Raw genomic sequence first — 54751 nt, 5'->3', positions numbered from 1 at the left:
TTTTGAAAGCCGGCGAGTATAACGGCAAACGGCTGGAAACGGCAGTCCGCCTGGCCGAAAAGGCGGAGGTTTGTACAGGAACCGCAGCAGAATACAAATCAAATGTGGGAGCTGACTTGCCTGCGATAACGGTGTATCAGTCGATACTTCTGTGACGGACACACCGCTATCGCAGCATAGGTATCTACATAACTTTGGCGTGGCCCTGAACCTGTGGCGAGGGAGCTTGCTCCCGTGACGGTTCGGCATCTGGCGACTATCTACCTGACACCCCCGCGACGTAAATGTGGGAGGGGCGGTGCGACGATTCGACTTGCTCCCGATGGCGGCCTGACAGCCAACCAGGATGTTGGATCAGACCGAGTACATATCCGTTGCTGCGGTAACGGCCACTTAGGGTTACGCCCTTACGGCGTGTCACTTTTGTAAAGGCACAAAAGTAACCAAAAGGCCTTCGCCCCAACACTCGGCACCTCGCTTAGGCTCAGTGTGCCCGAACGCAGGCTTGAATCCGTGGGCCGCCGCCACGCGCCATCCATGGCGCGGGGCGGCTAACCCGGCGTCCTGCCGGGTTACCCACGGCTTCAAGCCTGCGTTCGGCCAGCGTGTTTGGCGGGGCGCCTGAGATCAAGATCAAAAGCCAGAGCAACAGCAACAGCGCAAGAGCAAACAGTTGTGTAGATACCCATGGCTATCGCAGGCAAGCCAGCTCCCTCAGGGGGTGGGTGGCGCGTGTGGCTACTCGATGCCGACCTGATTTCGCCCATTATGCTTGGCCGTATACAACCCCTTGTCCGCCGCCATGATCAACTGCCGGCAATCCGTGCCCTGTACCGGTGTCAAGGTCGACAGGCCGATACTGATGGTCAGGCTCGAACCTTCCACCGGCGCATTGTGCGGGATTTTCAACGCGGCCACGGCCATGCGCAGTTTTTCCGCCACCAGCCGCGCACCGCCCGGCGAGGTGTTAGGCAGCACCAGGGCGAATTCTTCACCGCCGTAGCGCGCCGGCAAGTCCGAAGGGCGGCTGCTGGCATCGCGGATGGCTTCGGCGACTTTGCGCAGGGCTTCGTCGCCTTCGACGTGACCGAAGCTGTCGTTGAAGGTCTTGAAGAAGTCCACGTCAATCATCAACAGCGACAGTTGGGTCTGATCGCGCATGGCACGGCGCCATTCCAGTTCAAGGTACTCGTCAAAGTGGCGGCGGTTAGACAACCCGGTCAGGCCGTCGGAGTGCATCAGGCGTTGCAGCACCAGGTTGGTGTCCAGCAGCTGTTGCTGGCTGACCCGCAGTGCGCGGTAGGCAGCATCGCGCTGCAACAAGGTCATGTAGGAACGCGAGTGGTAGCGGATGCGGGCCACCAGTTCGATGTTGTCCGGCAGCTTGACCAGGTAATCATTGGCTCCGGCGGCAAAGGCCGCGCTCTTGATCAGCGGGTCTTCCTTGGTAGACAGCACGATGATCGGGATATTCGCGGTGGCCGGGTGGTTGCGGTATTCGCGCACCAGGGTGAGGCCGTCGAGGCCCGGCATTACCAGATCTTGCAGGATCACCGTCGGCTTGATGCGGATCGCCTGGGCAATCGCCTGGTGCGGGTCGGCGCAAAAGTGGAAGTCGATGTTTTCTTCATTGGCCAGGCCACGCCGCACGGCTTCGCCGATCATGGCCTGGTCGTCGACCAACAACACCATGGCGGCGTTTTCGTCGGTCTTGAAGTCGTCGAGCTGTAAATCATTCATGTGCAATCACCTGAATTACTACCTGCAAGCCAGCACGGCGGGAGATTTTTGTTCATTTCGCAAAGACCTCCAGCAATCGGGGCGCAATTCTATCCAGTGGGCGAATTTCAACAGCGGCGTCGATCGCCGCTGCCGCTTTGGGCATGCCATACACCGCCGAACTCTGCTGGTCCTGGGCGATGGTCAAATATCCTTGTTCCCGCATCAACTTGAGGCCCTGGGCGCCATCGCGCCCCATGCCGGTCAGCAAGACACCGACGGCATCGCCGTTCCAATGGCTGGCGACGCTTTCGAAAAATACGTCGATGGAGGGCCGGTAGATCTCGTTCACCGGCTCTGCCGTATAGGCTAGCGTGCCATTTTTCAACAAGCGAATATGGTGGTTGGTACCGGCCAGCAATACCACCCCGGTTTGCGGCGGCTCGCCTTCACAGGCCAGGCGTACCGGCAGGCCGGAGGCGCCGCTCAACCATTCGGCCATGCCCGCGGCGAACACCTGGTCCACGTGTTGCACCAGCACGATGGCGGCGGGGAAATTGCGCGGCAGGCCCTTGAGCAGGACCTCCAGCGCCGCCGGCCCACCGGCCGAAGAACCAATGGCCACCAGCCGTTGACGCTTGCCAGTGACACGCTGCGTCGGCGTTTCGGCACGCACACGACTGCCGCGCTGGCCGACCAGCCAGCCGATGTTGAGGATCTTGCGCAACAACGGCGCGGCCGCGTCCTTGGGGTTGCCCACGCCCAGCGCGGGCGTGTCCACCACGTCCAGCGCGCCATGGCCCATGGCCTCAAATACGCGACTGACGTTGGCCTGACGGTCGACCGTGACAATCACGATCGGGCAGGGCGTGTCGGCCATGATCTGGCGGGTAGCCTCTACCCCATCCATGACCGGCATGATCAGGTCCATCAGGATCAGGTCCGGAGTCAGTTCGGCGCAACGCTGCACCGCTTCCAGGCCATTGCTGGCCACCCACACCACCTCATGGGCGGGTTCGAAACTCAAGGCACGACGCAATGCCTCTACGGCCAGGGGCATGTCGTTGACGATCGCAATCCTCATGCCCGAGCGCCTCCAATCAGTTCAACCACGGCGTCGAGCAAGGCATCGTCATGGAAACTGGCTTTGGCTAGATAATAGTCGGCACCGGCGTCGAGCCCACGGCGCCGGTCTTCTTCACGATCCTTGTAGGAAACCACCATCACCGGCAACGATTGCAGGCGACTGTCACGACGCAAGAGTGTGACCAATTCAATACCGTCCATGCGAGGCATATCAATGTCAGTGATAAGCAGGTCGAAGTCCTCGGAGCGCAATGCGTTCCAGCCATCCATGCCATCGACCGCAACAGCCACTTCATAACCACGATTGAGTAATAATTTGCGCTGCAGCTCGCGTACGGTCAGCGAATCGTCTACCACCAGCACGCGCTTGCGCGGTGCTTCGCTGGCCTGCTGGCTGCGCCGGGCGATGCGTTCCAGGCGGCCGGTGTTGAGCAGCTTGTCCACCGAACGCAGCATGTCTTCGACGTCGACGATCAACACCACCGAGCCGTCATCGAGCAGGGCCCCGGCGGAGATGTCCTGAACCTTGCCCAGGCGATCATCCAGGGGCAACACCACCAGGGTACGTTCACCGATAAAGCGCTCCACGGCAATCCCGTACACGGCGTCACGCTCGCGAATCACCACCACTTTCAAGGTATCTGATGGGGTTTGCCCCGGCGGGCGCTGCAACAACTGGCTGGCGGCTACCAGGCCGACGTGCCGGCCCTCATGCCAAAAGTGCTGGCGACCCTCCAATTGCACGATGTCGTCGGGCGCCAGGTCGCACATACGTTCGATATGAGCCAGCGGAAAGGCATAGGCTTCTTCGCCCACTTCCACCACCAGGCTGCGCACCACCGACAAGGTCAACGGTACTTCCAGGTGGAAGCGGCTGCCCTGCCCCGCCGTCTGCTCCAGCACCACGGCGCCGCGCAGTTGGCGGACCATATGCTGCACCGCGTCCAGGCCGACGCCGCGCCCGGACACTTCGGTAACCTTGTCGCGCAGGCTGAAACCGGGCAGGAACAGGAACGTCAGCAGTTCCTCTTCGCTCAAGCGCAGAGCGGTTTCCACCGGCGACAAGTGTCGGTCGACGATGGCGCCGCGCAGGCGCTCAAGGTCGACACCGTTGCCGTCATCGCTCAACTCGAGCACCAGCAGCCCGGCCTGGTGAGACGCGCGCAGTCGGATCAGGCCTTCCGCGGGCTTGCCTGCCAGCATGCGCTGTTCGGGCGTTTCGATGCCGTGGTCGACGGCATTGCGTAGTAAATGAGTGAGCGGCGCTTCGAGTTTTTCCAGTACGTCGCGGTCGACCTGTGTCTTCTCGCCCTCGATCTCCAGGCGCACTTGTTTGCCCAGGCTGCGGCCCAGGTCACGCACCATGCGCACTTGCCCGGCGAGCACGTCGGCAAACGGGCGCATGCGGCAGGCCAACGCGGTGTCGTAGAGCACCTGGGCACGCTGCCCGGCCTGCCAGCCGAATTCATCCAGCTCGGCGTGTTTTTCCGCCAGCAGCGCCTGGGCTTCGCTCAACAGGCGACGGGTATCGGCCAGGGCCTCCAGGGCTTCAAGATTCAAGTCCAGGGCCTTGAGCTGGCCGTCCAACGTATCCAGGGCGCGCAAGCCGTTGCCTTGAATACGCTTGAGGCGCTGCATGCTCGCCAGGTACGGCTTGAGCCGCTGGGTTTCCACCAGGGACTTGCTGGACAGGTCCAACAAGCTGTTCAAGCGCTCGGCCGTCACCCGCAGTACGCGCTCGCCGCCTTCGGTCATACGTTTGTTCTGGCGCGGCGCTTCACTGCTGACCGGCGGTGCTGGCTCCGGCTCCTGCGGCACTTCTTCAACGAGGGGCGCAGGCTCGGGCTTTGGCGCACCCATGGCGGTGGGCTGTGTCGGATCGAGCAAACGCTCCATCAGCGCCACATACACCTCGATATCCGCCGCCCCCACATCATTGCCCGGCGTGGCGACACGCATCAGCAGGTCGGTGCCTTGCAGCAACGCGTCGATATGTTCGGGTTGCAGATACAGGCGGCCTTCCTGGGCGCTGACCAGGCAATCTTCCATGACGTGGGCCACGCTGACCCCGGCATCCACGCCGACAATCCGCGCTGCGCCCTTGAGCGAGTGCGCGGCGCGCATGCAGGCCTCGAGCTGGTCGGCCTGGGTTGGGTTGCGCTCCAGGGCCAAAAGGCCCGCGCTCAATACCTGTGTCTGCGCATCGGCCTCCAGGCTGAACAGTTCCAACAGCGAGGCATCGCGCATCTGGTCGGGGGTCATGCGAGGCTCCGAGTCACGGCGGACAACAATTGCGCTTCGTCCAGCCAGCGCAGGCTGCGGCCTTTCCACTGCAACACGCCCTGAGTGTAGCGTGCGCTGGCCTGGGTACCGGAGGCCGACGCCGCCTTCAGGGTGCGCTCATCGATGGCATGGATGCCATCCACTTCGTCCACCGGCACGACCACCGGGCCGTCCTGAGCCGCGATGATTAACATGCGCGGCATGATGCGCGCGCCGCCGGCACCAGCAATGGTGCTGTCCAGGCCCAGCAGTTCTACCAGTGACAGGCACGCCACCAACGCGCCGCGCACATTGGCCACGCCCAGCAGCGCCCGGGAACGCTGGTGCGGCAGGGAGTGGATCGGCTGCAATGGCGCCACTTCCACCAGGCAACGGGTGGCGATACCGAGCCATTCCTCGCCCAGGCGGAACATCAACAGGGAACGGGTGACTACCTCTTTATCCGCTTCGACGGCGGCCTGCGGGCGATGATCGTCCTGCTGCAGTGCATAGCGGTCCAGCAGGCGCGTGGCGGCGGCGGAATACACCGAGCAGTTGCGGCAGTGAATGTGCTCAACCAGTAATGGGCAGGACTTGTCACCATGAATGCCGATGCGGTTCCAGCAGTCGTCGATGGCTTGGGTATCGGTCAGCGTCAGGTCCAGGCCTGCGGTGTCGAGCGCGTCAGGGCTACTCATCGTTTGGACTCACTCTCGGCTCGCTCGCTACGGGCGGCGCGCGCCTGTAGACGGCGCGCCCCCGCACTGTCGCCCTGGGACTCGAGCAACGCGGCCAGATGCATCAAGGCCTGTGGATGCTGCGGTTCCAGGTACAAGGCTTTGCGGTAATACCCTTGGGCCTCCAGGGCGCTGCCGGCCACATCACTGAGCAGCCCCAGCCAGTAGAACACCTGGGCGGCCGGTGGATGGCTGCTCAAATAACGCTCGCAGGCGGCACGAGCCTCGGCACTCTTGCCTTCATTGGCCAGGGTCGCGATCTGGCTGAGCAGCTCGCCGGCATCGGCGGGTGCCACTTTGGCTGGAGGCACTGGCGGGCAGGGCTTGCTGAACGGACGCGGCTTGAGCGGTATCGGTGCCGCGCTGCGCTGCGGCGTTGGCGCGGGCATCGGTACAAAAACCGGAACCGGCGGAGCCTGTTCCACATGCCGGCTAAAGGCAAAGGATTGCGGCACGCCAATCGAACGCATGCCGTGGCGCCCCAGCAGGCTGCCCTCGGCCGGGCCGATAAACAGCACGCCGTCCACGTGGGTCAGCTCCTTGAGCACGTCAAATACCTGCTTCTGGGTCGGCTGGTCGAAATAGATCAGCAGGTTGCGGCAAAACACAAAGTCATAGGTGGGCTCGTTGGCCAGCAGTGCCGGGTCGAGCAAGTTGCCGACTTGCAGGCGCACTTGTTCGCGCACCCGGTCGGCGATGCGGTAACCGCCCGCCTCTTCGGTGAAGTGACGGTCGCGAAACTCAAGATCGGCGCCGCGAAACGAATTCTTGCCGTACACACCGCGCCGCGCACGCTCCACCGACAGGGGGCTGACATCCATTCCCTGCACCTTGAACTGATGCGGCGCCAAGCCCGCGTCGAGCAAGGCCATGGCAATCGAATAGGGCTCTTCGCCGGTAGAACACGGCAGGCTGAGAATACGCAGCGCACGCATCTGCTTGATTTCGGCCAGGCGTACCTGGGCCAGGCGAGCCAGGGTTGCAAAGGATTCGGGATAGCGAAAAAACCAGGTCTCGGGCACGATCACCGCTTCGATCAGCGCCTGCTGCTCGTCGTGGGAATTTTGCAGGTGCTGCCAGTAAGCCTCCGCCGACTGCGCCTGGGATGACTGGCAACGCTGGCGCACGGCACGCTCGATGATCGCCTCGCCCACCGAGGCAACATCCAGGCCGATGCGCTCTTTCAAGAACGCCGAAAAACGCGGGTCGCTGCTCATAAACTCAACTCGGCAGAAAACAACAAGGCACGCACTTCAGCGGTCAGCAGCTCGGCGACGCCAATCCACTGCATCAAGCCCTGGGCATCCTCGCGCACCGGCCCCAGGTACGGCGCCTGCTGGTTGTCCAAGCCATAGGGCTGGAACTCGGCGGGGTCGCAACGCAGTGTATCGGTGGCCTGTTCCAGGATCAGCCCCAACCAGCGCGCCTGGCTCCAGGACTGCGGTTGGTAATTGACCAACACCAGCCGTGTGCTGGTGCGAGCCTGGGCCGAGGTGCCGAAGGTCAGGGCGCTCAAGTCAATCACCGGCACCAGCGCCCCGCGATGGGCGAAGATACCCGCCACCCACAATGGCGCATGGGCGATGGGTTTAAGTGGCAGGCGCGGCAGCACCTCCGCCACTTCGGTAGCCTTGAGGGCAAAGCGTTCGTTGCCGATGTGGAACACCAGGAACAACGCTTTTTTCGCTGCCGGGACGGCGCCGCGCTTAGCCGCGAGATCGCTCATCAGACTTTGAAACGCGACACGCCGCTGCGCAGACCGACCGCAACCTGGCTCAGTTCATCAATGGCGAAGCTTGCCTGGCGCAGGGATTCGACGGTCTGGCTGCTGGCATCGCCCAATTGCACCAGCGCGTGGTTGATCTGTTCGGCGCCGGTGGCCTGGGCTTGCATGCCTTCGTTGACCATCAACACCCGCGGCGCCAGGGCCTGGACCTGATGGATGATCTGCGACAACTGCTCGCCGACTTGCTGCACTTCGAACATGCCCCGGCGAACTTCCTCGGAGAACTTGTCCATGCCCATCACTCCCGCCGACACCGCCGACTGGATCTCACGCACCATCTGCTCGATGTCGTAGGTGGCCACGGCGGTCTGGTCGGCCAGGCGACGCACTTCGGTAGCCACCACGGCAAAACCGCGACCGTATTCGCCGGCTTTCTCCGCCTCGATGGCGGCGTTGAGGGACAACAGGTTGGTCTGGTCAGCCACCTTGACGATGGTCACCACCACCTGGTTGATATTGCCGGCCTTCTCGTTGAGGATCGCCAGCTTGGCGTTGACCAGGTCGGCCGCGCCCATCACCGAGTGCATGGTTTCTTCCATACGCGCCAGGCCCTGCTGGCCTGAACCGGCGGCGACCGAGGCCTGGTCGGCGGCGGTGGACACTTCGGTCATGGTGCGGACCAAATCCTTGGAGGTGGCAGCGATCTCGCGGGACGTGGCGCCGATTTCGGTGGTGGTGGCCGCGGTTTCCGTGGCGGTGGCCTGTTGCTGCTTGGAGGTCGCGGCAATCTCGGTGACCGAGGTTGTGACCTGCACCGACGAACGCTGTGCCTGGGAGACCAGGGCGGTCAGTTCGGTCATCATGTCGTTGAAGCCGGTTTCGACAACGTTGAATTCGTCCTTGCGCTCCAGATTCAAACGCTTGCTCAGGTCGCCGGTGCGCATGACTTCGAGGATTTCGACGATGCGCTGCATCGGCGCCATGATCGCGCGCATCAGCAACAGGCCGCACAACGCTGCAGCGAGAACCGCCAGCAGCAGTGAAACTCCCATGCTGACCTTCGCGGCCGCGACGGCATCATCGATGGCGGCCGTGGCATTGTCGGCGACCTGTTTGTTCTCATTGATGATGTCGTTGAGTTTCAGGCGGCCTGCGATCCAGGCGGGGGTCAGCTTCTCGTTGAACAGCCTCAGTGCCTCGGCCGGGTTGTTGCTCTGATGGGCCGCCAGAACCTGGGCAAGCATTGCATTGTAGTTCTGGTGCAGTTTTTCGAAGGCATCGAATTGCGTGCGATCCTGGGTGATATTGATCGTCCCCGCGTAGCTCGCCATGTGCTGCTCGAGTCGCGCCTCGAACGACTTGTAGTCCTGCTTGTCTTCCTCGGAAATGCCCTGGTTTTCGTGGATTCCGACCAACTCCTGGGTCTGCAGGTAGCTGTCGACCCAGGCACTGCGAATCATCGAACTGAAAAACACCCCGGGCACGGCATCGTCGCGGACAGAGTTTTCGCTGGCTTCGATCTTCAGCAGACGCGAATACGAGAGCACCACCATCAGCAGCATGATCGCGATGATTACCGCAAAGCTCGCCAAAATCCTTTGGCGCAGGGTCCAGTTCTTCACAGTAATTCCTCGCAGGGCCATTCAAATGGAGGGGAGTATAGCTGAGCGGATGCCTGCGTTTATCAACGCTTTTGAGGGCGCGTACACAGAATGCGTACGTGGGATGGGTGGCACGTGTGCCGAGGACGATCCAACTGACGGGCGCGGTTCAAATGTGGGAGGGGGCTTGCTCCCGATGGCGGCCTCAGGGCCGACCAGGATGCCGGATCAGACCGAGTACATATCCATTCCTGCGGTAATGGCTTCTATTGGTTGCGCTTTAACAGCCAGCCCTTTCAAGGTCTTTGGAAAAAGCCCCAAAACATGATCGTTTTTTGACCAAAAGAGATGCTGGCTGAGCCAAATTCAACTCGTTTATTTCTTAATTTCAGCCTGGAATTGGCGTAGGACGCGATTTAGGCAAAGACCTTGAAAGGGCTGGCTTTAACAGCGGGTCACTTTTGAAGAGCCCAAAAGTAACCAAAAGGCTCTTGCCCCACCACTCGGCACCTCGCCCAGGCTCGGTGTGCCCGTAATCCGACAGGGATTTGGGGGGCCGCCTAAGATCAAAAGCAGATCAAGATCAAGAGCAGCTCGCTTCGCTTCGTGGTTAGCGGGGCAGAGCTGTGCCGGTAGCCTTACTTATGCGTTAAGCCGCACCTGCTTTTCCAACTCCAGCTTCAAACCGGGCTCAAGCTTCAGTTGGCGAGCCAATTCGTCCAGATAGGACTTCTCCATGAAGTTCTCCTCGTCCACCAGCATCACGCTGGCGATGTACATCTCGGCAGCCATCTCCGGGGTGCTGGCGGCACGGGCGACGTCGGCAGGGTCCAGGGGCTTGTTGAGCTCGGCATGCAGCCAGTGCTGCAGCTCCTGGTCGTTGTCCAGCTTGGTGAATTCCCCTTCGATCAACGCACGTTCGCGCTCATCTACATGCCCGTCAGCCTTAGCCGCCGCCACCAGGGCCTTGAGGATGCCCTGGCTGTGTTGCTCGACCTGGGCCGGTGGCAGGCGGTCGATGGTTTGTGGCTCGCCCTGGGGAGCGCTGGCCTGCTGGGCCTGCCAGTTGCCGTAGGCTTTGTAGGCAATCACACCCAATGCCGCCAAACCACCGTAGGTCAGGGCCTTGCCGCCGAATTTGCGCGCCTTCTTGTTACCCAACAGCAAGCCCATGGCCCCGGCCGCCAGGGCGCCGCCGCCAGCACCGCCGAGCAGGCTGCCGAGCCCGCCGCCGCCAAGCAAACCGCCCAAGGCGCCTCTGTCATTGGACTTACCCTGGCCACCAGCCTTGTTTTGCAACATGTCCTGGCCAGACTTGAGCAACTGATCGAGCAATCCACGGGTATTCATTTGTAGCCTCCAGACACTTGAGTTCGTAGGGACAGTAGGCCCTCAGCGTAAAACTAAGTGCCAAAGAGCCACGATCTAGAGTGCTTCCAGATGTAACGTTTGACTGCCATCCTGGAAATGTCTTGTTGCATATGCAGCGCTATCATCACGCCATCAATCAATTTTCCTTATACATCGAACCGCTTAAGCTATCCGGCGTCTGTTTAATGTCCGTTGCGTTTGGCCGAAGGCATGTCCGAACCGTTATTTCTGATCCATTACGTGCCAGGAACGGCGCGGGATTTGCTCACGACAGGTTGTCTCTATGCACCGCAGGAATTTGCTCAAAGCGTCCATGGCCATTGCGGCTTACACCGGTTTGTCGGCCAGCGGCCTGCTGGCCGCGCAGGCTTGGGCCGGGAACCGGGCCGCCGATGGCAAGGCCGTGGCGTTCGATTTCGAATCGCTCAAGGCGCAAGCCAAGCAATTGGCCACCCGTGGCTATCAGGACACTAAACAGGTACTGCCGCCGACCCTGGCCACCATGACCCCGCAGAATTTCAACGCCATCGGCTATGACGGCAACCATTCGTTATGGAAAGAATTGAATGGCCAACTCGACGTGCAGTTCTTCCACGTCGGCATGGGCTTCAAGACGCCAGTGCGCATGCACAGTGTCGATCCCAAGACCCGCGAGGCCCGCGAAGTGCATTTCCGCCCTTCGCTGTTCAACTATGAAAAAACCACGGTGGACACCCAGCAACTGACCGGCGACCTGGGTTTCTCCGGTTTCAAGCTGTTCAAGGCGCCGGAACTGGACCGCCATGACGTGCTGTCGTTTCTCGGCGCCAGCTACTTCCGCGCAGTGGACTCCACCGGCCAATACGGCCTCTCGGCCCGTGGCCTGGCAATTGATACCTACGCGAAAAAACGCGAGGAATTCCCCGATTTCACGCAGTTCTGGTTCGAAACCCCGGACAAGAACGCCACCCGTTTTGTGGTCTATGCCCTGCTCGACTCACCGAGCGCCACCGGCGCCTACCGCTTCGATATCGACTGCCAGGCCAACCAGGTGGTGATGGCGATCGATGCGCATATCAATGCGCGCACCGCCATCGAACAACTGGGCATCGCGCCAATGACCAGCATGTTCAGCTGCGGTACCCACGAGCGGCGCATGTGCGACACCATCCACCCGCAGATCCACGATTCGGACCGCTTGGCCATGTGGCGCGGCAACGGCGAGTGGATCTGCCGCCCGCTGAACAACCCGGCCAAACTGCAATTCAACGCATTTGCCGACACCAACCCCAAAGGCTTCGGCCTGGTGCAGACCGATCATGAGTTCGCCAGCTACCAGGACACCGTCGACTGGTACAGCAAGCGTCCAAGCCTGTGGGTTGAACCTACCACTGCATGGGGTGAAGGCTCGATCGATTTGCTGGAAATCCCCACCACCGGCGAAACTCTGGACAATATCGTGGCCTTCTGGACTCCGAAAAAGCCTGTGGCCGCTGGTGATTCGCTCAATTATGGCTACAAGCTGTACTGGAGCGCACTACCGCCGGTGAGCACGCCGCTGGCCCAGGTCGACGCGACTCGTTCGGGCATGGGTGGATTTACCGAGGGTTGGGCGCCCGGCGAGCATTACCCGAAGGTGTGGGCACGGCGTTTCGCCGTCGACTTCAAGGGCGGCGGCCTGGATCGCCTGCCAGCAGGCACCGGTATCGAGCCGGTAGTGACCTGCTCCCATGGTGAGGTGAAGGATTTCAGCGTGCTGGTGCTGGACAACATCAAGGGCTATCGCATCCTGTTCGACTGGTACCCCACCAGCGACAGTGTGGAGCCGGTGGAGCTGCGCCTGTTTATTCGCACCCAGGACCGAACCTTGAGCGAAACCTGGCTCTACCAGTACTTCCCACCTGCGCCGGAGCAGCGCAAGTACACCTGAGGTGAGCTTCGCGATCATTCCCACGCGAGAACGTGGGAGTGATCGTATATAGCTCAGAAGCGCGATACGCTTTTCATCGCACCAATCAAGTACCGCATCGCCACCTGATCACTTTCGGTCAGCGCCCGATACTGGGCCAGCAGCTCCATTTCATCCGAACTCAACCTTCGATCCCGCAAGGACATCCGGCGGCTGAGGAAAGACGCCACCGCACCCGCTACGCCATAGGACTTGGCCATGGACTGTTACTCCTGATATCAGTCAAATACTCCTGGTGCCCACTTCCCAACTCCCCGAAGCGCAACGCTTCCGTGGACAAGCAGCCTGCCTCCCTGGGCCAGGAACCAGACTTACCCTAATCTTAGAAACTATCTCGTCGCACGTGGGATTTTTTTAGAGTATTCACTTAAAAAAATAGGCTGGGTAATAAAACCCTACAGCCGTTACTCACACAGTGGCCGATACAGGTGAATGTCCAGAGGCTCTTGTGCATACAGCTCAGCATGGGGTTGCTGCAGCAGTCGGCAACCATGGCGCAGGTAAAAGTCCACGGTGTTACGCGACGACGTGGCCGAGATATACAACGCCTGTGCCCCCACCTGCCAGCCGTGCTCGCAGGCCAGCGCCAACAACCGGCCACCTAGGCCCGAACCACGGGCCGCATGACTGACGTGCAGGAATTTCAACTGCCGCATCAGCAGGCCCTGATGGCGCAAGGGCCGGTTGTCCACCACCGCTGCGGCGACCAGCGCGGGGCCGTCAAAAACGCCCCACAGCCACCCGCCACGCTGGAGACAGGCACGCAGGGCCACGGCATCCTGCTCGGCCTCGCCTTCGGGCCAGCCGCGCATGTCATGGTGCGCGGTATACAACACCAGTTCACCACGCTCCATGCGATAGCACGCCTGGATCAACTCCGTACGGTCGATGGTGGCCAGCAAGGGGATATCGTTTTCGGTTAACGCGCGTTCCACCAGCATAGGGGTCTCCTGCTTCACGACCACCAAGGATCAGCCTTCCTTTAAACGCCGGCAAGAAAAAACCCACCGTGTAAGAGTGGGTCTGACGGGGCCGTGTGCAAGATCAGTCGCGCAGATCCGACTCATGGATCGGCTGGTCGCGATGGGTCGCCCGCTGGTATTGGGCCGGCCAGATGGCCTTGCGCCCACCCAGGTCATCGTCGGCATGCAGCGGCCAATAAGGATCGCGCAGCAGTTCGCGGGCCAGGAAGATAATGTCAGCCTGGCAAGTGCGCAGGATGTGCTCGGCCTGGGCCGGTTCGGTGATCATGCCGACCGTGCCGGTGGCGATGCCCGACTCTTTGCGCACCCGCTCGGCGAAGCGCGTCTGGTAGCCGGGGCCGGTGGGGATCTCGGCATTGGCGGCGGTACCCCCGGAGGACACGTCGATCAGGTCGACACCCAAGTCTTTGAGGCGGCGCGCCAGCTCCACGGTTTCATCCGGGTTCCAGCCGTCTTCTACCCAATCGGTGGCCGATACCCGCACAAACAGTGGCAACTCCTGGGGCCATGCGGCGCGCACGGCCTGAGTTACCTCAAGCACCAGGCGAATGCGGTTTTCGAACGACCCACCGTAGTGGTCCTGACGCTGGTTGCTGATCGGCGACAGAAACTGGTGCAGTAGGTAGCCATGGGCAGCATGGATTTCCACGACTTCAAAGCCGGCGGTCAAGGCGCGCTTGGCGGCAGCGACAAAATCGGCAATCACCTGCTGGATCTGCCCTTCGTCCAATTGCTTGGGCTGGGTGTGATTCGGGTCGAAGGCAATCGGTGATGGACCCACTGGCACCCAGCCGCCCTCCTCCGGCTTAACACTGCCATGCTTGCCGATCCAGGGCCGATGGGTACTGGCCTTGCGTCCGGCATGGGCCAGCTGAATACCCGCCACCGCCCCCTGGGCCGCGATAAAGCGCGTGATGCGCCGCAGCGGTTCGATCTGGGCATCGTTCCACAGGCCCAGGTCCTGGGCGGTGATGCGCCCGTCGGCCGTCACGGCGGTGGCTTCGGTGAAAATCAGCCCGGCGCCCCCCACGGCGCGGCTGCCGAGATGCACCAGGTGCCAGTCGTTGGCCAGGCCATCGTCGCTTGAGTATTGGCACATCGGCGAGACCGCGATGCGGTTAAGCAGGGTCAATTGGCGCAGGGTATAGGGTTCGAGCAGCTGACTCATGGCGCACCTCTTCTGGGTTTCTAGACATTTCTGTAGGAGCGAGCTTGCTCGCGAAGGCCTCATAGGCGCTGCGTTTATCCAGGATTAACGCGTTATTGTTGACGTTTTTCGCGAGCAAGCTCGCTCCTACCAGCCTAGTCGACAACCATCGATTGCACAGGGTTCAGATAAGGAAAGCGGGAGCCGATTGCCGGCTCCCGTGGTGCAGCGCCTTACATTTCGACCTGGGTGCCCAGCTCAATCACGCGGTTTACCGGCAACTTGAAGAAGCGCAGGTTGCCATTGGCGTTCTTTAACATGAAGGCGAACAGGGTCTCGCGCCAGCGCGCCATGCCCTTGATACGCGAGGCGATCACTGTTTCGCGGCTGAGGAAATAGGTGGTGCGCATCGGGCTGAAATCCAGCTCATCCAGATGGCACAGTTTCAGTGCTTCGGGCACATCCGGCTCGTCGGTAAAACCGAAGTGCAGGATCACGCGGAAGAAGCCTTCGCCGTAGGAATCCACCTCGAAGCGCCGTGCGGCAGGTACCCTCGGAATGTCTTCGTAGACCACCGTCAGCAACACCACTTGCTCATGCAACACCTGGTTATGCAGCAGGTTGTGCAACAGTGCATGGGGCACTGCATCCGGACGCGCAGTGAGGAACACCGCAGTCCCCTGCACGCGATGGGGCGGCTGCACGCGGATGCTGTTGATAAAAATCGGCAACGGCAAACCGCCTTCGTCGAGGCGCTCGACCAGCAATTGCTTGCCGCGCTTCCAAGTAGTCATCAACACAAACAAGACGATGCCCGCCAACACCGGAAAGGCGCCGCCCTGGATCACCTTGGGCACGTTGGCCGCGAAGAACAGGCCGTCCACCAACAGGCAGCAGAGCAACACCGGCACAGCCAGAACCGGGGGCCATTTCCACAGCAGCAGCATGACCGCCGACACCAGGATAGTGGTCATCAACATGGTGCCCGTCACCGCTACGCCGTAGGCCGAAGCCAGGGCACCGGAGGACTCGAAGCCCAGCACCAGGAGGATCACACCCACCATCAGCGACCAGTTCACCGCGCCAATGTAGATCTGGCCCTGCTCGGCACTGGAGGTGTGCTGGATATGCATGCGCGGAATGTAGCCAAGTTGGATCGCCTGGCGGGTCAACGAGAACGCCCCGGAGATCACCGCCTGGGAAGCAATCACCGTCGCCAGTGTGGACAAGCCCACCAATGGAATCAGTGCCCAGCTCGGCGCCAGCAGATAGAACGGGTTGCGTGCGGCTTCCGGATCGCCCAGCAGCATGGCGCCTTGGCCAAAATAGTTGAGCACCAGCGCCGGCAGCACCAGGATGAACCAGGCACGGGCAATGGGTTTGCGGCCGAAGTGGCCCATGTCGGCGTACAGCGCTTCGGCGCCGGTCAAGGCCAGCACCACCGCGCCGAGGATCGCCACGCCGATACCGGGGTGCACCATAAAGAAGCGCACGCCCCATGCCGGGTTCAGTGCATTCAGCACTTCAGGCTGCTGCAGGATGCCGTACACACCCAGCCCTCCCAGCACCAGGAACCAGGTGACCATCACTGGACCGAACAGCTTGCCGATGCGATCGGTGCCGTGTTTCTGGATCAGGAACAGCGCCACCAGCACAATCAACGCAATCGGCACCACCCATTTTTCCAGGCCGTCGAACGCCAGCTCCAGGCCTTCGATGGCCGACAACACGGAAATGGCCGGGGTGATCATGCTGTCGCCATAGAACAGCGCCGCACCACACAGGCCGCACACCACCAGGAAACTACGCAGTTTTGCACGCTCCCCGGCGGCTCGCCGCGCTAATGCAGTGAGCGCCATGATGCCGCCCTCGCCCTGGTTGTCGGCGCGCAGCACAAACAGCATGTACTTGATCGACACCACCCAGATCAGCGACCAGAAGATCAGCGCCAGGATCCCCAAGACGCCGTCATGGTTGACCTGCACCCCATAACCACCGTTGAACACCTCTTTAAGGGTGTAGAGCGGGCTGGTCCCGATATCGCCATAAACCACCCCGACTGCCGCCACCAGCATGCCAATCGGCTTGGCGTTTGAATGCTCGGCACCTGCTGCCTGACTACTTGCCTGACCCATCAACCACTCCTGCCCTTTGACCTGAGGTCTTTTATAAACAGCACGACTAAGCTGACCCTAGCATGCGCTGTTTTACTTCTTGTAACAGACGTTTTATTGACCCAAGGGCATTACCCGTGTGCAACGGCGCGAAGCATAGCGCAGCACTCGTCGCATTTCCCTGCATAAAGCTGGTCAAGTGCGTTGCCCGTCGCTAGAATTGCGCACTTTTTGATCAGAGGCGCACCAAGCGCCCTTCCGCTGCCTTGTCGTGCACGACCGGCAGCGTCATTCAATACCGAGGTTAGACATGTCCACCACCATCGCAAAAGCCAACCCCAAGGTTGGCTTTGTTTCCCTGGGTTGCCCGAAGGCTCTGGTCGACTCCGAGCGCATCCTCACGCAATTGCGGATGGAAGGCTATGACGTCGTGTCCACGTACCAGGACGCCGACGTGGTGGTGGTCAACACCTGCGGCTTCATCGACTCGGCCAAAGCCGAGTCGTTGGAAGTGATTGGCGAAGCCATCAAGGAAAACGGCAAGGTCATCGTGACCGGCTGCATGGGTGTGGAAGAAGGCAATATCCGCAACGTGCACCCAAGCGTGCTGGCCGTGACCGGCCCGCAGCAGTACGAGCAGGTGGTCAACGCCGTGCACGACGTGGTGCCGCCACGCCAGGACCACAACCCGTTGATCGACCTGGTGCCGCCCCAAGGCATCAAGCTGACCCCTCGCCACTACGCGTACCTGAAGATTTCCGAAGGCTGCAATCACAGCTGCAGCTTCTGCATCATCCCGTCGATGCGCGGCAAACTGGTGAGCCGCCCGGTCGGTGACGTGCTCGACGAAGCCCAACGCCTGGTCAAGTCCGGCGTCAAGGAACTGCTGGTGATCTCCCAGGACACCAGCGCCTACGGCGTCGACGTGAAATACCGCACCGGCTTCTGGAACGGCGCGCCGGTGAAAACCCGCATGACCGAACTCTGCGAAGCCTTGAGCAGCCTGGGTGTGTGGGTGCGCCTGCACTACGTTTACCCGTACCCGCACGTGGACGAGCTGATCCCGCTGATGGCCGCCGGCAAGATCCTGCCGTACCTGGACATCCCGTTCCAGCACGCCAGCCCGAAAGTGCTCAAGGCCATGAAACGCCCGGCCTTCGAGGACAAGACCCTGGCGCGGATCAAGAACTGGCGCGAGATCTGCCCGGAATTGATCATCCGTTCCACCTTCATCGTCGGCTTCCCCGGCGAGACCGAAGAAGACTTCCAGTACCTGCTCGACTGGCTGACCGAAGCTCAGCTGGACCGCGTCGGCTGCTTCCAGTACTCGCCGGTGGAAGGCGCTCCGGCCAACCTGCTGGACCTGGCCGTGGTGCCGGACGACGTCAAGCAGGACCGTTGGGAGCGTTTCATGGCGCACCAGCAGGCGATCAGTTCTGCACGCCTGCAACTGCGCATCGGCAAGGAAATCGAAGTGTTGATCGATGAAGTCGACGAGCAAGGCGCGGTGGGTCGTTGCTTCTTCGACGCCCCCGAAATTGACGGTAACGTATTTATCGACGATGCCAGCGGTTTGAAACCGGGCGACAAGGTCTGGTGCACCGTGACCGACGCCGACGAGTACGACTTGTGGGCTGAAAAACGCGACTGATAGCATTTGCGTAATTGATCGTTCCCACGTTCTGCGTGGGAATGCCTCAGCGTCCCGCCAGCCGGCGTCGACAATGATGATCAAGGCGTAATATTTTTGAAAAAGCCCCGCCTCTGACAAGATGCGGGGCTTTTTTCGGGCTATCGTTTTGCCCATCAACGCCAATTACGGCAAGGGGCAGCAGGCATGCGGCAGCATTCGGTTATCCACACACCTAAAAACAGCGACTACGAACGCCTGACACAGATCTGGGAAGACTCGGTACGTGCCACCCATGACTTCCTGCCAGGCAGCTATATTGACTTGCTGAAAAATCTGGTACTGACCCGCTACCTGGACGCGGTGATGCTGGTCTGCACTAAAGACTCGCGCCAGCACATAACCGGCTTCGCCGGGATAGCGGCGGGCAAGGTAGAGATGCTGTTTATCGACCCGCAATACCGGGGACAAGGCTTGGGCACGCAATTGCTCGCGTATGCGATCAAACACCTGAATGCCGAGGAACTGGACGTCAACGAGCAGAATCCCCAGGCCCTGGGCTTTTACCTCAAGCAAGGCTTCGAGGTGATCGGACGCACGGAGCATGACGGCCTTGGCCAGCCCTACCCGTTGCTGCATATGCGTTTACGCCAGGCGCGACAACAGGCGCGCCAGGGCTAAATAAAATGGGCTCGGGATTAACCGACGCCAGGCAGGTACAATAGCCACCCCCTTTTGTTACGGCCCTTGTCATGACTGACCCCATACGCCTCTCCAAACGCCTTATCGAACTGGTCTGTTGCTCCCGTCGGGAGGCTGAGCTGTTTATCGAAGGCGGCTGGGTCTCGGTGGACGGCGAAGTGATCGATGAGCCGCAGTTCAAGGTCACGACCGAGAAAGTTGAACTGGACCCGCAGGCTAAAGCCACCGCGCCAGAGCCAGTCACCATCCTGCTGCATGCACCGGCGGGCATGGATGCTGAAACCGCCATGGCCTTGATCAGCGCCGAGACCCTGTCCGAAGAACACCGCTTCAGCAAGCGCCCGCTCAAAGGGCATTTCCTGCGCCTGACCGCCAGCGCCGACCTGCAAGCCAAGGCCAGCGGCCTGCTGGTGTTCACCCAGGACTGGAAGATTTTGCGCAAGTTGACTGCCGATGCCGCCAAGATCGAGCAAGAGTACGTGGTAGAAGTCGAAGGCGACATGGTTGCCCACGGCCTCAATCGCCTGAACCATGGCCTGACCTACAAAGGCAAGGAGTTGCCGGCCGTCAAAGCCAGTTGGCAGAACGAAAACCGCCTGCGCTTTGCGATGAAAAATCCGCAGCCCGGTGTGATTGCGTTGTTCTGCGAAGCGGTTGGCCTGAAAGTCATCGCCATCCGCCGTATCCGCATCGGCGGCGTATCCATCGGCAAGGTGCCAGTTGGCCAATGGCGCTACTTGTCCGGTAAAGAAAAGTTCTAAGTCGTTCGCCCTTTCCCGACACCGCCCGATTGGGCAGTGTCCACCGTTGAAAAACAGGATTGCCCACCATGATTCACAACGACGTACTGCGCAGCGTGCGCTACATGCTCGACATCAGCGACAACAAGATGGTCGAGATCATCAAGCTCGGCGGCATGGACGTGACCAAGGAAGACCTGCTGACCTACCTCAAGAAAGATGAAGAAGAAGGCTTCGTGTTCTGCCCGGATGAAGTCATGGCCCACTTCCTCGATGGTTTGGTGATCTTCAAGCGCGGCAAGGACGAAAGCCGTCCGCCGCAGCCAATTGAAACCCCGGTGACCAACAACATTATCCTGAAAAAGTTGCGCGTGGCCTTCGAGCTGAAAGAAGACGACATGCATGCGATCCTCAAGGCAGCCGAATTCCCGGTGTCCAAGCCTGAACTGAGCGCGTTGTTTCGCAAGTTCGGTCACACCAACTACCGCCCGTGCGGCGACCAGTTGCTGCGTAATTTCCTCAAGGGCCTGACCCTGCGGGTTCGCGCTTAAGCCATGAGTTACCAGGTCTCGCCCGTAGGCTTCGTACGCTCCTGCTTCAAGGAGAAGTTCGCCATCCCGCGCCAACCGCAACTGGCGCCGGCCGCTCGCGGCGTACTGGAGTTGGTGGCGCCGTTCGACCAGGGTGAAGCGGTGCAGGGGTTGGAGCAGGTCAGCCATGTGTGGCTGCTGTTCATGTTCCACCAAGCCCTGGAAGACAAGCCGCGCCTGAAAGTGCGCCCGCCACGTTTGGGTGGCAATACGTCCATGGGCGTGTTTGCCACCCGCGCCACTCATCGGCCTAATGGCATTGGCCAGTCGGTGGTCAAGCTGGACAAGGTGGAGCCGGGGCGGCTGTGGATCTCGGGAATAGACCTGCTCGATGGCACACCGGTACTGGATATCAAGCCGTATGTGCCGTACGCCGACATGATCGACGACGCCACAAACGGCATCGCCAGCAGTGCGCCGCAGTTGATTGCTGTGCAGTGGCTCAAGACCGCGCTGCAACAGGCGCAAGGCCACGCCCAGCGCCTCGGCGAGCCTTTGGCGGAACTGATTGAGCAGTGTCTGGCGCAGGATCCACGACCGGCGTATCAGGTCCCGACGTCAGAACGGGAATACGGCGCGCAACTCTGGGATGTGGATGTGCGCTGGCACTATCCGGAACCGGGGATGATTTGTGTGCTGGAAGTGGTGCCGGCGCAGTAAACCGCAAAAACGCAAAAGCCGGCGTTGCCTTCACAGGCAACGCGGGCTTTTCTTTGCAAACGCATTCAACTGTAGGAGCGAGCTTGCTCGCGAAAAAACTACAATCACCGCGTTAATTCAGGCTGCCAGCGTTATCGTTGACGTCCTTCGCGAGCAAGCTCGCTCCTACCAGTGACCCGAAGTCACTTCTCGACGAACGCACGCTCGATCAAGTAATCGCCCGGCTCTCGCATCCGTGGCGAAACTTTCAGGCCGAAGCTGTTCAACACTTCGCTGGTCTCGTCCAACATGCTTGGGCTGCCGCACAGCATGGCGCGGTCGTCCTCGGGGTTGATCGGCGGCAGGCCGATGTCGCTGAACAGCTTGCCGCTGCGCATCAGGTCGGTCAGGCGGCCTTCGTTTTCGAACGGCTCGCGGGTCACGGTCGGGTAGTAGATCAACTTTTCACGCAGGGCCTCGCCGAAGAATTCGTTCTGCGGCAGATGCTCGGTGATGAATTCGCGATAGGCGACTTCGTTGACGTAACGCACGCCATGGCACAGGATCACTTTTTCGAAACGCTCGTAGGTTTCCGGATCCTGGATCACGCTCATGAAGGGCGCGAGGCCAGTACCGGTGCTGAGCAGGTACAGGTGCTTGCCTGGCTTCAAATCGTCAAGCACCAGGGTGCCTGTCGGTTTTTTGCTGATGATGATCTCGTCGCCTTCCTTCAAGTGCTGCAATTGGGAAGTCAGCGGGCCATCGGGCACCTTGATGCTGAAGAACTCCAGATGCTCTTCCCAGTTAGGGCTGGCAATCGAGTAAGCACGCATGAGCGGGCGGCCGTTGGGCTGTTGCAGGCCGATCATCACGAACTGACCGTTCTCGAAGCGCAAGCCCGGATCGCGGGTGCACTTGAAGCTGAACAGAGTGTCGTTCCAGTGATGAACACTGAGGACACGCTCGTGGTTCATGTTGCTCATGTACGGGGAACTCCTGGAAATGGGTCTGCGCCAAAGATACAGATGCGCAATTGCACAGCATTCTAATGGCGGCGACAATATCTGTTAACTGGATTATTAAGATAAGGGTTATCGGTTATATCGATATGCGATTTACTCTCCGTCAACTGCAAGTTTTCGTCGCCGTCGCCCAGCAAGAAAGCGTCTCCCGCGCTGCTGGCCTTCTGGCCTTATCTCAATCCGCCGCCAGCACCTCGATTACCGAGCTGGAGCGCCAATCCAGCTGCCAATTATTCGACCGCGCCGGTAAACGCCTGAGCCTCAACGCCCTCGGCCATCAACTGTTGCCCCAGGCTGTGGCGCTGCTGGACCAGGCCAAGGAGATTGAGGACCTGCTCAATGGCAAGTCCGGCTTCGGTTCCCTGGCGGTTGGCGCCACGCTCACCATCGGCAATTACCTGGCGACGCTGCTGATTGGCAGCTTTATGCAGCAACACCCCGAGAGCCAGGTAAAGCTGCATGTGCAGAACACTGCCCATATCGTGCATCAGGTTGCCCACTACGAAATTGACCTGGGTCTAATCGAAGGCGACTGCAGCCACCCCGATATTGAGGTGCAAACCTGGGTCGAGGACGAACTGGTGGTGTTTTGTGCGCCGCAGCATCACCTGGCCAAACGTGGCGTGGCGAGCATGGACGAGTTGACCCACGAAGCCTGGATCCTGCGGGAACAAGGCTCGGGCACGCGCCTGACCTTCGACCAGGCCATGCGTCATCACCGCAGCGCGCTGAATATCCGCCTGGAGCTGGAACACACCGAGGCGATCAAGCGAGCAGTGGAGTCAGGCCTGGGGATTGGCTGCATTTCGCGGCTGGCGCTACGCGATGCGTTCCGCCGTGGCAGTCTGGTGCCGGTGGAAACCCCCGACCTGGACTTGGCCCGGCAGTTCTACTTCATCTGGCATAAGCAGAAGTACCAGACCTCAGCCATGCGCGAGTTTCTCGAACTGTGCCGCGCCTTTACCGCTGGGGTGCAGCGCAGCGACGAGATCGTGCTGCCGAGTATCGCTTGATGCTCAGATGAGGATTACGGCCCACACCAGGGTGATCATGGTCAGCGCCACGAATTGCGCGGCGCTGCCCATGTCCTTGGCGTTTTTGGACAAGGGGTGGCGGTCCAGGGAAATGCGGTCAATGGCTGCTTCTACCGCAGAGTTGAGCAACTCGACAATCAATGCCAGCAGGCACACCGCAATCAGCAGCGCCCGCTCGACCCGGCTGACCTGCAGGAAAAAGCTTACTGGGATCAGGATCACGTTCAGCAACACCAACTGACGGAAAGCCGCCTCGCCAGTGAAGGCCGCGCGCAGGCCATCCAGGGAATAGCCCCCTGCGTTGAAGATACGTTTGATACCGGTTTGACCCTTGAAAGGCGACATAGAATGTAGGCAACTGAACCAAAGAAGTGGGGAAGCTAGATCACGCAAAGTCAAAAAAGCGTGAAGTGGTTGTAACTTAATGCTGCGAAATTGACTCAAGTTGTTGCAACAGCAGTGCCGCCTGGGTTCGAGTACGCACGCCCAACTTACGAAAAATCGCCGTAACGTGGGCCTTGATGGTCGCTTCCGACACACTCAACTCGTAGGCAATCTGCTTGTTCAACAAACCTTCGCAAACCATGGTCAACACCCGGAATTGCTGGGGCGTCAAGCTGGCCAGGCCATCGCGGGCGGCCTTGGCTTCGTCGGACACATTGATTTCTTCAAACGCCTGGGGCGGCCACGACACGTCGCCGTCCAGTACAGCGCGCACGGCTTTCTGGATATCTTCCATCGCGCTGGACTTGGGAATGAAACCGCTGGCGCCAAACTCCTTGGAGCGCACCACCACGTCGGCTTCTTCCTGGGCAGAGACCATCACCACGGGGATCTGCGGGTATTGCCCGCGTAACAGCACCAGCCCCGAGAAACCGTAGGCGCCCGGCATATTCAGGTCGAGCAATACCAAGTCCCAGTCGGATTTTTCGGTGAGGCGGGCTTCCAGTTCGGCAATGCTGGCCACTTCGACCAGGCGTACATCAGGACCAAGGCCCAGGGTTACCGCCTGATGCAGTGCGCTGCGAAACAGCGGGTGGTCATCGGCTATCAGGATTTCGTATGTGGCCATTGGTTAAATGATCCTGTTTTTTATGGGAGCCCTGATGGGTTCAGGGTTCACCAATACACGAGGCGACGGCCAGGCAGCCATCGCCACAGGGCTCGCCCAACGCCAAAAGTACATGAAACGACGTCGAGCATTCACGGTTGCGCCCCAATCGGCGCCCAGCATGCCCAGCGCAGCCTGGAGGGTCAAGCACTACGCCCGTGGGCATTCTAGCGGGTGGCGGGTTCAGGGTGCCATCATGCAAACGTCGTCTGGCTAGACTGGCGGTATATAGGGTGCAAGGCGCGTATGGACAGCGTCCATCGGGTCCAAGGGCATTTGGAACTTGGCTGCCAGGTAATGGGTGCTGAATACATCAAGATAAGCATCCAATACTTCGCTGGCAGCTACATCTTCGGCCAGCTCCAGGCACAGCGCTGCCACCTCGGCAGTACAGAAATGGTCATCACGCTTGGAACGCCGCAGCTTGTAGCGCGATAACTGCTCAGGGGCCAGGCTCAGGACCGGCAAATGCTCAAGGTAAGGACTTTTGCGAAACATCTTGCGCGCTTCGCTCCAAGTGCCGTCCAGCAGGATAAACAGCGGACGCTTGCCCTCCTCCACGCGGACTTGACTGACCACCCGTTGGGGCGCCACGAACTCGCCGGGAAATACGATGTATGGCTGCCACTGCGGGTCAGCCAACAACGTCACCAAATCAGGATCCACCTCGGTACGTGACCAGGCAAATGCCGTGGTGTCGCCGATTACATCGGCAATCAGCCAGCCCGTGTTGCTCGGTTTCATCGGTTCAACGTCGTGCATCAGCAGGCACATGGCTGACTTGGCCGCGACTTTGGGTCGCCAGGCACACATGCAATACTCAGGAATCACCCGACAGCCGGGGCAGCGCTCAGCCCGCGACCCCCGATTGAGAAACGGCCTGACGGCACGCGTCAGGCGCTGGGCGCGCAAGCGGGAAACGGCGTGGCTCATCGGGCACGCGGCGAAGAAAAGGAAATCGACACGGAACAAACTCATGAAAAACAGAAGTGCCCGCAGTTTACCAGCGATACGCCTGGCTGTAGTGGCAAGGGCTCACCTATAATTGCGCGCCACTGAACGCACAGCGCAGTGGCTGGTCTATGCACCAGTAACCGAATCAGGAGAGTTTAATGCTGCGTTCCATGCTGCGCCTTGTTGCCCCATCCGTCGCCCTTGCGTTGGCCTTGCCCATGGGCGCCCATGCGGCCTCGCTGCTGGAGGCTCAGATGAACAGGAAGCTGCAAAGCGTCGCAGCCGAAAGCAACAAGGACCTGCCCCGGGAAATCGATGAAAAAACCCTGGAAGTGGCCTACACCGTCGAAGGCATGCAGCTGATTGATCACCTCAGCGTGCTACCTGATCGCGCCGAACAGATGCGCGCCAACCCCAAGGCTGTGTACTTCCAGCTGGGCCGCAGTGTGTGCACCAACCCGGGCTATCGCGAGCTGATGGCCAAGGGCGCGGTGATGCGCTACGAAATCACCGAGAACAAGACCAACCGGCCCGTGGCGTCGGTCAAGTTTGTAGAGGCCGATTGCCCGGCACCGGCAAAGAAGAAAAAGTAACCATTGCTGACTCCTCACGCGCTACTGTCCGGTAGCGCGTAAGCCCCGCTGCGTTTCCTGCCAACAACCGAACTTCGTGATGGGTGACCAATAAGCGGTTGCCAGCCAAGGGTTTTTCGGCCCATGATCATCCCATCCCATACGCCCATCCACAGCAGTTTCAATGCTGTTCTGTAGTACTTTCAGGGCAAGAAAGGCCTGCCCTCCTGCGGCATGTCGCGACACATGCAGTGTCGTGGCCCCGACGACGCTCTCGTCGACTACCCAGGCCCTGCAAAGAAGGAGAAGTTGAATGCCTTATGAATCGAATGAGCAGTTGCTTCGTCATTTTGAAGAAAACGGGACCGACCTCACGCAGCAGGTCGACGCACAAATCCAGCTGATCGCCCCTAACAGTCCGAATATTCCCCTTTATCGCGACATGATCCTCACCGTACTGCGCATGGCCCAGGACGACCGCGACCGCTGGAACGCCAAGATCACCCTGCGCGCCATCCGCGAACTGGACCACGCCTTTCGTGTACTCGAACAGTTCAAGGGTCGGCGCAAGGTGACAGTATTCGGCTCGGCACGCACACCTGTGGAAAGCCCACTGTATGCGTTAGCCCGAGAAGTGGGCGCTGCGTTGGCGCGCTCCGACCTGATGGTCATCACCGGTGGCGGCGGCGGTATCATGGCCGCAGCCCACGAGGGCGCGGGCCTGGAGCACAGCCTGGGGTTCAACATCACCCTGCCGTTTGAACAGCACGCCAATCCGACCATTGATGGCACCGAAAACCTGCTGTCCTTCCACTTCTTCTTTACCCGCAAGCTGTTCTTCGTCAAGGAAGCCGATGCGCTGGTGCTATGCCCGGGTGGTTTCGGCACCCTGGATGAGGCACTTGAAGTGTTGACGCTGATCCAGACCGGCAAAAGCCCACTGGTACCGGTGGTATTGCTGGATGCACCGGGTGGTGGGTTCTGGCAAGGCGCCCTGGATTTTATCCGCAGCCAGTTGGAAGCCAATCGCTACATCCTGCCCACCGACCTCAAGCTGATCCGCCTGGTCTACAGCGCTGAGGAAGCGGTGGACGAAATCAACCAGTTTTACGCCAACTTTCACTCCACCCGTTGGTTGAAGCGTGAGTTTGTGGTGCGCATGCACCATCCTCTCAGCGACCGTGCCTTGGCCCATCTGCAGGAAGAATTTGCCAGCCTGCGGCTCAGTGGTGAATTCCAGCAACTTGCCTATACGGGCGAAGACCACGACGAACCGCGATTCAGTCATTTGACCCGTTTGGTGTTTAACTTCAATGGCCGCGATCAGGGGCGGTTGCGAGAGTTGGTGGATTACATCAACCTCCCGGAGAACTGGGCGCAGGCTCAGGGCAAGACGCAGCAACGGGTAACGCCAGAACCCGCGTGACTTTTTCGCAGGCGAAAAAAAAGGCCCACTATTTTCATAGTGGGCCTTTTTTGTAGCGTTCAATCGTCCATATCCCGACCGCTTAACAAACGACTGATCATGTCCATGGAAAACCCGCGATAACTCAGGAAGCGACCTTGCTTCGCACGTTCCCTGGCATCAATCGGAAGATGACCGGCAAACTTGCGTCGCCAAGTGTCTTCCAACTGCGCCTGCCAACTGATACCGCATTCACGTAGCGCGAGGTCGATATCGGCACGTTGCAGGCCACGCTGGCTCAGTTCTTCGCGAATTCGTGCTGGGCCATAGCCAGAGCGCGCGCGGTAAGACACAAAGCTTTCAAGGTAACGGGCTTCCGACAACAGCCCCTCTTCCGTCAACCGGTCAAGAGCTGTTTCGATCATCTCAGGTTCTGCGCCGCGCTGACGCAATTTACGCGTCAGCTCGACTCGACCATGCTCGCGGCGAGCGAGCAGGTCCATCGCGGTGCGCCGAACGGCGACGAGTGTATCCAGTACCACAGTCATCGTTTGCTTCAGATGTCCGTGTCGGCTTCTTCCATTTCGTCAACCGGCTCGCGGTTGGCGGCAGCTTTCACGTCCGGCGCTGGGGTCAGCAGCTTATCGCGAATCTGCTTCTCAAGCGTGGCGGCGATATCTGGGTTGTCTGCCAGGAACTTGGCCGAGTTGGCCTTGCCCTGACCGATCTTGCTGCCGTTGTAGGCATACCAGGCACCGGATTTCTCGACGAAACCGTGCAGCACGCCCAAGTCGATCATCTCGCCGTTCAGGTAGATACCCTTGCCGTAGAGAATCTGGAACTCAGCCTGACGGAATGGCGGAGCCACCTTGTTCTTCACAACCTTGACGCGGGTTTCGCTACCGACAACCTCGTCGCCTTCCTTCACCGCGCCAGTACGGCGGATATCCAGACGGACCGACGCGTAGAACTTCAGCGCGTTACCACCGGTGGTGGTTTCCGGGCTGCCGAACATCACGCCGATCTTCATACGGATCTGGTTGATGAAGATCACCAGGCAGTTGGCGTTCTTGATGTTACCGGTGATTTTACGCAGCGCCTGGGACATCAGGCGGGCTTGCAGGCCCACGTGCATGTCGCCCATTTCGCCTTCGATTTCAGCCTTGGGTACCAATGCGGCCACGGAGTCGACGACGATCACGTCGATGGCGTTGGAGCGCACCAGCATGTCGGTGATTTCCAAAGCCTGTTCGCCGGTGTCCGGCTGGGAAACCAGCAGGTCGTCGACGTTGACACCCAGCTTGCCGGCGTATTCAGGGTCCAGGGCGTGCTCGGCGTCGACGAATGCGCAGGTGGCGCCCATCTTTTGCGCCTGGGCGATCACCGACAGGGTCAGGGTGGTTTTACCGGAAGATTCAGGACCGTAGATTTCAACGATACGGCCTTTTGGCAGTCCGCCAATGCCGAGCGCGATGTCCAGACCCAGAGAGCCAGTGGAAATAGCCGGGATCGCCTGACGGTCGTGATCGCCCATACGCATTACGGCACCCTTGCCGAATTGACGTTCGATCTGACCCAGGGCCGCAGCCAAGGCTTTCTTCTTGTTGTCGTCCATTAAAGTCCTCACGTAATCAATAAGGCCTGACGGCCAACACCTGTATAAGTAGACAGTATTGTTCCACAAAGAACCGGGATCGCCTACCCCTGTTTTTCTATTTCTGCTGCAGCTCGTCGCAACAAGCCCTCCAGTGCGGCTTTTACCGTTTGTCGGCGGACGTCGTCGCGGCTACCGGGGAAGTGCGCAAGCTCGGCCGTTACCTCCTCGCCCACCGCAAAGGCCAGCCAGACAGTACCGACCGGCTTGTCCGGCGAACCGCCATCCGGGCCGGCGATACCGCTGACCGCGACGGCAAATCGCGCCAGGCTTTTTTCCTGCGCGCCACGGGCCATTGCCTCCACCACTTCCTGGCTGACAGCGCCTACTTTTGAGAAGAGTTTTTCCGGCACGTTCAACTGCCGGGTCTTCTGCCGGTTGGAATAGGTGACATAGCCCGCCTCGAACCAGGCCGAACTGCCCGGTATCCGCGTAATGGCCTCGGCAATCCCGCCGCCGGTGCAGGACTCGGCAGTGGTGACGTGAGCATTGAGCACCTGCAAACGGCGACCAAGGTCGGCGGCCAGTTGAGTGATTTCCTTCACGGTCTTCTCCAGGAATGAGCGAGGGGTTCGCCTACCCTACAGGAGCTTATCGACCATGCAAGATACGGAGTGCATCAAGAGGCTAACGTGCGACGGCCCGCACATAAGCCTGGCAAGCACGCAAGGCGATCAGGGCGTTGTCGCCGTCGTCGGTGATGCGGATAATTCGCTGAGCATGCGCCGGGTCAAGTCGGGCTCGCGGGGCTGCATGAACCACGCTGCCGGAGCCGGTGGTGGCAGGCACTGCACAGCCACTGGCGGCATCGGCGGCGTCGAGAAGGACTGACAACCGCACATCAGCAGTGGCCAGGCGGTCACGCAGAGCAGCTTGGTTGCGTTGGGCATCGTTCAACTCCTGGATGTGTTGGCGGTCGCTGGCGTTGAGCTGTTGCTCAAGGGCCAGGCGCTTTTCCTGTTCCGTCCTCTGCCGGCTCAGCGCCGCCTGGTTTTGCTGGTTCAACACTTGCAGATGGGCAGCGGCCTGACGCTCCAGCTGCGCACCATACCGCCAGGCCTGCAACTGCCACACCAGCGCCATGAGCAGGCATATGCCGATCCATCGCACCACTCCTAGGAAACGCATAGCACCGCCTTCGCCCGCGCCCACAACTGCAAACGGTCCTCCAGGCCGTTGAGTCCACCGTTGATACGCCGGGTGATGGTGGTGAACTGGTTTTTGTCAGCCAGCTCGTTGAGCCCGTTGCTTTGCCAGAACCAGGCGGCGGATTCGCAGGCCCATCGAGGTTGTTCCAGCAACTGCGGATGACCAAGTAAATCCAGGCCCAGAGCCTCGCCACAGGCAGCATAATTAGCCCGCCCCGTGACCTGTATCAGGCCTCGGCCGCGAAATTTGAAACCATCCCCCACCACCGAATTGCCCAGATCAGTGCGCCCCTCATACCTCGCCTGCTGAGCGGTCGGCCCCCAAAGCTCTTTCAACCAGCGCAACTGTCCAGACTCATGCCCAACCTGGGCAATAAAGGCAGCCATCCTCGACGGGGTAATAACGTCATACGCATGCATTGCGATGTTTAAGGCAGGAACAAAAACGCCGGCTTGGCGGCCGGCGTCGGGGAGGATCTGTAGTAACTGCTGCGGCGTCATCATCATTAAGATCTCCAGGTGATAAAAACGCGCGACAAGCAGTCAAGTTTCGACATTGGATACACCGCTGACGATATCCAACGCTGCCTTGCGTTTTTGCATCACGTCATCAGGAATGGGTCGGGCACGCTCATACTTGGCGATCACCTGCCAGTCGGTTGATTGCAGATAAGCGACTGCCTTCGTCCTGAGCAGCTCGCCGTCCTCAGCGACACTGCCAATTTTCTCAAGGGCGTTAAGTTTTATCAGGCTCATACATTAACCTCGATGGGTTTGATAACCGGTGCAGCAATAACCGGCGCTCTTGGAATAGAAACAGGCCCCTCGCGCATCACAGCCAACGGTTCCGGGTTGCGCATAAACTCAGGCGAATCAGCGCTCACCGGTAGATTGAGGGTCAAGCTCAACACACCGTTGCTACGTTCAATCACCGACATAGGTGCCAACCATTTACATTCAACGTCGCTGGACTTCACTTGATAACCATCGGGAATCAAGGACAGATCCAACACATCTTCGCCAACGGTCAATCGCTCCCCCTTAAGGCTAGCCGTCAACTCGCCATCCATCAGAACGGCAAACAGTTTGATAATGATCATTTCCAAGCCCCCACTACCTGTACCTTTAAGTTTGTGAATTGCTGCGCCGTTGCACCGTTGCGGCAACTAAATCCTACTGAACTACCGTCTGCGTTTACCCATTTAGTGTTGATTCCGTAATGGTCATAACTAATGGTCGGCTGAAAATTGACCTCACATACGGCGAAACGTGGATCGACAACTTTGACAGGTAGCGCAACGACTTGGGTGATGATGTCCCCCGGCTGCAGCATCACACTTGTGCCGGTCCAGATATGCATGACGACTTTCCCGTTCTTGTAGCGCCATACGGCAGCATTACCATTCATCATGGTCAAGTCCATCAACCCGCTGCGCTCACCATCATTCACCGGTTGCAGTGCACTAGCACTGTCCATGACCAATTGCCAAGGGCCCCAGCGCGTTTCAGTGGTGCCATAACCCGTACGCCTATAGGCGTTCTGGGTAGCGCCTGCAAGACCAGTCAAACCTACGAAATCCTGAAACACCTGGTCGCCAGGATTCAGGACCGTGTTGACGACTCCATAGGCATATCCAGAGGGCAGGGTGCCTGCGGTATTCAGCGAGACGTACCCATACCCTTGAACTTGAGCAGTAGAAACGTCATCAATATTGGCAACGTAGGTATAGGGATTAAAGATCTTAAGACGTCGGCGCACCATGAGTGCGGCGTCAATATCCAACTCGCCATATATGCCACTTTGCCAAGGCTTAGCGACTGTTCCTTGGGCATACTGCCGGCTCCATTCGCGCTCACTGAGCAAGTCAAAAGCAATCTGTCGTACATGTCCTCCACCGGCGCCACTTACAGTTTGAATGATGAAAACATAGCTCGACGGAAGCGAAACCCCGCCATTGCCGAACATGAACAAACCATTGATAGGCGGTAGGGCGTCGGCGCTATCTGTAGGATTCATAGAGATAGGAGCGCTTGCTCCCCAGCCGCTGGCTTTGGCCAAAGCATCGCCCTGGTATAACTCTGCGGTCATTGCATTGAGCTTTATCATCGCACTGCGCGGAGTATCACCACCCACGCCGCTGGGGCGCGTACCCAAATCAATTTCTTGTCGTGCCATTTGAAGCTCCCCAAAAAAAGCAAAAAAATCCGCACGACGGCGGACAGGAAAAACGTCAGTCACCCACTCAAAAAACCGGCACCACCACCGGAGCCGAATCCGCGATTTCACAATGCAGAGAAATAGCCCCAACCAGTTCGTAGGGTTGCGCGTCTTTTAGCAACTTAACGGTCATGACTTTTCTGGAATACGTGATAACTGCCGACACGTCTTTCTCACCCACGCCCATGCTGTAGCCCCAACCACTTCCTTCAGGCGCCAGCGGGATAAGACCCAACGTACCGCGCACTTCATAGACACCTTGAGCCTTTCGCTTGGAGGTGACTTTTTGATTGCTGAACGGCACAACCGTGCAGGCGCCCTCGGCCCCGCTTAGTTCAATGACTGCTCTCATTTTCAAATCGCCTTTATAGAGCCATCAGCCTGCCTTGCGCAGTTGGCCGTGTTCAGAGTGGTGATGACATTCAACACGCCCACGTTCATGTCCGACGTAGGCGGCGCGATGTCCACTTCCGTGAGCCAGTTCGATGCGAAGGCTGCTGGCACTTCAAGGGCGCCAGTTTGAATTGAGTACATCGCAAATCGGGGCAGATAGACCACTCCGGGAAAACCGATGTAGATGGACATCAGGCCGGTCTCTGGACGACGGTACACGCGGACTTTCAACGAGGGTCCGCCTTGCAAGTTGCCAATGGCCGGGGATGCCGCATTCAACAGTGCAACGCCGGAACTGAACGAGCCCTGGTAGTAGTACCAAGACAAGTCGAGCGTAAACGGCGACGTGTAGCCGTTTATGCAGCCCACACACCGAATCAACGGCGATTCGCTCTCGGTATAGCGGATGGCGGTATGGATTGTGAGCGAGGAAACCAGCGAGCCATTGGCCTTCCCCGCCTCCGTAGTGTTCTGCCCCAATAGCCGCTCACCATCGGCCTGGAAGGCACGTGACTTGAGGCCCAGCCGCTGCTGGGTGGAGGCCAGGCCCGGGCCGTCGGTGAGGACTTTTTGCCAGGGTTGCCAAACGCCCACGACCTCCACGCGGATCCACTTAGAAGCGTCGTTGACGACGAAGTACTCTTGCATGGTGTAACCGGCCCCGGCCTCATTGACGGTCAACCAACCGTTTTGGCCTGTGGGGGTATGCAAGCCGGATATTGAATAGTAGGTGCCCGGTTTGCGAATGGTATCTATATCCGCTTGCGCAAGGGGGTTATATGCGCCTACACCAAAATCCCCAACCCGTACAACGCGCCCCGGTGTATGGTCATCTGGGTTGGTTGTCAATGTACCCGTTGCCGCAGTACCCAGTGCATCAACACGACTGTAAAGTTCTTGGGTCATAGCGTTTATCTTAATGCCTGTGCTTCGCGTGGTATCCCCACCAATACCTGTCGGCGTAGTACCTAGGTTTATTTCTTGTCTTGCCATAATTCTCTCCAGTCAAAAAACCCGCTCAAGGCGGGTGACGTTAATCTGGCGCGGAGTGCTGCTCATCAACTTGTGATAATTTTTATCACATACCTGTAACGTCAATTATTAACGCTGAGGCGACAACTCCATTTTGCTGTGTACTGGTAAACCCGGATGAAGATCCAGACGCCTTTGGCCTAGTACCAGCAATATCAATCGTACTCAATCTTGCTTCTATGACATTTGAATTTATTTTGTAGGAAGAAAACTCCGTGGTTCTGATATACGAAGTCATATAATTTGGAGACATTCCATTCACAACTTTAATGTATTTAACCCTTGTTGCTATCTGGTTATGGACAAAAGCGTATTTCCTTCCAGGCGTAAGGGACAATGTGTCATAACCTGTCATTATCGCCCTGACATCAAAAAGATCCCACCCTGAATCGAAAGTAAGCCGACCCAAATCATTAAAGAGCTGCAGACCAACGGTGGACACAGGAATGTCGCCCGGCCTAAAAATATAATAATTAACTAGCTGGCCAGCTGGGCCATCAGTATAAATATATGCGACATTTCCAACGGTGGACCCAAGGGAACTGAACACACCTGAAGAAACAGCAAGAATTTCTCCATCATTCACTGTTACCGCCACCCGTGTGGGGCTGGTATTTGTAGTTTCTCCGTTTGTGTATTTCTGACTTAATAACTGACCAGACCTTACCAAGGTGAGTACTGGAAAACCACTATCGACTTGGTAGCTGCCCTTATCGTTTATAGCTTCAAATCCCGCAATCATTAAAAAACTCCGTAATACATGATCCCGGACGGAAGATTCGTCTCATACTGATTTGTGACTCTGGTCCAAATCAGGGAATTTCCAGACCTTGTATATGAGACCTGGCTAAATGCGGGCCCGGTAAGAACTGACCCCGTGAATGCGCCAAGACTAAACATCCCTACGATGAACGCTTGTCCCTGACTAAACTGCTCGCTAGATATTGTTCCGTCTTTCTGACCCGCAGCAACTTGAATGCTTCCAATCACCCTTCCCAGCTGGGTACTTGTATCGAGCCTAATGCTGCCGTCAACCTTAAAAATCTGTAATCCCTGCGGCATTTTTATCCCCAAATACCAAGCCTTACACGGCGCGTACCGGCGCCATCGAAAACCTCAAGTAGCCGGTTATTGATTGAAAGCCTCCCCCCGCCTGCAACAGGCCCGTTAAATTCCACTCCGCCACCTTTGCTAAGACGCCAACCAGTTTGGCCCGCCACGTAGTCATCCGATTGAATAAAGGCCCCAATCTTGGCGTTTGTGATCGTGCCGTCCTGAATGAATGCAGACTTTACGAAAGTCTGCCCGTCCTGAACGGCGAACGGCACCGTGCCAGCCTGGCCGATGGCGAATCTATCGGCATCGATGACGAACTGCGACTGCACCCCCCCTGGACCGTTCTCCAAGCCAAGGCCGATACCGGCGTACTTATAAAGCCCGGTGGCCGTTTCGTACTGCATCCGCACTGACCAGTTCGCAGTGATCTTGCCGTCGACTGTTTGAATAGCCGTACTGTTAGTCTGAATCGCCAGGGTGTTCCCGTTCACAGTTGACTGAACAGTGTCGATTCGTCGCCCCAAGGCTTGGTCTTCATTCGATCTTGCTGTTATTTCGCTCTGAACGGCAGCGGCATTTTTCAAACTCTGAGCCGTGACAGTATCAATCCTGCTACCCAGCGCTCCATCAGCATTGATACGAGCCGTCTGCTCGGACTGAACAGCCGCCTTGTTGGCATCGGCTTGCGCCATGACGCTGTCGATCCTGCTACCCAATACCCCGTCGGCACTAATACGTGCAGTCTGTTCAGACTGAACAGCTGCCGAGTTCGCAGCATGTTTTACTTCCAGTACGTCCGTGCGCTGCCCCTGGATCAGGTCGCCCTCGATAATCGCCGATTGAATCGACCAGACGCCGACGCTCTGCTGCTCGGAACCCTGCCACCCAGCTTCGTCACCCTGCATAGAAGGGTTAACCTGCAAGGAGATGCCATCAACCCGTTCTGCCGTGGTAGTGACCTTGCCATCCAGCGTGGTCACGGTAGCCTTCAAGGTGCTCAACCCATTCGCTGTAGCGCTTACGCCGCTGACCGGATCATCAACCGTGACCTTCACAGCATTCAGTTGCTGGGCCTGAGCGTTAATGTCGCTGCCATGCTGAGCAATCGCCGCCGAGTTCTGCTGTATTTGTGTAGCCAGTGCCGCAGTGGTTTGCACAAGCGTGCCGATATCCACCCAATACGTTGCATTGGGTGGTGCATTTCCAGCAGGCACCGAAGCAACAGCCTGGTAAAGGTGATTGCCCAACCGCACAAACTCGCCACTGGCATATGCCCTGGCCGCGTCATACAGCAACGCATCCGTCACTTGATCAACCAGTGCTTGCAGTTCTTTACGGGTATTGTCCAATCGGTCGTTGACCGAACCCGCGCCAGATCCATCAATCAACTCGATACGGTCGAGCAAGTGCTTGCCCAGTTCCGTCTCGCTGATTTGCCCTGCGATCAGATCCAAAATCGGCGAAGCATCCGAACTCGCTTGCCCGTTGACGCCCGACCCGCTTGGAAACCACGGCCCGATATTGCCCGTGCGATCCACCAAGCGCGCCCAGAAAAACAACGACGTCCCCGCCGCCAGCCCCATCATGGTCAAATCGGTCTGCGGATAGGCGTAATCCCCCAGCTTAGTCGCCAACGCCAGGTCGGCAGTCTTCCCATACCAAACCTCCGTACGCTGCAAATCCGCCGTGCTCACCCCCTGCGGAATCTGCCATTTCAGCTTGATCGCAAACACCAACGACTCTGTCGTCAGCGCAGCCACCGTCGGCGGCAAGGTGGTCTTGCCGTTGAGCACGGTCTCAACCGACTCGCTATACAACGAGCCAATATCCAAGGCGTTGATCGCCCGCACCTTGGCTACGTAGCGTCCAGCGTAGATCCCGGAAACTTCAATCGAAGTCCCGCCGGTACGCCCGGCGTAGATCCACTCGCCGTCGTTTTTACGCCAGTAGACCTCGAAGGCAATCGCATGCGCCGGGCGTTGCCAGTCGATGGTCATGACATTGACCGCACTGCCTTGCTCGACGAAATGATCATTGCTGACCGTCACGCCGGTCGGCGCCGCTTGCACGCTCGGCGGGATCACGGTGATCGGTGGGCTGTCGATTTTCGCGCCGTTGTCGATAGCGGCAAATTTGCTCGGTACGTGCTTGACCGCACTGAGGCTGTATTTGATTTCGTCATCCGAAAAATCTTCGGAGATCGACAGTACGCGGAACTGTTGCAAAGCCAGGGTCGCGGAGTCGATGGCCCAGATCGATTGGACCGGCGGCAGTTCGTCGAGCTTGGTTTGCAACACAACCAACTGCCCGTCCGCACCTGCGGCGCTGACGGATTTGACCTCCCTGGACACCGCCTTGCCGTTGGGCATCACCAGGGTGATGGTGTCGCCCGCCGTGGCGGTGACTTCGGCATCCAGTGTCAGGGTGTCGAGGGTAGCATTACGCAGTCGCCCGCCAATGCGCCGGCCGGCTCGGTCGTTGTCGGCTACGCGGATGATCTGGCCGGGGCGCGCCAGGGTGCCGTCGAGGCCGACCGCGAAGGTCACGCTTTCGGTTTCCAGGCGGTTGGTCAGCAAGGCCCATTTGCCGATGCGTTGGGCCTGCGCCTGGGACGTGCAACCGGTGGCACTGATTTCGGTCTGCTGGATGCCGTAGCGCGCGATGCCTTCAGCGTCATCGACGTACTGCACCTTCTGGCGATAGAAATCCGTCGGATCATTCCAGCTGACCAGGGCGACGGTGTAGCGGGTCTTTTTCGCCGACCCGCCGTAGATGAACTGGCCACCGATCACGTTGGCGTTGGAGTAGGTGTAGACCGGGTCTTCCGGCATATCCGCCACCGCCATCACCGAACCCGCGCCCCAATAGGCCATGCCGCGGAAGGTGGTCGCCAGGTCCTGCAGCACCTTCAGGGCATCGGCACGCACCGAGAGGTACAGGTTGCAGGTGAAACGCGGTTCGGTACCGCCCTTGCCATCGGACACTGGCTGGTCGCAATACTGGCCGATGCGGTACAGCTCCCACTTATCCACTTGGCCGGCGTTGAGCAGGTGGCCGAGGCCGTAGCGTTGGTGCAACAGCAGGTCGTAGTAGATCCAGGCCGGGTTGTCGGTCCAGGCGGATTTGAACGTGCCGTCCCACACGCCGCTGTAGGTGCGGTTTTGCTCGTCGTAGTTGCTCGGCACCTTGATGATCCGCCCGCGCAGCTCGAAGGAACGCGAGGGAATCGATTGGAATTGCGCGGCATCGAATTGCAGGCCGATCAGCGCCGAGCCCGGGTAGCGCAGCTTGGCGTCGATCACCTCGGTGGACGACTCCACGGTGGTGGTATCGGCGATCGCGCCACTGGTGGAGTTCGGTGTGATCCGGCGTACACGCAGGGTCCAACTCACCTTCGCAGGAGGCAAGTCAACACGGTGGGAACGTTCGTACTTGGTGGTGGTTTTACCGCTGAAGGCTGCCGCCAGTACCTGCACGAAGGCGCCGCCATCGGTGGATAGATCAATAGCGTATTGCACCGTGTAGCCGTTGGTGTCGCCGTTGCTGGTGTTGGTCTGCGACAACCGCGTGACAGCCAGGCGAACCCGCACCGCCGACAGTTGCAGGTTGGAATAGGACTTGGTCCAAGGCTGATCGCTACGCAGCTCGACGGACACCGGGCTTTCGTTTTCCACGGCAGGGAAGCCTGGGATGTGCGTCTGATCCTGGCTGCCGTTGCGTGTATCGAGGGTCACGCCACTGAAATTGAGGCTGCCATCGGCGTTGGCCAGCGGAGTCTCGTCGAGAAACACCGAGCGCTTATCGTTTTTCAAACCGACAATCTCGCCTTCGCTGACGAGATCGAGGATACGGGCATAGGCCGTACTTTGCAGGCTGTCTGGCGCCTCCACGGAGGGGCGGGGCTTGGACGCGCCGCCTTTGCTGCCAGCGAGAGTGAGGTCAGTCATGGCTTTCCTTCAGGCGAAATAAAGCCCGCACTCGGCGGGCTGGGTGAAAAGGAGGACGGTTAGAGTTGGTCCTGGGCGTAGATGCCGGCACTGATCACAGCACTGCCGACGACCAACTCGCCGTAGAGCAAGCCGACCGGATTGCCCTGGGCGTTGGTGTTGACCGGGCCGTTGAAGCTGTAGCTCGGGCGGTTATTAGGACTGTCCTGGGCACCAAGCCCTTTGGGGGGCGGTGACAACATCTGCATGACACCGCCCATCGCCATGGACGCACCCGCCATCAACATCATGCTGGCAGCCGGCCCCGTCAGGAAACCAAACGGGTTGTAATACGCCACCGCGATCAATACCGCACCGATAATGGTCTGCAACCCGCCTGCGCGCTTGGAGCCGGTCAATACCGGCGCGATGCGGATCACGTCCTTGCCAAGGGGCTTTTGAATATCGTCTTCGGCGATGTTGCGCTTGCCGTTGAATACGGCAAAGCGCAAACCTTTATCAGCGCTCTGCAGCATGTAGCGCTCAAAGCCAGGAAACTGTTTGAAGTAGCCCATTACATCCTTGAAACCACCCGCGGTGGTCACGCGATGTTCTCGACCGAAAAGCCTGGCGAGCGAGCCTGATAGCAGCACCGTTCGCATCGTATGTTGTTCGACTGCCAATCCCATGAGCACTCTCCTGATCATCTTCGAAACGTTGGCTAGAGCTGATCCTGCGCATAGATACCCGCACTGACCACCGCACTGCCCACCGTCAGCTCGCCATACAGCAAGCCCACCGGGCCGCCCTGGATGCTGGTGTTGACCGGGCCGTTGAAGCTGTAGCTGGAGCGGTTATCCGGGCGGTCCATGGTGCTCAGCCCCTTGGGCATCGGCGACATCAACTGCATGACCCCGCCCATGGCCATGGAGATCCCCATGCTCGCGGCGAAGGTCCAGCCGGTGGTGGATGAAGCGCCGATCAAGGTCGAAGAACCACTGGAAGCGGCGAGGCCACCAGAGAAATACGACGCCGCGACAATCAGTGCGACCCCGATAATGGTTTGCATTGACCCTGCGCGCTTGCTGCCCATCAGCACCGGGGCGATGCGGATGTCCGAGGTTCCGGAAGGTGCGTTGAGCCGGTCCTGGCCGATATTGTCGCGGCCCAGGAAAATCGAGTAGGTCACGCCGCGGTCCTTGGACTCCATCAGGAAACGCTCGAACCCGGGCACCAGGATGCACAACGCGTGAATCGCTTCCGAGGCGTTCCTCACCGCCAGCCGATGCACTCGGCCAAAGCTGGCGCCCAGGCTGCCGTAAAGGCGCACCGTCCGGACTTTTTCATGATGCATGGCATCCTCCAGGCGAATGAACCGCCGATGTGGTTAGTGTTTGGCCCGCAGGCCATGTCGCCAATAGCTCACCGTCACCTCGCCCCAGTAGCCGCCGTAGGTGTCGCGTTTGCTATCGCGGCCATACAGGTGGTGCAGGATCGAGCCGGGCGCGGGGTAATGTTCGGGTTCGCTTTGCAGCACCCCATCTGCCAGGTAAATCGCGGCATGGTTGGGCACTGGCGCACGGATCTGCATCAGCACGATATCGCCCTGTTGCAGTTGGCTGACCTGCACGAAGCCGGCGGCCGGCAGGTTGTCCAGGTAGAGATTGCCGCCCTTGTCCCACCAGCCGTCTTCGCGTTGATAGTCGCCGAGCTCGATGCCCAACTCGCGGCGGTAGTAGTCGAGGATGATGCTCAGGCAGTCATGCACGCCGTGGGCGAAAGCGCGACCGATCAGGGGCGCCTGGTAGCCATTCGGCGTGCAACTGGCCCATTCACCGGTACACACCTGCCCGTCGTCCCCCTTGCGTACTTCCACAATGTGCCAAGGCAACCCTGAGGCTTCGCACGCCACGCGGTCCGCTTCACTGGGCGTCGCCGGGCAATCGGGATGGCTGTGCACCACCGCGAGTATTTCGCCACGCTCTTCGGCGGCGGCATAGTCCTCGGGTGCCAGGCGAAAGTGTTCGCTGGGCGTGCTCGCCGTATTGCGACACGGCACATACACACGCTTACGCCCTTCGCGAATCATCAGGCCGCAGCACTCATGGGGGTAGTCGGCCACGGCGTGCCGGGCAATCGCCGCCAGGTTGGTCTTGTTCATATTCAGCTCCGCAACAGGCCCGCAGCCGGAAATGAACCGTAGGGCAGTGGGTTGTTCTCGCCGAAACGCAGCTTGCAGCTTGTCAGTCGCCCACCGCATTTATCCTTGGCCGCATCCGTGACGATCACGTCATTGGCATCCGCCACCGGGCCGCCGTTGTAGCCGCAATAGGGGCCGCGGTAACCGCCGCAGCTGAGCCACCAACACACATTGGCGACGATCTGCCGACGGGGCAGTTGCACGCCATTGAAATCCAGCGCGCTGGCCAGTTCGAACTTCACCGTCTCGCTGCTTTCCGCGACTTTGCGCTCGACATACCAGATGTCCGGCGGCAGTTCCTCTTCCGGGTCCGCTTCGGGCTGGCCGTCGAGGTACTTGGCCAAGGTACGGTGACGGATCAGCCGAGCGCCGACCAGGTCCTCGAAATACAACACCAACGCCGTGATGAAACCACCGACGTTACCTACGGCCAGCGTTGGCGTCGGTTGGGTGCCCTGCCCCGACATTTCAAAGCCCTCGGCCTGGATCGGCCAAGGTGAATACTCGTGGCCCTGCCAGAAGATCGATGACTCCTGGGGGTAACCGTGAAACCGGTACAACTCGGCACCCAGGGTGGCGGCATCGAGCTCGAAAAGCTCCACCCAGGCCCCGGGCTCCAGGGTCTGGATATCTGCAGTGATGGACATATGATTCTCCGGGCAAAGAAAACCCCGCACTGTGGCGTAATGCCGTTCAGTTAAGGCTTTTGTAGGAGCGAGCTTGCTCGCGAAAAACTCACAGGCGCCGCGTTCAATCAGGAAACACGCGTTATCGTTAACGTTTTTCGCGAGCAAGCTCGCTCCTACTGAGAGGCGATATACGCTTAACTGAACGGCATTACGCACTGTGGCGGGGTGTAGGCGCCACAGGTGGCGCTAGGGGTGGAAGGCTTGCTCGAACGTCGCGGTCAGGGAGTAGAGCCCGGCGCCCATGGGCGTAGGCTGGTAACCCTTGCAGCGATACAACGCAGGCTCTGCCAGGGGTGCGGTCCAGCTGAACGCCTTGGCACCGGCATGGCGGTCGAGGAAAGCGACGATCGCTTTGATCCGCGCTTCGTCACCCACGAACGTCAGTGGCCAGGACTGGGTCTTGTTGTTGATCCCATCCGCAGCCGTTTGCTGGTAGCCGTCGCCGAACTTGGCCGACTTAAGGCGAAACTCGACGCTGCCGACGGGTTCCACCTTGGGCACCCAAGTGAATATTTCTGTGCTCATGTTTTCTCCAGGCGTAAGCCGTTGATAGTCAGCGGCCGTTGATCGCCGACCAGATTTGCCCGCCCGGCTTGAGGTCGCGGGCGATCTGCTCGGCAGCACCCTGGCGGGCTGAGCCGGCATAGGCGCGGGCGACGTTCTGGGCGTTGGTGTCGGTGCCTGAGCCCTGGCCGTCGGCGACGTTGATGGTTTGCTGGATTACCACCTGGTTGCTGCTGGTAGTGCCCGACGGGCCGCCGCCTAAAGCGCGTACGCCGAGGGAGCCGTCGGAACCTCGGCTCAGAGGCATGATGGCTTCGGGGCCGGCTTCGCCGAAGAGGGCCATAGGGGCCAGGGTTGGGCTGGTCGCAATGGAGTTGGTGAATACCCCCCCATTGGCATACTTAATGCCGGAGACATTGAGTTCATTTTGATACCCGCTTGGCCCCAGCACTGAACCTGCGGGAACAGAAGGGCTCAACCAACTGGTGATGGCCGAGCCGGCCAAACTGAACAACGACTTCAGGGCACTAGAGGCCGCCGTTTTGGCAGCCATCGCCGCCATGTCTTTAAGTACCGAGGTGGCAAAGTCAGAGAAGTTGAACTTCCCCGTAGTCGCAAACGTCAGGACCGCGGCATCCATCTTTTCAAAAGCACTGGCGAACACCGCCTTCGATTGCTCGGCTGCCGTACCTGCGCTAGTAGAATACTCTTTGAACGCGGCACTGGCGCCTTCGCGCCAATCATCGAGCAGCTGGGTCATATCGGCGAAATTACTTTTAACCTGCCCAGTTTTTTCTTCACTCAGAAGAGCCATCCCCTCCTGATCCGATGAAGCTGCATCCCCATACGGCCCACCCGTTGGAAACTTCAGCCCCGCCCGCTCGGTGTAACTGGACTGCGCCTCCAGCGCCCCCACAAAATCATTCTGCGCCCCCTGGCTCTGCTTGAGCACTTGCACCAGTTGCGCATTTTTCTGAATAAAATTTTCCGCCGCATCCGTGGCCGGGTCATAGGCCCTTTGAAAGGCCTTGAACTGGCCGGACGTGACCTGTAGCGCCGCTGCGGCAGAGGCGCTGACCTTTTTACTGGCATCCTCAATCTTATGCTGCATCTCGCGCATGCTGTTTTCGGTAATCCGTGACGCCTTCGCCAGGGCCTGCTCCAGGCTGCCGAGGTTGAGCGTCAGATTACCCTGGGAAGCAGTTGCCATAGGTTTCTCCGGGTCATGGATAAAACCCGCCGAAACGGGTTTCAAGGAAAGTGGCGTCGTCCTTAACGCCACTCGTTCATCGCACGCTCGAGTGACACACCCCGGCGCAACTCATGGGGCATGAAATCAATCAGCTCGGCCGTGCCGCCGCCCAGCCGGTGGGTCTGCAGCGCCACCAACGCGCTGCCCGCCTCCAGCCGCCTACCGGCGTGCAGGGAACCGTATCGGTCGATATAGCGTCCCCAGGCCAGGGCTTCGTGGTAGGTCATGCGCTCTTTGGCTTCGGCGATCGTGCGGCCACCCACTCCGTTCAGCACCAGTTCGTGCCAGAACTCATCGGCGACCGTCAGCTCTTTGCGCCGCCACCTTGAGTGCCATTGACCTCATTGACTGCATTGAGGATCACAAACCCCAATGACGGCTCAAGCCCGAACGCATCGTCGTAACTCAGGGCTTCATCGCCCTCGGTACCCAGCGACACTGAGGCCGCGAGGTAGCTTGCATTGCGGCTCTGTGTCGACTCCCCCTGGCTGAACAGACGCTCGATCACGCCGAACGACTGGCGGCGGATGTGCAACGTGAAGGTGTCGGTGACTTCCTTGCCGGTTTTGCTGTCCAGATGCGTCCAGCTGATCTCTTTCTTCACCGGCTGGCCATCGACGATGCCGCCCTTGGCTTTCAGTTGTTTGAGGTTCATGGCGTCTCTCAGGCTTTCTTGATCCAGGCGCTGGCGCCGGTGCGTTGGATAGTGACGGTGGTGGTTACGACGGCGTTCAGTGCAAAGTTGAACGGGAAGTCCGACACGTAGCCGTCGAAAGTGAACCAGGTACGGGTTGCCGGCAGTTCAAAGCCATCGCCCTTGGCGTTCAGGGTAGGCAGCACGTCCTTGCCGTCGGACCAGCCCACCGCCCACTTCACACCTGTATCGCCCTTGGCTTCAGACAGCTGGTGCAGCCGGATATGGCTGGCGTTGGTCGGGTCGGCATTCAGGCCCAAGCTCGCAGTGCCTGGAGTGCGCAAACCTTTCTTGTAGCTGCGCTCTTCGGCATTGAGGCTGGTGTCTTCAATCTGCTCGGCCGGCGCGCCGCCCGGTTCGAATGAAGTGGCGTGCTCGATTTCCAGCACGGTGTAGGGCCCGGTGCCGGAGGCCGGCGGGACGAGGGCAAAAATCTGGGTACCTTGGGTAAGAATCGACATCGAGTGTTCTCCATGAACAATAAAAAACCCGCGAAGGCGGGCTATGGGGTGCAACGGCTGTGTTGCTGGGTACTAGGCAGGTCGAGCCGCGATCAGGGCGCCGGTTTACCATCCAGGTAAGGCGGTGCATTCGGGTCCGGTTCTCGGCTCTTGATCAGGTCGACCAATGCCTGGTTGCTCTGGGCCAAGAGTCGAATGGCCGCGTTGAGCGCCAGTTGGCCATCAGTCTGGGTTTGCAGGGCGGCGATCAAGCGGTTGATCGCGGCCAATTCTTCGTCGTTCATAGGCATCTTGGTTCCTGTATCACGTCAGGTAGGCAGGGGTGGGGAGCGTCAACAATGCGCAGCGGTGACGATCAAGACGCCAATCCACTGGCCATGATCGAACTGCGATACCCCGTCGCCGGGTCGCCAACGTGGGTCACTTGAGTAATCGACCAGCGCCCCTGCATGTACGAAGGCCAGGTTTCATCCAGCACCAGCAAGCCTTCGGCAGCGAGCAACGGGTTACCTGGGCAATCGATCTGCAGCTTCAAACCTTCACGGCCCACCCGCCGCAGTTCGCCTTCGGCCACGGCGCGGGCTTCGGCTTCGTTCTGGCAGCGCTGACGCAAGGTCTTGAACGGGGCAATCCCGATCTGGACCACGCGCTGTTTGCCGGCGGCGGCGTCCCACCAGCTGACGCGGCTGCCCATGTATTTTGAGCGAGCTTTCTCATCAAGCTTGGCGGTAATGAAGGCGTGCTCACCGGGCCGGTTGTCCCCGGTCACCGATAATTTCACTGGCGGCAGTAGCTGGCCGGAGAGTGACTTGGCCTGCCCCGCTTCGGCCAGTACATAGAGTTCATTGAACGGCTTGGTGACCGCGTTGTAGCGCTTGGCCAGGCGAGTGATGAAGGCCATGTCGCTTTCATTGGACTGGTCGATGTGCGCAATCGCAATGCCGTCCAGCGTCGGTGCCACTCGCGGTGAAAAACCATGGCGGCTGACCAGTTGCCGAAACAATGCCCCCAATGTCGTCGGCCCATGGCTGGCGGAGCGGCGCTGGCGGTACCCGCTCTTATCCACCTCACTGAAGGGCGCGGCCGTGGCCACGATCATCAGGCGCATCGGAAACAACACTGGGGTCCGTTGGGTGACGACAAACTCGCCTTTTTCCACCAAGCCGGTTTCCTGGTAACCGACGCGCAGGCCGATCTTGCCACTCAGGCTGGGCAACCCCTCCAGCCCTTCGATATTGAGGGTCAATTCCAGGCGGTCAGTCTGGATACCGCCAGCGTCGGTGTGGCTCCAATGCATCAGGCGTTGATTGAGCAGCGCCGCGTTGGCGCCGTAGAACTCTACGATCGGGGTAAATCCCTGTGCCATGCAGCCTCCTTAATCCCACGCCAGCACGGGACGCACGGCCGCCGGCCTGGCTTGCATCTCAGGCACGATCACCCATACGCCGGCCGGCAATAGCGGACCGTATTCAGCCAGTTCGGGATTCAAGCGCCAGAGGGTTTCTTCCGCCGTGTCATCGCAACGTCCCAGCTCGCGGTAGAGCAACAGGTTGACCGAATCACCGGCGATACTTCGCACTCTACGCATTGACGAATTCCTCCAGTTCCAGGGTCCAGGTCATGACCATGGCGGTGCCGTCATCGATCACGTTGCTTTGGGTTTCCACCACCGAGTTGATGCGCCACAGGCCCCAGTTACGACCGATGCCATCGACCAGCGGCAACGGCGCACGCGCATCTTGCAGTGCGCGCAATTCGTCCAGGCGCTGCATGCCGACGGCGTACATGGCCGTGCCGCTGAACGTGAGCTTTTCCAGCTTCTGGCCGTTCTGCCGCGACTGGGGTTTGCTGGCAATAATCGCCAGGTCACTCCAGCCGCCGTCGCTGTTGCGGATCAACGACGAATAGGCAAAACCCCGGGACAAGCCAAAGATAAAGTCGCCGAGTACCATTTGTTGTCGCATCAATCACCTCCTGAAGGATCGGCCAGTGCCGCGTTGCGCCGGATGCCAAGGGAGTCGGTGACCATGGGCATGCATTGGAACTGCAGGGCCTGGATCACCTGGTTGACGACCTGCTGGGCATCGGCAGGGTTGACGCCGGTGATCTGGATACTCGGTGCAATCGTGACCTGGACGTTATCGGTGCGGGCACTGTTGAGCTCCTTGCTCAGTGCATTGGGCGCGGGCAGGCGATCATTCGAGCTGAACAGTTTGTCACCGAGCCAACTGCCTGCTTCGCTGCCCAGCAAGCCACCGATGGCGCCGCCGACTGCGGTGCCGATACCAGGGAAAACCAGGGTGCCGAGCGCGGCGCCGGCGGATGCTCCCGCCCAGGCGCCGCCAGCGGTGCTAAGGCCAGCACCGACGGCCTTGGCGTCGCCATTGCGTACGCCCTGGACCACGTCAACGGCGGTGTCGACATATTTCAGCGGGCCAAGACGGCGGACGCCGGCAGTCTCCAGCTTACTCATCACGCCCAACAGCCCGGAGGCCGGCATTTTTGACGAATGAGTCACCGCAGGCATGGCTGAACGCTCACGACTGACGGTCTGTGCGTGTGGCTGGCTGATTGCGCGAGCTTCGGAAGGCAGAGGCAAGCCCCTGCCTTCCAAGGCTTCAATCAGCCCCGGGGTTCTACCTGGGATCGAATGACGCAGATCAGTGTGAGTCGTTCGGTTATTGACCTGGGCGCCACGCGGCTGCAAACCTTGCACGGGTGCTCCGGCATGGAAACCATTGGACTGCGCCGGGAACAAGGGGTTGATCAAGCGCTCAGACAGACTGCGCAGCGTCGACATCACCCCAGCGTTTTTCACAGGTGCCTGCTTTGTAAACGCCGGCCTCGCCACAGACGCCTGTTTCTTCTGCGCTTGCTGTTTCTTCTGCGCGTTCCGCGCCTTCTGGTTTTTCTGCGACTTGGGCCTATTGCTACCCTTTTTCCTGGCAGAAGAGCCTCTGCGACTGGAGCGGCGACTGCTCAGTGAGGCTTGGGTTGCAGTGGCGCAGCAGCATGGCTGATCCTTTTTAAAGCCGTCGCTCTTGAACAGTTTGCCAACCACTCCAGGCAGTTTGCCCAGCGTCACGTCGACCACATTGCTCGTCACCCGACTTTTGATCGTGTCTCCCAAACCCGAGAAAAAACCGGTGACCACCGGTGAAAACACCGGCAGAATCACCGCCTCAGCGGTTTTCACAGTGGTAGCGGCTGCCGGCGATGTGCTGGCCCAGGCGTTGGCGCCGTCCATCAAGTCGGTCTTTTTTTGAAGCCACACGTCTTCCCAAAGTACCGGTGCTGGCTTGAGCGTCGTGGAGAGCTGCTCCTCGCTCTTTGAGGACGCCTCGCGCAACTGCGCTATGGTTTTTTCCTTGATGGCTGGCGCAGCAAACGATTGTTGAAAGGCCGCGACCGGATCGAGGCTCTTTACCTCGCCCAGCGTCATGGCGTCACGGATCAGCCGCAGCTCTTGCGATGTGCTCGACGTAACTTCGGTGGTTGTCGTCTGATCGCTGCGTTTTTCGGTTTTGGACGGTTCAATGCCCATCGCCTTAAGCTGCGGCAAGGAGGCTTGCAGCGCGTCCACACTATCGCGCAGTAACCCCATGGACAGCGAAAGACCCTGGAGTTGCAAGCCGGCATTGGTCAGCGCCAGGCCCATCGAGGACAATGGCGCCGCCTCTGCATGACTTTCAGATGCCAACGGGCCCGGGTTAACACTATCGGCACCCTTCGCGCCGCCTGCGTTGCTGAATACACCCTGGCCATCCTTGACCATGGCATATGCGAGCGAATACTTGTCCTGCATCCCGCTTACTCCTGTTTAACGCCAAGGCGAGTGATCGCAATGTCGTAGCGGCGCAATGCTTTTCCGGCGTCCCAGTCGAGGATCTCCGCCTCATTGACCGAGTAGATCAGCGGCACCACATCGAGGATTACGTCGATGTCGCGCTGCGAAAGAAGTCCGCCGGTTGATTTAAAAAATCGTCGATGCGCTCCTGCAGTTCCGTCCAGTCGGGCACGGTCAAACCGGCCAGGTCAGGGATCATCAGCCCGGTGCAATGGGCGGTGATGAACTCGGCGCGCTCTTTATTGGTGGCAAGCTTTTTCATCACTTTGGTGGCGCGCAGGGCGGGCATTTCCAGGGAAAGTTCGGTCAGGGTTCGGCCGGCTGCGTCCAGGGGCAAAAGCAACGGGACGGGTTGGTCGTGGGGTGTCGCATCCTGTGCGCCCAGGAAGAACGACGCAGGGCGCGTCGACATCTCATGTACGTACTGGGCAATGCTCACGTAGTCCGGGCGTTTGAGCTGATCGAGCTCTTTTTCCGACAGGCCGGTGGCGAGTTTCGCCAGTTCAAAGAACTGGTCGTCCTCGTCATCACCGGCCCGGGCCAGCGCGTCTTTTTGCGCGGCGTAGAACAACGGTTTGAGTTGAACCTGCTGGATCATCGCGCCGGTATCGGCAGTGATCGGGGCCAGCAGGATATGCAACGGTGGCATCCAGGCCATGGGGCAATTCCTTTGAGAAGTTTGGGGGCGAGCACGCCCGCCCCCGAGGTTTTACGGCATCAGCACAGCACGGCGCGCATCGCCAAGAATATCGACGCCGTTGAGTACGAACTTCTGGGTGCGCACGTCGATGTCGATCACCGAAATGCCATTTTCCAGGCGGTTGTAGGTACGGCAGGACAGTTCCAGCGTGGTGAGTGCCTTGTCGCCCATCTTCAGCTTCGCCTCCTCCAGGGATTTGAGCTTGCCGCCGACGGTGTGGTAGGTGAAGTAGGTCTTGCCGTCCTGGTCCTGGCCGGCTTCCCGCACGTTCAGCAGGATGTCGTCACCCATGCGCACGCCCAGGGCCAGCATGATTTCCGGGCCGGCACCTTGGAGGGCCAGGGTGGCATTGAGCACCTTGCCGCTCTTGGCCATTTCTTCGGCGATGAAACGCCCGCCGGACATGGCTTCCATGTCGAACTCGATCTTTGGCGGGGTGAACTCTTCCACGGTTGCGGACAACGGCAGGCCTTGAAGGGTGGCCGCAATGGCCTGTCTGACTCGGTTGGTAAACATTAGAGAACGTCCTCCAGGAACTGCTCGATGATTTCATCGCGGGCGTTGAGTTGATAAACCATGTGTTCGTTCGGCGCGTAGCGGCCGTAGTCGATAACGATGAACCAGGTACCGTTCTTGTACTTCTCGACGCTGTTCAGTTCCGGGTGCAGGTATACGCTGCCGCCAGGGATGGTTTCGTCGGCCACCAGGGTTTGCAACCAGTCGTTGATGCGCTTGACCTCCTGGTCCATGAAGGACTTGGTGAGGTTCTTGGCCATGGCTTTCTGGCCGGCCTTGACCAGCTTGCGGCTGATGGCATCTTCCAGGCCGACGTAGCTGATGAACTTGCCGGTAATGGAGCGGTTACCCAGCAGCGAGAAACCGCCGAGGATGGTGCGGGCGTAGTAACTCACGCCGTAGCGGTTGAGCAGGTCGCCTTCGGTGGAGGTGTCGAGGATGTTGTACTCGACCACGCGGGAGACGTCCTCGGCGAAGGTCACCTGGTTGCCTGGGCTTTCCCACTGCTTGACCTTGGCCAGTGCGGCGATGGCCAACGAGGATGGCGACAGGAACACGTTTTTCTTCGCGGCCTTGGAATACACCGACGGCATGTTGTGCACCAGCAGGCAACGGTCGAAGCCCAGGTCGGCACCGCCCAACTCGCCGCTATAGGCAACTTGATCGGCCACCGAAGCGTCCTTGCCATCCAGTACCACACGCGCCTTGATGCGCTTGCCGAAGGAGGCGAACTCACCGGCCACGGCCTTGGTGCCGGTAAAGCCTGGAGCGCCGATGATGGTCAGGTCTTCCGGGACACTGCTCAGGGCCGCCAGGCCCAGCTTGCGGCCGGTGACCGGGTCGTTGCCGCCGATCACGTTGTTGACCGTATCGGCCGGGGTGGCGCCTTCTTCGACGATGACCACATAGACGGGCACCTTGACCACTTTGAGGATCTGGTACACCGCCTGGAACAAGGTGCCCGACTCGGTGCCGGTAGGGTCCAGCAATGCCTGGGTCGTGAAGCTGTTGATACGGAACGGCGCGTTTTTCGGGATCGATGCGTGGGCATTCGGCGCCGTGCCGACCAGGCCGATCACGTTATCGCCAAGGCCACCCATGGCCTCGGGGGATTCAGTGGCATTTACAGTGATGCCGTTGTGCTCGAAGTTCAGGACTTCTGCCATGGTTATTCAGCCTTCTTGGGGGTGGAGTTGAGGACGCTGGTCAGTTCCAGGCGGCCAGCGGTGCGTAGGGCGGATGCTTCGACGTCGAGCAGTTCCAGTTCCTCGCCGGCGGTGGACCAGTGGCCGTTACCGATGGGGAATGGGATGAGAACGGTGTAGGTTTGGCGGGTGGGCATGGGTGGAAATCTCCGGGTGGAAAATGCAAAAAGCCCCTACGGGGAGGGGCTTTGGGGAGGCGAAAAAAACCGTTTTCGCGGTGGGGATCAGTTGCGATCAGGCAAGGGGTAGAGCGCCTTGATTTCTGCGACTTTGTCACGCCAGGCCTTTTCTTTTTCTGGAGTTTCGTCGTATTGCCATTCCAGAAACAAAGGGTCAGCTTCAGCTACGTACAACGTACGACGCGCAGAGATAACACTTTCCAACTTGGCACTGCTTTCCGTCTGCATGACCAGTTCATCTGCGCGAACCTCGTCAAATCCCAATGCCATCAGGGTTGGGCGGTCCGCAGGAACATTGATCAGCGTCTCACCCGAGGGCAGCAGTAGTTTTTTGATATATCCAGCCATCTTCATACCCCTTTTGCTGTGTAGCGCAGATCGTTATCCAACGTATAAGCCAACCGGCTTTCCGGATAAGTTTCTCCAAGTTCGGTCGCGGTTATCGCAAACGGTTTCACCTTCCAGCAAATTTCATATTCAGGGGTCACCGCTTGACTCAATTCCACTTCAGCATCTGAGCGACTGTACTTCACAGGCTCCTCAAAACTCTTGGTGACGATATACGTCAGCCCGCCACGCAAATAGCAGCCAGATTCCTGCGGGGACGAGACCAATGTGCCAGGTATCTGGTTAAGCCAGATGGGCTTCAAGCCAGTGACCGGACGGACGTACGACCACATCCCGAATTGAGCACGACGGACGGTCTCTCGGTAGGTTTGAGAGATGCGCTTGATAGTCAAAAAATTAGCGTCCCCATTCCATGGGATCCCACAGCCCTCCATTTGCAGATTTAGACCGGCGACATGTGGCTCAAAATTGTTGTTGAATGGATTGAGACCTGCGTCCAAGCCATAGTTTCTGGAAATTATGATCTCCGACATACCTCTCTCGTTACCTGGCATACGCCACCAGACCGGATAAAAAATATTGGTAGAAAGTCCTGTAAGATCAATTGTTTGTGTATAAGAGGCACGGCCATTAATATCCTTAGCCTGCACACTATTACGCCAAGAAGTAAACTGATTCGAAGCGGCCTCTACCCGCGCGTCAATCTTCCCAATTTGGCTGGTAACCGTCTCCGTAAGCCTGTTACATGCATCCACAACTTTCGTGATAGTCGTTTCAATTCCCATCATCAACTCCCTGTCAGTTAATCTTTCCAGCACTTTTGTCAGTGCTACTACTTCGCTTCGAGATGCATAACCCGAAACATCAAATCAACGTGGCGGGACATATTGCCAACCGAAGCCGCCGCCATAATCGCGATTTCCTCTGCCAACAACAGATTCAAGTTCTCACTCCCCACCACAATCGTCACGCTATCCGCCGGCAACGGCGAAACATCCAGCGTAAACTTCTGCAGCACCCGCGCCGCCGCCGCTTTATACGTCAGCAACTTCCCCGCCACGGAATACACCGCCAGCAAGGTGCCACTGGCGAGGTAAAACCCAAACTCACCAATCTCATACTCACCGTCGCCATCAAACAGCGCGGCCATCCTGAGCTGGCGCTCGCCCAGGTCTTCGTAATCGACGATGGCCACACGTTGGCGCTCGTCACGCAAGGCGTCTTCGCTGCCGTCAGGGTTGTAGCGGCCAGTGCCGGCGCCGATGTGGGTGATTTCGCCTTTGAGGCCCTGGTTCTTTGCCTGCAGCACTTCATCCAAACCCTTGGAGGTGAAGCGCACCAGGCGCGTGATTTCATCTGTCATGGCTGCGCCCTGAGGTCGTAGTCGTTAATGGTGTAGTGCTGGGCAACCCCGGCACTGTTTAACCGAGCCACCAGCGCCAATTCCGGCAACGCGCCGTTCAGATAGAACTCGCCGTCGCTTAAAGGCGCGTCGAGCACTTGCGTGAGCGCGAGCTTGCCTTCGGTCTCATGCACGATGGTAATCGTCGCCTGATCGCGCTCACTTTTCGCCGCGTTGATACGCCGGATCAGCCGGTTGTGATCGCCGCTGGACCAACTGCGCCCGATGATCGCCTGCACGTCGAAGGTGTAAGGCACGCCGAGCGGACGTTGCTGGTACCAGGCGCTGATGTTGGGGGTAAAGCCCAATGACTCCACCGCATGGCTCAGCGCCTTGGGCGTACCGGCCTGGCGTTGGATCTGCCAGGACAACGCCACGGTCAGGCGCTTTTCCGCCTCGCTGGCCTCGGCATCCCATTCGCTGACGCCACGGTCGGCGGCCAGGTAAGGGAGGAATTCGCTTGGAGTTTGAAGTGGATTCATCAGCGCCGGAAATGGCGGTGTGACCCGTTCAAGCAATGTGCCGAAGCCCAGGTCCAAAGCCTTTTCCAGCGGTGAACTGTTGGCCGGCAACAGACTCGCTTTAGGTTCACTCATAGCGTGCGCACCTCCACCTCGACACCCGTGCAATACGGGGCCTGGAACGCGGTGCTGACAATCGGCACCAACGGTTCCAGGATGTGCAGTTGCGCAGCGCCAGCGCTGTGGATGGCGTAGTCGATCCAGCTGGGGTCAACCCGCCCTTCCAGGCGATGGCAGGACTCTGCGTAGTCTTGCAACAGTTTCTGCGCGGCCACTTGGGTCAACCCGGAGTCCGGGCCGGCGTTGATCTTGGCCACAACGCGAATTTTATAAGGTTGAATCTGCGCACCTTGAACGGTGACAAGGTCGGTTTCCGGCCGGACATCCGGCCGTGCGAAATGTCGACGTACTCCGTCAAGCAAATCGGCAGATGCAGTGCCGTCACCGTCCCTGGAAAGCACCGTAACCATGACTTCGCCCGGTGCGGTGCGCCGAGCGTTGCCGTCCTTGACCTGGGCCGCATAACCATCCGGATCGAAGGTGTAGGTGACGCTCACCACTCCCGGCGTCGCGCTCTGCACTTTCACCGCCGGACGCTCGCCAAGGGTGAAGACTTCGCGGCGATACTGCATCCGCGAGCCGGCCGCCGGAGCATGGGGCGCCAGGTAGTAACGCAGGCGAGCGTCGTCGTCGCTTTCCAGGGTGGGCGGCACCGGCGGGAAAGCTGCCGAGTCGCCAGGGTCGAGCACTTGGCGTTCCAGGCCCATATCGGCCAGGCGCGCATCCAGGTTGCTGCCGGTGGCCCACCACGCGAGCATCTGCTTGATACGGGCGTTGTATTTGCGCTCATGGGTTTGCAGACGTACGCAAAACGCTTCCAGGGCCAGGGTCAGCAGTTCGCTTTCGTTGTCGAGGCTGACCTTGAGTTTGGCCGCGCTTTGCGGCGCACGGCTGGCAACGTAGTCGATGACGAACGCCTTGAACTCAGCCAGCAACGGTTCGAACTCATCCACCTTGATGATGGCCGGTTCCGCCAGTTGGTTCTGGCCGGGGATCAGCATGCTCATGTCACGACCTCGAAGGATTGTTGGCGGTTTTTCCAGGTGCCGGCAAACCGCAGCAGCAGGCCGGCGCCTTGGCGGGTGGCGACAATGACCTGGGGGTCAAAATCGTCGATGCCGTTGTGGGTGTTGTAGAACGCCTGGGCGGCGTGGCTTTGGGCGAGGATCAGCAGGTCATCACCGAGGTTTTGCCCTAGCAACTGCGGGATCAGCGAGCCGTACAACGGACGCTTTTGCCGAGTGCCCACGGGGGTGGTCAGCGCTCGGGTGGCGCGCTGCACAAATTGCAGCCAGTCATCGACGGCTGCCCCGGTGTTCCTCTCGATTCCGAGCATGGGATGTCCTTATCGGGGGCTGATGAGTCGTCCTTGATGGTCTACCACCGGGCCGCTGAAGTGCGCGCCGCCGGCATCCAGCAACAGGCTGGTGCCGCCGACCTGCAAGACGATGCCTTGGGCGTTAAGGGTCAGGTGGGTGGCACCGATCTTGACGTCGACCTGTTCGCGCGAACCGCTGAACGTGGTGGGGCCGTTGACCCAGTTAAAGGTATGGCTGGCGTCGTCGTAGTCGCTTTGGGTGCCGTCTTGATGGCGACGCCTGGTCAGCGTCGCAACGCTGGAGACCGGCGGAAAGCGATCACTGTTGAGGCCGA

62 protein-coding genes (1 of these 62 cut by a window edge) are annotated in these 54751 nt (G+C 59.5%); 9 read left to right on the top strand and 53 right to left on the bottom strand.

Translation table 11 applies throughout. The features are described from left to right. Nucleotides 1-738 precede the first annotated feature (738 nt). The 8 genes from QYQ93_RS07095 to QYQ93_RS07060 all read right to left on the bottom strand — a co-directional run bounded on the left by QYQ93_RS07095 (nt 739) and on the right by QYQ93_RS07060 (nt 10481). A complete protein-coding gene (locus tag QYQ93_RS07095) occupies nt 739-1740 on the bottom strand; it encodes a diguanylate cyclase domain-containing protein (RefSeq protein ID WP_043051515.1) in 1002 nt (333 codons plus the stop codon). 52 nt (nt 1741-1792) lie between these two features. Continuing rightward, complete coding sequence (locus QYQ93_RS07090; protein WP_043051514.1) at nt 1793-2803, bottom strand: chemotaxis response regulator protein-glutamate methylesterase; 1011 nt, start codon at nt 2801-2803, stop codon at nt 1793-1795. Then, nucleotides 2800-5067 (bottom strand): hybrid sensor histidine kinase/response regulator, encoded by a 2268-nt coding sequence (locus QYQ93_RS07085; RefSeq protein ID WP_043051513.1) that lies wholly within the window; start codon nt 5065-5067, stop codon nt 2800-2802. The genes QYQ93_RS07090 and QYQ93_RS07085 overlap by 4 nt, the downstream gene beginning before the upstream one ends. Beyond that, entirely contained in the window at nt 5064-5765 is a 702-nt protein-coding gene (locus QYQ93_RS07080) for a chemotaxis protein CheW (protein WP_043051512.1), read from the bottom strand. The genes QYQ93_RS07085 and QYQ93_RS07080 overlap by 4 nt, the downstream gene beginning before the upstream one ends. Continuing rightward, on the bottom strand, nt 5762-7021 hold the full coding sequence (locus QYQ93_RS07075; protein WP_043051511.1) for a CheR family methyltransferase: 1260 nt from the start codon (nt 7019-7021) through the stop codon (nt 5762-5764). The genes QYQ93_RS07080 and QYQ93_RS07075 overlap by 4 nt, the downstream gene beginning before the upstream one ends. After that, entirely contained in the window at nt 7018-7530 is a 513-nt protein-coding gene (locus QYQ93_RS07070) for a chemotaxis protein CheW (RefSeq protein WP_043051510.1), read from the bottom strand. Before QYQ93_RS07070 ends, QYQ93_RS07075 begins: the two co-directional genes overlap by 4 nt. Further along, nucleotides 7530-9152, bottom strand: a complete 1623-nt coding sequence (locus QYQ93_RS07065; RefSeq protein ID WP_338476608.1) for a methyl-accepting chemotaxis protein — start codon at nt 9150-9152, stop codon at nt 7530-7532. Before QYQ93_RS07065 ends, QYQ93_RS07070 begins: the two co-directional genes overlap by 1 nt. Before the next feature lie 621 nt (nt 9153-9773). Next, nucleotides 9774-10481, bottom strand: coding sequence for a tellurite resistance TerB family protein (locus tag QYQ93_RS07060; RefSeq protein WP_043051508.1), 708 nt, complete (start codon nt 10479-10481; stop codon nt 9774-9776). A 304-nt stretch (nt 10482-10785) separates the two neighbouring features. Between QYQ93_RS07060 and QYQ93_RS07055 the strand changes: the two genes are divergently transcribed. Then, a complete protein-coding gene (locus tag QYQ93_RS07055; protein ID WP_043051507.1) occupies nt 10786-12411 on the top strand; it encodes a glucan biosynthesis protein D in 1626 nt (541 codons plus the stop codon). Nucleotides 12412-12464: 53 nt separating this feature from the next. Here the strand turns inward: QYQ93_RS07055 and QYQ93_RS07050 are convergent, their stop codons facing one another. The 4 genes from QYQ93_RS07050 to QYQ93_RS07035 all read right to left on the bottom strand — a co-directional run bounded on the left by QYQ93_RS07050 (nt 12465) and on the right by QYQ93_RS07035 (nt 16715). Continuing rightward, on the bottom strand, nt 12465-12650 hold the full coding sequence (locus tag QYQ93_RS07050; RefSeq protein ID WP_043051506.1) for a hypothetical protein: 186 nt from the start codon (nt 12648-12650) through the stop codon (nt 12465-12467). A 204-nt stretch (nt 12651-12854) separates the two neighbouring features. Continuing rightward, nucleotides 12855-13391 (bottom strand): GNAT family N-acetyltransferase, encoded by a 537-nt coding sequence (locus tag QYQ93_RS07045; protein WP_124421686.1) that lies wholly within the window; start codon nt 13389-13391, stop codon nt 12855-12857. Nucleotides 13392-13494: 103 nt separating this feature from the next. Further along, nucleotides 13495-14601 (bottom strand): NADH:flavin oxidoreductase/NADH oxidase, encoded by a 1107-nt coding sequence (locus QYQ93_RS07040; protein ID WP_043048907.1) that lies wholly within the window; start codon nt 14599-14601, stop codon nt 13495-13497. A gap of 212 nt (nt 14602-14813) precedes the next feature. Continuing rightward, the gene (locus QYQ93_RS07035) at nt 14814-16715 is read right to left on the bottom strand and encodes a potassium transporter Kup (RefSeq protein ID WP_043048906.1); all 1902 of its coding nucleotides are present in this window, start codon (nt 16713-16715) and stop codon (nt 14814-14816) included. Nucleotides 16716-17004: 289 nt separating this feature from the next. On the opposite strand from QYQ93_RS07035, the gene rimO reads away from it, so the two are divergent. The 5 genes from rimO (at nt 17005) to tsaA (ending at nt 21016) form a co-directional block, all read left to right on the top strand. Beyond that, complete coding sequence (gene rimO / locus QYQ93_RS07030) at nt 17005-18345, top strand: 30S ribosomal protein S12 methylthiotransferase RimO (RefSeq protein WP_005785474.1); 1341 nt, start codon at nt 17005-17007, stop codon at nt 18343-18345. 186 nt (nt 18346-18531) lie between these two features. Next, nucleotides 18532-19005, top strand: coding sequence for a GNAT family N-acetyltransferase (locus tag QYQ93_RS07025; protein ID WP_338476607.1), 474 nt, complete (start codon nt 18532-18534; stop codon nt 19003-19005). 71 nt (nt 19006-19076) lie between these two features. Further along, on the top strand, nt 19077-19787 hold the full coding sequence (locus tag QYQ93_RS07020; RefSeq protein ID WP_338476606.1) for an rRNA pseudouridine synthase: 711 nt from the start codon (nt 19077-19079) through the stop codon (nt 19785-19787). Nucleotides 19788-19855: 68 nt separating this feature from the next. Then, the gene (locus QYQ93_RS07015; protein ID WP_043048901.1) at nt 19856-20317 is read left to right on the top strand and encodes a DUF1456 family protein; all 462 of its coding nucleotides are present in this window, start codon (nt 19856-19858) and stop codon (nt 20315-20317) included. 3 nt (nt 20318-20320) lie between these two features. Beyond that, nucleotides 20321-21016, top strand: coding sequence for a tRNA (N6-threonylcarbamoyladenosine(37)-N6)-methyltransferase TrmO (gene tsaA, locus QYQ93_RS07010; protein WP_043048900.1), 696 nt, complete (start codon nt 20321-20323; stop codon nt 21014-21016). Between the two features lie 182 nt (nt 21017-21198). On the opposite strand, the gene fpr is transcribed toward tsaA, so the two are convergent. Continuing rightward, complete coding sequence (gene fpr, locus QYQ93_RS07005) at nt 21199-21978, bottom strand: ferredoxin-NADP reductase (RefSeq protein WP_003172178.1); 780 nt, start codon at nt 21976-21978, stop codon at nt 21199-21201. A 125-nt stretch (nt 21979-22103) separates the two neighbouring features. Between fpr and QYQ93_RS07000 the strand changes: the two genes are divergently transcribed. Continuing rightward, nucleotides 22104-23030, top strand: coding sequence for a LysR family transcriptional regulator (locus QYQ93_RS07000; RefSeq protein WP_010212678.1), 927 nt, complete (start codon nt 22104-22106; stop codon nt 23028-23030). 3 nt (nt 23031-23033) lie between these two features. Here QYQ93_RS07000 and QYQ93_RS06995 read toward each other — a convergent pair whose 3' ends face one another. The 3 genes from QYQ93_RS06995 to QYQ93_RS06985 form a co-directional block, all read right to left on the bottom strand. Then, entirely contained in the window at nt 23034-23396 is a 363-nt protein-coding gene (locus tag QYQ93_RS06995; protein WP_019817716.1) for a diacylglycerol kinase, read from the bottom strand. 76 nt (nt 23397-23472) lie between these two features. Then, nucleotides 23473-24123 (bottom strand): response regulator transcription factor ErdR, encoded by a 651-nt coding sequence (erdR, locus tag QYQ93_RS06990; RefSeq protein WP_043048896.1) that lies wholly within the window; start codon nt 24121-24123, stop codon nt 23473-23475. A gap of 252 nt (nt 24124-24375) precedes the next feature. Beyond that, nucleotides 24376-25095: a tRNA-uridine aminocarboxypropyltransferase gene (locus tag QYQ93_RS06985; protein WP_338477240.1), complete on the bottom strand. Its 720-nt coding sequence runs from the start codon at nt 25093-25095 to the stop codon at nt 24376-24378. Nucleotides 25096-25274: 179 nt separating this feature from the next. Here QYQ93_RS06985 and QYQ93_RS06980 point away from each other — a divergent pair, with 179 nt between their 5' ends. Together QYQ93_RS06980 and QYQ93_RS06975 are read left to right on the top strand one after the other, a co-directional pair. Then, complete coding sequence (locus QYQ93_RS06980; protein WP_043048893.1) at nt 25275-25709, top strand: PA3611 family quorum-sensing-regulated virulence factor; 435 nt, start codon at nt 25275-25277, stop codon at nt 25707-25709. Between the two features lie 292 nt (nt 25710-26001). Continuing rightward, entirely contained in the window at nt 26002-27114 is a 1113-nt protein-coding gene (locus QYQ93_RS06975) for a TIGR00730 family Rossman fold protein (RefSeq protein ID WP_043048891.1), read from the top strand. A gap of 59 nt (nt 27115-27173) precedes the next feature. Here QYQ93_RS06975 and recX read toward each other — a convergent pair whose 3' ends face one another. The 37 genes from recX to QYQ93_RS06790 all read right to left on the bottom strand — a co-directional run. After that, a complete protein-coding gene (recX, locus tag QYQ93_RS06970; RefSeq protein ID WP_043048890.1) occupies nt 27174-27641 on the bottom strand; it encodes a recombination regulator RecX in 468 nt (155 codons plus the stop codon). 8 nt (nt 27642-27649) lie between these two features. After that, nucleotides 27650-28708, bottom strand: a complete 1059-nt coding sequence (gene recA / locus QYQ93_RS06965) for a recombinase RecA (protein ID WP_005785454.1) — start codon at nt 28706-28708, stop codon at nt 27650-27652. An 83-nt stretch (nt 28709-28791) separates the two neighbouring features. Then, nucleotides 28792-29292: a CinA family protein gene (locus QYQ93_RS06960; RefSeq protein ID WP_124376637.1), complete on the bottom strand. Its 501-nt coding sequence runs from the start codon at nt 29290-29292 to the stop codon at nt 28792-28794. 82 nt (nt 29293-29374) lie between these two features. After that, complete coding sequence (locus QYQ93_RS06955) at nt 29375-29875, bottom strand: lysis system i-spanin subunit Rz (RefSeq protein WP_338476604.1); 501 nt, start codon at nt 29873-29875, stop codon at nt 29375-29377. Beyond that, nucleotides 29863-30402 carry a glycoside hydrolase family 19 protein gene (locus QYQ93_RS06950; RefSeq protein WP_338476603.1) on the bottom strand — a complete coding sequence of 180 codons (540 nt, stop codon included), beginning with the start codon at nt 30400-30402 and terminating at the stop codon, nt 29863-29865. Before QYQ93_RS06950 ends, QYQ93_RS06955 begins: the two co-directional genes overlap by 13 nt. Nucleotides 30403-30438: 36 nt before the next feature. Beyond that, the gene (locus tag QYQ93_RS06945) at nt 30439-30651 is read right to left on the bottom strand and encodes a hypothetical protein (RefSeq protein WP_043048884.1); all 213 of its coding nucleotides are present in this window, start codon (nt 30649-30651) and stop codon (nt 30439-30441) included. After that, the gene (locus tag QYQ93_RS06940; protein ID WP_338476602.1) at nt 30648-30995 is read right to left on the bottom strand and encodes a hypothetical protein; all 348 of its coding nucleotides are present in this window, start codon (nt 30993-30995) and stop codon (nt 30648-30650) included. Before QYQ93_RS06940 ends, QYQ93_RS06945 begins: the two co-directional genes overlap by 4 nt. Then, nucleotides 30992-32071 (bottom strand): hypothetical protein, encoded by a 1080-nt coding sequence (locus QYQ93_RS06935; protein ID WP_338476601.1) that lies wholly within the window; start codon nt 32069-32071, stop codon nt 30992-30994. Before QYQ93_RS06935 ends, QYQ93_RS06940 begins: the two co-directional genes overlap by 4 nt. A 67-nt stretch (nt 32072-32138) precedes the next feature. Further along, nucleotides 32139-32465, bottom strand: coding sequence for a hypothetical protein (locus QYQ93_RS06930; protein ID WP_043048880.1), 327 nt, complete (start codon nt 32463-32465; stop codon nt 32139-32141). Between the two features lie 2 nt (nt 32466-32467). Further along, nucleotides 32468-33499, bottom strand: coding sequence for a pyocin knob domain-containing protein (locus tag QYQ93_RS06925; protein WP_043048879.1), 1032 nt, complete (start codon nt 33497-33499; stop codon nt 32468-32470). 85 nt (nt 33500-33584) lie between these two features. Next, nucleotides 33585-34280: a hypothetical protein gene (locus QYQ93_RS06920; RefSeq protein WP_124421685.1), complete on the bottom strand. Its 696-nt coding sequence runs from the start codon at nt 34278-34280 to the stop codon at nt 33585-33587. Between the two features lie 322 nt (nt 34281-34602). Beyond that, the gene (gene gpJ / locus QYQ93_RS06915; protein ID WP_338476600.1) at nt 34603-38541 is read right to left on the bottom strand and encodes a TipJ family phage tail tip protein; all 3939 of its coding nucleotides are present in this window, start codon (nt 38539-38541) and stop codon (nt 34603-34605) included. Between the two features lie 59 nt (nt 38542-38600). Continuing rightward, a complete protein-coding gene (locus QYQ93_RS06910) occupies nt 38601-39209 on the bottom strand; it encodes a tail assembly protein (RefSeq protein ID WP_043048875.1) in 609 nt (202 codons plus the stop codon). A 32-nt stretch (nt 39210-39241) separates the two neighbouring features. Then, on the bottom strand, nt 39242-39874 hold the full coding sequence (locus QYQ93_RS06905) for a tail assembly protein (RefSeq protein WP_124376628.1): 633 nt from the start codon (nt 39872-39874) through the stop codon (nt 39242-39244). Between the two features lie 33 nt (nt 39875-39907). Then, entirely contained in the window at nt 39908-40681 is a 774-nt protein-coding gene (locus tag QYQ93_RS06900) for a C40 family peptidase (RefSeq protein WP_043048872.1), read from the bottom strand. A 2-nt stretch (nt 40682-40683) separates the two neighbouring features. Then, nucleotides 40684-41367 carry a phage minor tail protein L gene (locus QYQ93_RS06895; RefSeq protein ID WP_043048871.1) on the bottom strand — a complete coding sequence of 228 codons (684 nt, stop codon included), beginning with the start codon at nt 41365-41367 and terminating at the stop codon, nt 40684-40686. A 228-nt stretch (nt 41368-41595) separates the two neighbouring features. Continuing rightward, the gene (locus QYQ93_RS06890; RefSeq protein WP_338476599.1) at nt 41596-41934 is read right to left on the bottom strand and encodes a phage tail protein; all 339 of its coding nucleotides are present in this window, start codon (nt 41932-41934) and stop codon (nt 41596-41598) included. Nucleotides 41935-41962: 28 nt separating this feature from the next. Further along, on the bottom strand, nt 41963-43123 hold the full coding sequence (locus tag QYQ93_RS06885; protein WP_338476598.1) for a phage tail tape measure C-terminal domain-containing protein: 1161 nt from the start codon (nt 43121-43123) through the stop codon (nt 41963-41965). A 62-nt stretch (nt 43124-43185) separates the two neighbouring features. After that, nucleotides 43186-43440: a hypothetical protein gene (locus QYQ93_RS06880; protein ID WP_043048867.1), complete on the bottom strand. Its 255-nt coding sequence runs from the start codon at nt 43438-43440 to the stop codon at nt 43186-43188. A gap of 29 nt (nt 43441-43469) precedes the next feature. After that, a complete protein-coding gene (locus QYQ93_RS06875; RefSeq protein WP_043048865.1) occupies nt 43470-43820 on the bottom strand; it encodes a phage tail assembly chaperone family protein, TAC in 351 nt (116 codons plus the stop codon). 8 nt (nt 43821-43828) lie between these two features. Next, the gene (locus QYQ93_RS06870; protein WP_043048863.1) at nt 43829-44320 is read right to left on the bottom strand and encodes a phage tail tube protein; all 492 of its coding nucleotides are present in this window, start codon (nt 44318-44320) and stop codon (nt 43829-43831) included. 92 nt (nt 44321-44412) lie between these two features. After that, a complete protein-coding gene (locus QYQ93_RS06865) occupies nt 44413-44610 on the bottom strand; it encodes a hypothetical protein (RefSeq protein WP_235387832.1) in 198 nt (65 codons plus the stop codon). 65 nt (nt 44611-44675) lie between these two features. Continuing rightward, entirely contained in the window at nt 44676-45686 is a 1011-nt protein-coding gene (locus QYQ93_RS06860; RefSeq protein ID WP_338476597.1) for a phage late control D family protein, read from the bottom strand. 9 nt (nt 45687-45695) lie between these two features. Next, entirely contained in the window at nt 45696-45908 is a 213-nt protein-coding gene (locus tag QYQ93_RS06855; RefSeq protein WP_338476596.1) for a tail protein X, read from the bottom strand. Next, nucleotides 45901-46284, bottom strand: coding sequence for a phage tail protein (locus QYQ93_RS06850; RefSeq protein ID WP_338476595.1), 384 nt, complete (start codon nt 46282-46284; stop codon nt 45901-45903). The genes QYQ93_RS06855 and QYQ93_RS06850 overlap by 8 nt, the downstream gene beginning before the upstream one ends. Beyond that, on the bottom strand, nt 46284-48125 hold the full coding sequence (locus tag QYQ93_RS06845) for a phage tail tape measure protein (RefSeq protein WP_338476594.1): 1842 nt from the start codon (nt 48123-48125) through the stop codon (nt 46284-46286). Before QYQ93_RS06845 ends, QYQ93_RS06850 begins: the two co-directional genes overlap by 1 nt. 127 nt (nt 48126-48252) lie before the next feature. Further along, nucleotides 48253-48825: a phage tail assembly protein gene (locus tag QYQ93_RS06840; protein ID WP_043048857.1), complete on the bottom strand. Its 573-nt coding sequence runs from the start codon at nt 48823-48825 to the stop codon at nt 48253-48255. 51 nt (nt 48826-48876) lie between these two features. Then, nucleotides 48877-49383, bottom strand: a complete 507-nt coding sequence (locus tag QYQ93_RS06835) for a phage major tail tube protein (protein WP_043048856.1) — start codon at nt 49381-49383, stop codon at nt 48877-48879. Then, nucleotides 49383-50549 carry a tail protein gene (locus QYQ93_RS06830; protein ID WP_043048854.1) on the bottom strand — a complete coding sequence of 389 codons (1167 nt, stop codon included), beginning with the start codon at nt 50547-50549 and terminating at the stop codon, nt 49383-49385. Before QYQ93_RS06830 ends, QYQ93_RS06835 begins: the two co-directional genes overlap by 1 nt. 2 nt (nt 50550-50551) lie before the next feature. After that, complete coding sequence (locus QYQ93_RS06825) at nt 50552-50725, bottom strand: hypothetical protein (protein ID WP_003189022.1); 174 nt, start codon at nt 50723-50725, stop codon at nt 50552-50554. Nucleotides 50726-50812: 87 nt separating this feature from the next. Further along, nucleotides 50813-51115, bottom strand: a complete 303-nt coding sequence (locus tag QYQ93_RS06820; RefSeq protein ID WP_043048910.1) for a hypothetical protein — start codon at nt 51113-51115, stop codon at nt 50813-50815. A 2-nt stretch (nt 51116-51117) separates the two neighbouring features. Next, on the bottom strand, nt 51118-51900 hold the full coding sequence (locus QYQ93_RS06815; RefSeq protein ID WP_338476593.1) for a phage tail protein: 783 nt from the start codon (nt 51898-51900) through the stop codon (nt 51118-51120). A 47-nt stretch (nt 51901-51947) separates the two neighbouring features. Further along, complete coding sequence (locus QYQ93_RS06810) at nt 51948-52478, bottom strand: tail fiber protein (protein WP_043048852.1); 531 nt, start codon at nt 52476-52478, stop codon at nt 51948-51950. Beyond that, the gene (locus tag QYQ93_RS06805; protein ID WP_338476592.1) at nt 52475-53113 is read right to left on the bottom strand and encodes a phage tail protein I; all 639 of its coding nucleotides are present in this window, start codon (nt 53111-53113) and stop codon (nt 52475-52477) included. Before QYQ93_RS06805 ends, QYQ93_RS06810 begins: the two co-directional genes overlap by 4 nt. Beyond that, nucleotides 53110-54105, bottom strand: coding sequence for a baseplate J/gp47 family protein (locus QYQ93_RS06800; protein ID WP_338476591.1), 996 nt, complete (start codon nt 54103-54105; stop codon nt 53110-53112). Before QYQ93_RS06800 ends, QYQ93_RS06805 begins: the two co-directional genes overlap by 4 nt. Further along, on the bottom strand, nt 54102-54434 hold the full coding sequence (locus tag QYQ93_RS06795) for a phage baseplate protein (protein ID WP_043048848.1): 333 nt from the start codon (nt 54432-54434) through the stop codon (nt 54102-54104). Before QYQ93_RS06795 ends, QYQ93_RS06800 begins: the two co-directional genes overlap by 4 nt. A 9-nt stretch (nt 54435-54443) precedes the next feature. Next, nucleotides 54444-54751 carry the 3' portion of a phage baseplate assembly protein V gene (locus QYQ93_RS06790; RefSeq protein ID WP_043048847.1) on the bottom strand. It continues 304 nt past the right edge of the window, so the window shows 308 of its 612 coding nt (coding positions 305-612); its start codon lies off the right edge, out of view; its stop codon occupies nt 54444-54446.

It is taken from the genome of Pseudomonas khavaziana (assembly GCF_036704165.1).
GTDB lineage: Bacteria > Pseudomonadota > Gammaproteobacteria > Pseudomonadales > Pseudomonadaceae > Aquipseudomonas > Aquipseudomonas khavaziana.
The sequence above is the reverse complement of the archived record's forward strand: the minus strand, read 5'-3'. Positions and strand labels throughout refer to the sequence as shown.

Excerpts from the sequence above, each read along its gene's own strand:
- QYQ93_RS06995 (WP_019817716.1), bottom strand. The coding sequence starts at position 23,396 with ATGTCGCCTTTCAAGGGTCAAACCGGTATCAAACGTATCTTCAACGCA.
- QYQ93_RS07090 (WP_043051514.1), bottom strand. The coding sequence starts at position 2,803 with ATGAGGATTGCGATCGTCAACGACATGCCCCTGGCCGTAGAGGCATTG.
- recX (WP_043048890.1), bottom strand. The coding sequence starts at position 27,641 with ATGACTGTGGTACTGGATACACTCGTCGCCGTTCGGCGCACCGCGATG.
- QYQ93_RS06895 (WP_043048871.1), bottom strand. The coding sequence starts at position 41,367 with ATGTCCATCACTGCAGATATCCAGACCCTGGAGCCCGGGGCCTGGGTG.
- QYQ93_RS06925 (WP_043048879.1), bottom strand. The coding sequence starts at position 33,499 with ATGGCAAGACAAGAAATAAACCTAGGTACTACGCCGACAGGTATTGGT.
- QYQ93_RS06980 (WP_043048893.1), top strand. The coding sequence starts at position 25,275 with ATGCTGCGTTCCATGCTGCGCCTTGTTGCCCCATCCGTCGCCCTTGCG.
- QYQ93_RS07020 (WP_338476606.1), top strand. The coding sequence starts at position 19,077 with ATGACTGACCCCATACGCCTCTCCAAACGCCTTATCGAACTGGTCTGT.
- recA (WP_005785454.1), bottom strand. The coding sequence starts at position 28,708 with ATGGACGACAACAAGAAGAAAGCCTTGGCTGCGGCCCTGGGTCAGATC.
- QYQ93_RS06850 (WP_338476595.1), bottom strand. The coding sequence starts at position 46,284 with ATGCGACAACAAATGGTACTCGGCGACTTTATCTTTGGCTTGTCCCGG.
- QYQ93_RS06830 (WP_043048854.1), bottom strand. The coding sequence starts at position 50,549 with ATGGCAGAAGTCCTGAACTTCGAGCACAACGGCATCACTGTAAATGCC.
- QYQ93_RS07025 (WP_338476607.1), top strand. The coding sequence starts at position 18,532 with ATGCGGCAGCATTCGGTTATCCACACACCTAAAAACAGCGACTACGAA.
- rimO (WP_005785474.1), top strand. The coding sequence starts at position 17,005 with ATGTCCACCACCATCGCAAAAGCCAACCCCAAGGTTGGCTTTGTTTCC.
- QYQ93_RS06870 (WP_043048863.1), bottom strand. The coding sequence starts at position 44,320 with ATGTCGATTCTTACCCAAGGTACCCAGATTTTTGCCCTCGTCCCGCCG.
- QYQ93_RS06855 (WP_338476596.1), bottom strand. The coding sequence starts at position 45,908 with ATGCGTAGAGTGCGAAGTATCGCCGGTGATTCGGTCAACCTGTTGCTC.
- QYQ93_RS07035 (WP_043048906.1), bottom strand. The coding sequence starts at position 16,715 with ATGGGTCAGGCAAGTAGTCAGGCAGCAGGTGCCGAGCATTCAAACGCC.
- QYQ93_RS06945 (WP_043048884.1), bottom strand. The coding sequence starts at position 30,651 with ATGAGCCTGATAAAACTTAACGCCCTTGAGAAAATTGGCAGTGTCGCT.
- QYQ93_RS06805 (WP_338476592.1), bottom strand. The coding sequence starts at position 53,113 with ATGAGTGAACCTAAAGCGAGTCTGTTGCCGGCCAACAGTTCACCGCTG.
- QYQ93_RS06985 (WP_338477240.1), bottom strand. The coding sequence starts at position 25,095 with ATGAGCCACGCCGTTTCCCGCTTGCGCGCCCAGCGCCTGACGCGTGCC.
- QYQ93_RS06840 (WP_043048857.1), bottom strand. The coding sequence starts at position 48,825 with ATGGCCTGGATGCCACCGTTGCATATCCTGCTGGCCCCGATCACTGCC.
- QYQ93_RS07075 (WP_043051511.1), bottom strand. The coding sequence starts at position 7,021 with ATGAGCAGCGACCCGCGTTTTTCGGCGTTCTTGAAAGAGCGCATCGGC.
- QYQ93_RS07040 (WP_043048907.1), bottom strand. The coding sequence starts at position 14,601 with ATGAGTCAGCTGCTCGAACCCTATACCCTGCGCCAATTGACCCTGCTT.
- QYQ93_RS06955 (WP_338476604.1), bottom strand. The coding sequence starts at position 29,875 with ATGCGTTTCCTAGGAGTGGTGCGATGGATCGGCATATGCCTGCTCATG.
- QYQ93_RS07060 (WP_043051508.1), bottom strand. The coding sequence starts at position 10,481 with ATGAATACCCGTGGATTGCTCGATCAGTTGCTCAAGTCTGGCCAGGAC.
- QYQ93_RS06950 (WP_338476603.1), bottom strand. The coding sequence starts at position 30,402 with ATGATGATGACGCCGCAGCAGTTACTACAGATCCTCCCCGACGCCGGC.
- QYQ93_RS06885 (WP_338476598.1), bottom strand. The coding sequence starts at position 43,123 with ATGGCAACTGCTTCCCAGGGTAATCTGACGCTCAACCTCGGCAGCCTG.
- QYQ93_RS06820 (WP_043048910.1), bottom strand. The coding sequence starts at position 51,115 with ATGGCTGGATATATCAAAAAACTACTGCTGCCCTCGGGTGAGACGCTG.
- QYQ93_RS07045 (WP_124421686.1), bottom strand. The coding sequence starts at position 13,391 with ATGCTGGTGGAACGCGCGTTAACCGAAAACGATATCCCCTTGCTGGCC.
- QYQ93_RS07085 (WP_043051513.1), bottom strand. The coding sequence starts at position 5,067 with ATGACCCCCGACCAGATGCGCGATGCCTCGCTGTTGGAACTGTTCAGC.
- QYQ93_RS06795 (WP_043048848.1), bottom strand. The coding sequence starts at position 54,434 with ATGCTCGGAATCGAGAGGAACACCGGGGCAGCCGTCGATGACTGGCTG.
- QYQ93_RS07070 (WP_043051510.1), bottom strand. The coding sequence starts at position 7,530 with ATGAGCGATCTCGCGGCTAAGCGCGGCGCCGTCCCGGCAGCGAAAAAA.
- gpJ (WP_338476600.1), bottom strand. The coding sequence starts at position 38,541 with ATGACTGACCTCACTCTCGCTGGCAGCAAAGGCGGCGCGTCCAAGCCC.
- QYQ93_RS06800 (WP_338476591.1), bottom strand. The coding sequence starts at position 54,105 with ATGAGCATGCTGATCCCCGGCCAGAACCAACTGGCGGAACCGGCCATC.
- tsaA (WP_043048900.1), top strand. The coding sequence starts at position 20,321 with ATGAGTTACCAGGTCTCGCCCGTAGGCTTCGTACGCTCCTGCTTCAAG.
- QYQ93_RS06935 (WP_338476601.1), bottom strand. The coding sequence starts at position 32,071 with ATGGCACGACAAGAAATTGATTTGGGTACGCGCCCCAGCGGCGTGGGT.
- QYQ93_RS06890 (WP_338476599.1), bottom strand. The coding sequence starts at position 41,934 with ATGAGCACAGAAATATTCACTTGGGTGCCCAAGGTGGAACCCGTCGGC.
- QYQ93_RS06875 (WP_043048865.1), bottom strand. The coding sequence starts at position 43,820 with ATGAACCTCAAACAACTGAAAGCCAAGGGCGGCATCGTCGATGGCCAG.
- QYQ93_RS06835 (WP_043048856.1), bottom strand. The coding sequence starts at position 49,383 with ATGTTTACCAACCGAGTCAGACAGGCCATTGCGGCCACCCTTCAAGGC.
- QYQ93_RS06975 (WP_043048891.1), top strand. The coding sequence starts at position 26,002 with ATGCCTTATGAATCGAATGAGCAGTTGCTTCGTCATTTTGAAGAAAAC.
- fpr (WP_003172178.1), bottom strand. The coding sequence starts at position 21,978 with ATGAGCAACATGAACCACGAGCGTGTCCTCAGTGTTCATCACTGGAAC.
- QYQ93_RS06845 (WP_338476594.1), bottom strand. The coding sequence starts at position 48,125 with ATGCAGGACAAGTATTCGCTCGCATATGCCATGGTCAAGGATGGCCAG.
- QYQ93_RS06900 (WP_043048872.1), bottom strand. The coding sequence starts at position 40,681 with ATGAACAAGACCAACCTGGCGGCGATTGCCCGGCACGCCGTGGCCGAC.
- QYQ93_RS06910 (WP_043048875.1), bottom strand. The coding sequence starts at position 39,209 with ATGGGATTGGCAGTCGAACAACATACGATGCGAACGGTGCTGCTATCA.
- QYQ93_RS06865 (WP_235387832.1), bottom strand. The coding sequence starts at position 44,610 with ATGCCTATGAACGACGAAGAATTGGCCGCGATCAACCGCTTGATCGCC.
- QYQ93_RS06810 (WP_043048852.1), bottom strand. The coding sequence starts at position 52,478 with ATGACAGATGAAATCACGCGCCTGGTGCGCTTCACCTCCAAGGGTTTG.
- QYQ93_RS06940 (WP_338476602.1), bottom strand. The coding sequence starts at position 30,995 with ATGATCATTATCAAACTGTTTGCCGTTCTGATGGATGGCGAGTTGACG.
- QYQ93_RS06905 (WP_124376628.1), bottom strand. The coding sequence starts at position 39,874 with ATGCATCATGAAAAAGTCCGGACGGTGCGCCTTTACGGCAGCCTGGGC.
- QYQ93_RS06825 (WP_003189022.1), bottom strand. The coding sequence starts at position 50,725 with ATGCCCACCCGCCAAACCTACACCGTTCTCATCCCATTCCCCATCGGT.
- QYQ93_RS07080 (WP_043051512.1), bottom strand. The coding sequence starts at position 5,765 with ATGAGTAGCCCTGACGCGCTCGACACCGCAGGCCTGGACCTGACGCTG.
- QYQ93_RS06860 (WP_338476597.1), bottom strand. The coding sequence starts at position 45,686 with ATGGCACAGGGATTTACCCCGATCGTAGAGTTCTACGGCGCCAACGCG.
- QYQ93_RS07055 (WP_043051507.1), top strand. The coding sequence starts at position 10,786 with ATGCACCGCAGGAATTTGCTCAAAGCGTCCATGGCCATTGCGGCTTAC.
- erdR (WP_043048896.1), bottom strand. The coding sequence starts at position 24,123 with ATGGCCACATACGAAATCCTGATAGCCGATGACCACCCGCTGTTTCGC.
- QYQ93_RS07000 (WP_010212678.1), top strand. The coding sequence starts at position 22,104 with ATGCGATTTACTCTCCGTCAACTGCAAGTTTTCGTCGCCGTCGCCCAG.
- QYQ93_RS06930 (WP_043048880.1), bottom strand. The coding sequence starts at position 32,465 with ATGAGAGCAGTCATTGAACTAAGCGGGGCCGAGGGCGCCTGCACGGTT.
- QYQ93_RS06920 (WP_124421685.1), bottom strand. The coding sequence starts at position 34,280 with ATGATTGCGGGATTTGAAGCTATAAACGATAAGGGCAGCTACCAAGTC.
- QYQ93_RS07050 (WP_043051506.1), bottom strand. The coding sequence starts at position 12,650 with ATGGCCAAGTCCTATGGCGTAGCGGGTGCGGTGGCGTCTTTCCTCAGC.
- QYQ93_RS07015 (WP_043048901.1), top strand. The coding sequence starts at position 19,856 with ATGATTCACAACGACGTACTGCGCAGCGTGCGCTACATGCTCGACATC.
- QYQ93_RS07095 (WP_043051515.1), bottom strand. The coding sequence starts at position 1,740 with ATGAATGATTTACAGCTCGACGACTTCAAGACCGACGAAAACGCCGCC.
- QYQ93_RS06815 (WP_338476593.1), bottom strand. The coding sequence starts at position 51,900 with ATGGGAATTGAAACGACTATCACGAAAGTTGTGGATGCATGTAACAGG.